This is a genomic window from Cupriavidus sp. 05L310, assembly GCF_056398185.1.
This window is the reverse complement of record NZ_JBFTOX010000011.1, coordinates 55,354-111,197: the sequence shown is the minus strand read 5'-3', so window position 1 is coordinate 111,197 and position 55,844 is coordinate 55,354. Positions and strand designations below refer to the sequence as shown.

At 64.7% G+C, this 55,844-nt stretch carries 57 protein-coding genes and 1 tRNA gene (2 of these 58 only partly in view); 44 read left to right on the top strand and 14 right to left on the bottom strand.

The window, feature by feature from the left end; translation table 11 throughout:
• Both AC1DS6_RS10480 and AC1DS6_RS10475 read left to right on the top strand, forming a co-directional pair.
• Positions 1-2,471, top strand: the 3' portion of a protein-coding gene (locus tag AC1DS6_RS10480; RefSeq protein WP_441628855.1) for a glutamate synthase-related protein. Its footprint begins 2,302 nt before the window's first position; only the last 2,471 of its 4,773 coding nucleotides appear in the window; its start codon lies beyond the left edge, outside the window; it ends in the stop codon at positions 2,469-2,471.
• Between the two features lie 130 nt (positions 2,472-2,601).
• Positions 2,602-4,065, top strand: coding sequence for a glutamate synthase subunit beta (locus tag AC1DS6_RS10475; protein ID WP_276286475.1), 1,464 nt, complete (start codon positions 2,602-2,604; stop codon positions 4,063-4,065).
• Between the two features lie 65 nt (positions 4,066-4,130).
• Here AC1DS6_RS10475 and AC1DS6_RS10470 read toward each other — a convergent pair whose 3' ends face one another.
• Positions 4,131-4,694 carry a GNAT family N-acetyltransferase gene (locus AC1DS6_RS10470; RefSeq protein ID WP_441628857.1) on the bottom strand — a complete coding sequence of 188 codons (564 nt, stop codon included), beginning with the start codon at positions 4,692-4,694 and terminating at the stop codon, positions 4,131-4,133.
• A gap of 316 nt (positions 4,695-5,010) precedes the next feature.
• Here AC1DS6_RS10470 and AC1DS6_RS10465 point away from each other — a divergent pair, with 316 nt between their 5' ends.
• The 27 genes from AC1DS6_RS10465 (at position 5,011) to AC1DS6_RS10335 (ending at position 26,383) form a co-directional block, all read left to right on the top strand.
• Positions 5,011-6,198, top strand: coding sequence for a Bug family tripartite tricarboxylate transporter substrate binding protein (locus AC1DS6_RS10465; RefSeq protein ID WP_441628859.1), 1,188 nt, complete (start codon positions 5,011-5,013; stop codon positions 6,196-6,198).
• Between the two features lie 142 nt (positions 6,199-6,340).
• Entirely contained in the window at positions 6,341-7,162 is an 822-nt protein-coding gene (locus tag AC1DS6_RS10460; RefSeq protein ID WP_441628861.1) for an ABC transporter ATP-binding protein, read from the top strand.
• Entirely contained in the window at positions 7,159-7,935 is a 777-nt protein-coding gene (gene mlaE, locus AC1DS6_RS10455) for a lipid asymmetry maintenance ABC transporter permease subunit MlaE (protein ID WP_045238796.1), read from the top strand. The genes AC1DS6_RS10460 and mlaE overlap by 4 nt, the downstream gene beginning before the upstream one ends.
• A 48-nt stretch (positions 7,936-7,983) precedes the next feature.
• Positions 7,984-8,511, top strand: coding sequence for an outer membrane lipid asymmetry maintenance protein MlaD (gene mlaD / locus AC1DS6_RS10450; RefSeq protein WP_045238797.1), 528 nt, complete (start codon positions 7,984-7,986; stop codon positions 8,509-8,511).
• Positions 8,508-9,332 (top strand): MlaA family lipoprotein, encoded by an 825-nt coding sequence (locus AC1DS6_RS10445; protein WP_441628864.1) that lies wholly within the window; start codon positions 8,508-8,510, stop codon positions 9,330-9,332. Before mlaD ends, AC1DS6_RS10445 begins: the two co-directional genes overlap by 4 nt.
• A 201-nt stretch (positions 9,333-9,533) precedes the next feature.
• Entirely contained in the window at positions 9,534-10,157 is a 624-nt protein-coding gene (locus AC1DS6_RS10440) for an MlaC/ttg2D family ABC transporter substrate-binding protein (protein ID WP_035870800.1), read from the top strand.
• 123 nt (positions 10,158-10,280) lie between these two features.
• Complete coding sequence (locus tag AC1DS6_RS10435) at positions 10,281-10,589, top strand: STAS domain-containing protein (protein WP_441628866.1); 309 nt, start codon at positions 10,281-10,283, stop codon at positions 10,587-10,589.
• 245 nt (positions 10,590-10,834) lie between these two features.
• Positions 10,835-11,785, top strand: coding sequence for an ABC transporter ATP-binding protein (locus tag AC1DS6_RS10430; RefSeq protein WP_441628868.1), 951 nt, complete (start codon positions 10,835-10,837; stop codon positions 11,783-11,785).
• A gap of 56 nt (positions 11,786-11,841) precedes the next feature.
• Entirely contained in the window at positions 11,842-12,612 is a 771-nt protein-coding gene (locus AC1DS6_RS10425) for an ABC transporter permease (RefSeq protein ID WP_152561906.1), read from the top strand.
• Positions 12,613-12,684: 72 nt separating this feature from the next.
• Positions 12,685-12,939: a BolA family protein gene (locus AC1DS6_RS10420; protein ID WP_045238801.1), complete on the top strand. Its 255-nt coding sequence runs from the start codon at positions 12,685-12,687 to the stop codon at positions 12,937-12,939.
• Between the two features lie 169 nt (positions 12,940-13,108).
• Entirely contained in the window at positions 13,109-14,359 is a 1,251-nt protein-coding gene (gene murA, locus AC1DS6_RS10415; RefSeq protein ID WP_045238877.1) for a UDP-N-acetylglucosamine 1-carboxyvinyltransferase, read from the top strand.
• Between the two features lie 28 nt (positions 14,360-14,387).
• A complete protein-coding gene (hisG, locus tag AC1DS6_RS10410; protein WP_035870681.1) occupies positions 14,388-15,050 on the top strand; it encodes an ATP phosphoribosyltransferase in 663 nt (220 codons plus the stop codon).
• Positions 15,051-15,082: 32 nt separating this feature from the next.
• The gene (gene hisD / locus AC1DS6_RS10405; protein WP_441628871.1) at positions 15,083-16,420 is read left to right on the top strand and encodes a histidinol dehydrogenase; all 1,338 of its coding nucleotides are present in this window, start codon (positions 15,083-15,085) and stop codon (positions 16,418-16,420) included.
• Positions 16,421-16,500: 80 nt separating this feature from the next.
• Positions 16,501-17,601 carry a histidinol-phosphate transaminase gene (hisC, locus tag AC1DS6_RS10400; protein WP_441628873.1) on the top strand — a complete coding sequence of 367 codons (1,101 nt, stop codon included), beginning with the start codon at positions 16,501-16,503 and terminating at the stop codon, positions 17,599-17,601.
• A 4-nt stretch (positions 17,602-17,605) separates the two neighbouring features.
• Positions 17,606-18,199, top strand: a complete 594-nt coding sequence (gene hisB / locus AC1DS6_RS10395; RefSeq protein WP_006159655.1) for an imidazoleglycerol-phosphate dehydratase HisB — start codon at positions 17,606-17,608, stop codon at positions 18,197-18,199.
• Positions 18,200-18,322: 123 nt separating this feature from the next.
• Complete coding sequence (locus AC1DS6_RS10390) at positions 18,323-18,946, top strand: YchE family NAAT transporter (protein WP_035870676.1); 624 nt, start codon at positions 18,323-18,325, stop codon at positions 18,944-18,946.
• Positions 18,943-19,596, top strand: a complete 654-nt coding sequence (gene hisH / locus AC1DS6_RS10385) for an imidazole glycerol phosphate synthase subunit HisH (RefSeq protein WP_441628875.1) — start codon at positions 18,943-18,945, stop codon at positions 19,594-19,596. Before AC1DS6_RS10390 ends, hisH begins: the two co-directional genes overlap by 4 nt.
• Positions 19,597-19,685: 89 nt before the next feature.
• Positions 19,686-20,432, top strand: coding sequence for a 1-(5-phosphoribosyl)-5-[(5-phosphoribosylamino)methylideneamino]imidazole-4-carboxamide isomerase (hisA, locus tag AC1DS6_RS10380; protein WP_035870672.1), 747 nt, complete (start codon positions 19,686-19,688; stop codon positions 20,430-20,432).
• Between the two features lie 78 nt (positions 20,433-20,510).
• Positions 20,511-21,281 (top strand): imidazole glycerol phosphate synthase subunit HisF, encoded by a 771-nt coding sequence (gene hisF, locus AC1DS6_RS10375; RefSeq protein WP_441628878.1) that lies wholly within the window; start codon positions 20,511-20,513, stop codon positions 21,279-21,281.
• A 15-nt stretch (positions 21,282-21,296) separates the two neighbouring features.
• A complete protein-coding gene (gene hisI / locus AC1DS6_RS10370; RefSeq protein WP_035870669.1) occupies positions 21,297-21,704 on the top strand; it encodes a phosphoribosyl-AMP cyclohydrolase in 408 nt (135 codons plus the stop codon).
• A complete protein-coding gene (locus tag AC1DS6_RS10365; protein ID WP_441628880.1) occupies positions 21,701-22,081 on the top strand; it encodes a phosphoribosyl-ATP diphosphatase in 381 nt (126 codons plus the stop codon). The genes hisI and AC1DS6_RS10365 overlap by 4 nt, the downstream gene beginning before the upstream one ends.
• A 94-nt stretch (positions 22,082-22,175) precedes the next feature.
• Positions 22,176-22,550, top strand: a complete 375-nt coding sequence (locus AC1DS6_RS10360) for a DUF4870 family protein (RefSeq protein ID WP_035870665.1) — start codon at positions 22,176-22,178, stop codon at positions 22,548-22,550.
• 138 nt (positions 22,551-22,688) lie between these two features.
• Positions 22,689-23,045, top strand: a complete 357-nt coding sequence (locus AC1DS6_RS10355) for a histidine triad nucleotide-binding protein (RefSeq protein WP_441628882.1) — start codon at positions 22,689-22,691, stop codon at positions 23,043-23,045.
• A 149-nt stretch (positions 23,046-23,194) separates the two neighbouring features.
• On the top strand, positions 23,195-23,431 hold the full coding sequence (gene tatA, locus AC1DS6_RS10350; RefSeq protein ID WP_035870661.1) for a Sec-independent protein translocase subunit TatA: 237 nt from the start codon (positions 23,195-23,197) through the stop codon (positions 23,429-23,431).
• Between the two features lie 175 nt (positions 23,432-23,606).
• Entirely contained in the window at positions 23,607-24,116 is a 510-nt protein-coding gene (gene tatB / locus AC1DS6_RS10345) for a Sec-independent protein translocase protein TatB (protein WP_035870659.1), read from the top strand.
• Positions 24,117-24,246: 130 nt separating this feature from the next.
• The gene (gene tatC / locus AC1DS6_RS10340) at positions 24,247-25,044 is read left to right on the top strand and encodes a twin-arginine translocase subunit TatC (RefSeq protein ID WP_441628885.1); all 798 of its coding nucleotides are present in this window, start codon (positions 24,247-24,249) and stop codon (positions 25,042-25,044) included.
• 247 nt (positions 25,045-25,291) lie between these two features.
• Positions 25,292-26,383: a porin gene (locus tag AC1DS6_RS10335; RefSeq protein ID WP_441628887.1), complete on the top strand. Its 1,092-nt coding sequence runs from the start codon at positions 25,292-25,294 to the stop codon at positions 26,381-26,383.
• 526 nt (positions 26,384-26,909) lie between these two features.
• Here AC1DS6_RS10335 and AC1DS6_RS10330 read toward each other — a convergent pair.
• On the bottom strand, positions 26,910-28,103 hold the full coding sequence (locus AC1DS6_RS10330) for a Do family serine endopeptidase (protein WP_441628889.1): 1,194 nt from the start codon (positions 28,101-28,103) through the stop codon (positions 26,910-26,912).
• A 19-nt stretch (positions 28,104-28,122) separates the two neighbouring features.
• On the opposite strand from AC1DS6_RS10330, the gene AC1DS6_RS10325 reads away from it, so the two are divergent.
• Positions 28,123-28,869, top strand: coding sequence for a Nif3-like dinuclear metal center hexameric protein (locus tag AC1DS6_RS10325; RefSeq protein ID WP_441628891.1), 747 nt, complete (start codon positions 28,123-28,125; stop codon positions 28,867-28,869).
• A 44-nt stretch (positions 28,870-28,913) separates the two neighbouring features.
• Here AC1DS6_RS10325 and mscL read toward each other — a convergent pair whose 3' ends face one another.
• On the bottom strand, positions 28,914-29,348 hold the full coding sequence (mscL, locus tag AC1DS6_RS10320; RefSeq protein ID WP_441628893.1) for a large conductance mechanosensitive channel protein MscL: 435 nt from the start codon (positions 29,346-29,348) through the stop codon (positions 28,914-28,916).
• 211 nt (positions 29,349-29,559) lie between these two features.
• On the opposite strand from mscL, the gene petA reads away from it, so the two are divergent.
• From petA to AC1DS6_RS10280, 8 genes are all read left to right on the top strand, one after another.
• Entirely contained in the window at positions 29,560-30,177 is a 618-nt protein-coding gene (gene petA / locus AC1DS6_RS10315) for a ubiquinol-cytochrome c reductase iron-sulfur subunit (RefSeq protein WP_441628895.1), read from the top strand.
• A 2-nt stretch (positions 30,178-30,179) separates the two neighbouring features.
• Positions 30,180-31,583, top strand: coding sequence for a cytochrome b (locus AC1DS6_RS10310; RefSeq protein WP_276286466.1), 1,404 nt, complete (start codon positions 30,180-30,182; stop codon positions 31,581-31,583).
• Positions 31,584-31,620: 37 nt separating this feature from the next.
• A complete protein-coding gene (locus AC1DS6_RS10305) occupies positions 31,621-32,364 on the top strand; it encodes a cytochrome c1 (RefSeq protein ID WP_035870644.1) in 744 nt (247 codons plus the stop codon).
• 260 nt (positions 32,365-32,624) lie between these two features.
• Positions 32,625-33,236 carry a glutathione S-transferase N-terminal domain-containing protein gene (locus AC1DS6_RS10300; RefSeq protein WP_035870642.1) on the top strand — a complete coding sequence of 204 codons (612 nt, stop codon included), beginning with the start codon at positions 32,625-32,627 and terminating at the stop codon, positions 33,234-33,236.
• A 58-nt stretch (positions 33,237-33,294) separates the two neighbouring features.
• Positions 33,295-33,792, top strand: coding sequence for a ClpXP protease specificity-enhancing factor (locus tag AC1DS6_RS10295; RefSeq protein WP_035870639.1), 498 nt, complete (start codon positions 33,295-33,297; stop codon positions 33,790-33,792).
• A gap of 61 nt (positions 33,793-33,853) precedes the next feature.
• A tRNA-Thr gene (locus AC1DS6_RS10290) sits at positions 33,854-33,929 on the top strand.
• Positions 33,930-34,457: 528 nt separating this feature from the next.
• Positions 34,458-35,354: an endo alpha-1,4 polygalactosaminidase gene (locus AC1DS6_RS10285; protein WP_477102480.1), complete on the top strand. Its 897-nt coding sequence runs from the start codon at positions 34,458-34,460 to the stop codon at positions 35,352-35,354.
• A gap of 283 nt (positions 35,355-35,637) precedes the next feature.
• On the top strand, positions 35,638-36,960 hold the full coding sequence (locus AC1DS6_RS10280; protein WP_441628899.1) for a PQQ-dependent sugar dehydrogenase: 1,323 nt from the start codon (positions 35,638-35,640) through the stop codon (positions 36,958-36,960).
• Positions 36,961-36,995: 35 nt separating this feature from the next.
• Here AC1DS6_RS10280 and AC1DS6_RS10275 read toward each other — a convergent pair whose 3' ends face one another.
• From AC1DS6_RS10275 to AC1DS6_RS10265, 3 genes are all read right to left on the bottom strand, one after another.
• Positions 36,996-37,544 (bottom strand): ester cyclase, encoded by a 549-nt coding sequence (locus AC1DS6_RS10275; RefSeq protein WP_441628901.1) that lies wholly within the window; start codon positions 37,542-37,544, stop codon positions 36,996-36,998.
• A 42-nt stretch (positions 37,545-37,586) separates the two neighbouring features.
• Entirely contained in the window at positions 37,587-38,591 is a 1,005-nt protein-coding gene (locus tag AC1DS6_RS10270) for a polysaccharide deacetylase family protein (protein ID WP_441628903.1), read from the bottom strand.
• Positions 38,592-38,746: 155 nt separating this feature from the next.
• The gene (locus tag AC1DS6_RS10265) at positions 38,747-39,706 is read right to left on the bottom strand and encodes a LysR substrate-binding domain-containing protein (protein ID WP_441628905.1); all 960 of its coding nucleotides are present in this window, start codon (positions 39,704-39,706) and stop codon (positions 38,747-38,749) included.
• Between the two features lie 98 nt (positions 39,707-39,804).
• Between AC1DS6_RS10265 and AC1DS6_RS10260 the strand changes: the two genes are divergently transcribed.
• Positions 39,805-40,818: a Bug family tripartite tricarboxylate transporter substrate binding protein gene (locus tag AC1DS6_RS10260; RefSeq protein ID WP_441628907.1), complete on the top strand. Its 1,014-nt coding sequence runs from the start codon at positions 39,805-39,807 to the stop codon at positions 40,816-40,818.
• 2 nt (positions 40,819-40,820) lie between these two features.
• Positions 40,821-41,198, top strand: coding sequence for a hypothetical protein (locus AC1DS6_RS10255; RefSeq protein WP_441628909.1), 378 nt, complete (start codon positions 40,821-40,823; stop codon positions 41,196-41,198).
• Between the two features lie 26 nt (positions 41,199-41,224).
• Here AC1DS6_RS10255 and AC1DS6_RS10250 read toward each other — a convergent pair whose 3' ends face one another.
• The 7 genes from AC1DS6_RS10250 to AC1DS6_RS10220 all read right to left on the bottom strand — a co-directional run bounded on the left by AC1DS6_RS10250 (position 41,225) and on the right by AC1DS6_RS10220 (position 48,344).
• Positions 41,225-41,719 (bottom strand): M48 metallopeptidase family protein, encoded by a 495-nt coding sequence (locus AC1DS6_RS10250; protein WP_441628969.1) that lies wholly within the window; start codon positions 41,717-41,719, stop codon positions 41,225-41,227.
• A 59-nt stretch (positions 41,720-41,778) separates the two neighbouring features.
• Positions 41,779-42,003, bottom strand: a complete 225-nt coding sequence (locus tag AC1DS6_RS10245) for a hypothetical protein (protein WP_441628911.1) — start codon at positions 42,001-42,003, stop codon at positions 41,779-41,781.
• A 127-nt stretch (positions 42,004-42,130) separates the two neighbouring features.
• Positions 42,131-43,012 (bottom strand): carbohydrate ABC transporter permease, encoded by an 882-nt coding sequence (locus AC1DS6_RS10240; RefSeq protein ID WP_441628913.1) that lies wholly within the window; start codon positions 43,010-43,012, stop codon positions 42,131-42,133.
• The gene (locus tag AC1DS6_RS10235; RefSeq protein WP_441628915.1) at positions 43,009-43,908 is read right to left on the bottom strand and encodes a carbohydrate ABC transporter permease; all 900 of its coding nucleotides are present in this window, start codon (positions 43,906-43,908) and stop codon (positions 43,009-43,011) included. Before AC1DS6_RS10235 ends, AC1DS6_RS10240 begins: the two co-directional genes overlap by 4 nt.
• Positions 43,909-44,018: 110 nt before the next feature.
• Positions 44,019-45,341, bottom strand: coding sequence for an ABC transporter substrate-binding protein (locus AC1DS6_RS10230; RefSeq protein ID WP_441628917.1), 1,323 nt, complete (start codon positions 45,339-45,341; stop codon positions 44,019-44,021).
• Positions 45,338-46,510: an ABC transporter ATP-binding protein gene (locus AC1DS6_RS10225; protein WP_441628919.1), complete on the bottom strand. Its 1,173-nt coding sequence runs from the start codon at positions 46,508-46,510 to the stop codon at positions 45,338-45,340. Before AC1DS6_RS10225 ends, AC1DS6_RS10230 begins: the two co-directional genes overlap by 4 nt.
• Positions 46,511-46,598: 88 nt before the next feature.
• Entirely contained in the window at positions 46,599-48,344 is a 1,746-nt protein-coding gene (locus AC1DS6_RS10220; protein ID WP_441628922.1) for an IlvD/Edd family dehydratase, read from the bottom strand.
• Between the two features lie 421 nt (positions 48,345-48,765).
• Here AC1DS6_RS10220 and AC1DS6_RS10215 point away from each other — a divergent pair, with 421 nt between their 5' ends.
• Together AC1DS6_RS10215 and ettA are read left to right on the top strand one after the other, a co-directional pair.
• Positions 48,766-49,509 (top strand): FadR/GntR family transcriptional regulator, encoded by a 744-nt coding sequence (locus AC1DS6_RS10215; RefSeq protein WP_441628925.1) that lies wholly within the window; start codon positions 48,766-48,768, stop codon positions 49,507-49,509.
• 76 nt (positions 49,510-49,585) lie between these two features.
• Positions 49,586-51,253, top strand: coding sequence for an energy-dependent translational throttle protein EttA (ettA, locus tag AC1DS6_RS10210; RefSeq protein ID WP_441628927.1), 1,668 nt, complete (start codon positions 49,586-49,588; stop codon positions 51,251-51,253).
• Between the two features lie 91 nt (positions 51,254-51,344).
• Here ettA and AC1DS6_RS10205 read toward each other — a convergent pair whose 3' ends face one another.
• Entirely contained in the window at positions 51,345-52,508 is a 1,164-nt protein-coding gene (locus AC1DS6_RS10205) for a metallophosphoesterase (RefSeq protein WP_441628929.1), read from the bottom strand.
• 446 nt (positions 52,509-52,954) lie between these two features.
• Between AC1DS6_RS10205 and AC1DS6_RS10200 the strand changes: the two genes are divergently transcribed.
• Positions 52,955-54,184, top strand: a complete 1,230-nt coding sequence (locus AC1DS6_RS10200) for an efflux RND transporter periplasmic adaptor subunit (protein WP_441628931.1) — start codon at positions 52,955-52,957, stop codon at positions 54,182-54,184.
• A gap of 13 nt (positions 54,185-54,197) precedes the next feature.
• Positions 54,198-55,844, top strand: the 5' portion of a protein-coding gene (locus AC1DS6_RS10195) for an efflux RND transporter permease subunit (protein ID WP_441628933.1). It continues 1,518 nt past the right edge of the window; 1,647 of the gene's 3,165 nt are visible here — the first part of the coding sequence; its start codon is at positions 54,198-54,200; the stop codon falls past the right edge of the window.

Sequence of the window (55,844 nt, the reverse complement as noted above, 5' to 3'; positions counted from 1 at the left end):
TCGAAGCCATCGGCCTGTCGCGCGAACTGGTGCAGAAGTATTTCCACGGTACCGCATCGAATGTCGAAGGCATCGGCATCTTCGAGGTGGCCGAGGAAGCGCTGCGCCTGCACCAGGACGCCTTTGGCGACAACCCGGTGCTGGACACCATGCTCGACACCGGCGGCGAGTATGCCTACCGTGTGCGTGGCGAAGAGCACATGTGGACCCCGGATTCGGTGGCCAAGCTGCAGCACGCCGTGCGTGCCGACGACGGCAAGGGCGCGTACCAGACGTACAAGGAATACGCCAACATCATCAACGACCAGAGCCGCCGTCACATGACGCTGCGCGGCCTGTTCGAGTTCAAGGTTGATCCGGCGCGCGCCATTCCGCTGGAAGAAGTGGAATCGGCCAAGGACATCGTCAAGCGCTTCGCGACCGGCGCCATGTCGCTGGGCTCGATCTCCACCGAGGCGCACACCACGCTGGCCGTGGCGATGAACCGCATCGGCGGCAAGTCCAACACCGGCGAAGGTGGCGAGGACGAGAAGCGCTACCGCAACGAACTGCGCGGCATCCCCATCAAGAAGGGCGACACCCTGCAGGGCCTGCTGGGCTCCGAAGCCGTGGTGCGCGACCTGGAACTGGAGGCCGGCGACTCGCTGCGCTCGAAGATCAAGCAGGTGGCCTCCGGCCGTTTCGGCGTGACCGCCGAGTACCTGGCTTCGGCAGACCAGATCCAGATCAAGATGGCGCAGGGCGCCAAGCCCGGCGAAGGAGGCCAGCTGCCCGGCCACAAGGTCTCGGACTACATCGGCAAGCTGCGTTACTCGGTGCCGGGCGTTGGCCTGATCTCGCCGCCGCCGCACCATGACATCTACTCGATCGAGGATCTGGCACAGCTGATCCACGACCTGAAGAACGTCAACCCGGCATCCGATATCTCCGTCAAGCTGGTGTCGGAAGTGGGCGTGGGCACCGTGGCCGCGGGCGTGGCCAAGGCCAAGGCGGATCACGTCGTGATCGCCGGCCATGATGGCGGCACCGGCGCTTCGCCGTGGTCGTCGATCAAGCACGCCGGCACGCCTTGGGAGCTCGGCTTGTCCGAGACGCAGCAGACGCTGATGCTCAACGGTCTGCGCAACCGCATCCGCGTGCAGGCCGACGGCCAGATGAAGACTGGCCGCGACGTCGTCATCGGCGCGCTGCTGGGCGCTGACGAGTTCGGCTTCGCCACCGCGCCGCTGGTGGCCGAAGGCTGCATCATGATGCGCAAGTGCCACCTGAACACCTGCCCGGTGGGCGTGGCCACGCAGGATCCGGTGCTGCGCAAGAAATTCCAGGGCAAGCCCGAGCATGTGGTGAACTTCTTCTTCTTCGTTGCCGAGGAAGCCCGCGAGATCATGGCGCAACTGGGTATCCGCACCTTCGACGAACTGATCGGCCGTGCCGACCTGCTCGACACCAAGCCGGCCATCGAGCACTGGAAGGCGCGCGGCCTCGATTTTTCGCGCATCTTCTACCAGGTGCCGTTCCCGGCCGAGCTGCCGCGTTTCCACACCGATGGGCAGGACCACGGCCTGTCGGTCGAAGCCGGCAAGGCGCTCGACCATGTGCTGATCGCCAAGGCCCGCCTGGCCATCGACAAGGGTGAGCGCGTGTCGTTCATCCAGCCGGTGAAGAATGTCAACCGCACCGTCGGCGCGATGCTCTCGGGCGTGGTGGCCAAGCAGTACGGCCACGAAGGCCTGCCTGACGACACCATCCACATCCAGTTGCAAGGCACCGCCGGCCAGTCCTTCGGCGCCTTCCTGGCGCATGGCATCACGCTGGACCTGGTGGGCGACGGCAACGACTACGTGGGCAAGGGCCTGTCGGGCGGCCGCGTGATCGTGCGCGCTCCGCACGAGTTTCGTGGCGATCCGACCCGCAACATCATCGTGGGCAACACCGTGCTTTACGGCGCGATTGCCGGCGAAGCCTTCTTCAACGGCGTGGCAGGCGAACGCTTCGCGGTGCGCAACTCGGGCGCGTCCGCAGTGGTGGAAGGCACCGGCGACCATGGCTGCGAGTACATGACCGGCGGTACCGTGGTGGTGCTGGGCGGCACCGGACGCAACTTCGCGGCCGGCATGTCGGGCGGCATGGCCTACGTCTATGACGAGGACGGCCTGTTCGACAAGCGCTGCAACACCTCGATGGTGGCACTGGAAACGGTGCTCGCCGCGGCGGACCAGGAGAAGGGCCAGTCCCCGGCCTCCTGGCACAAGGTGGACGGCCAGCGCCAGCTCGACGAAGTCATCCTCAAGGGCCTGATCGAGCAGCACTTCCGCTTCACGGGTTCCGAGCGCGCCAAGGCGTTGCTGGCCGACTGGGCTACCTCGCGCCGCAAGTTCGTCAAGGTCTTCCCGACCGAGTACAAGCGCGCGCTGGGCGAAATGTACGCCAAGGAGCAGGAAGCGAAGGATAGCGACCGTATCGCAGCCTAAGCCGGCCCGGGCGGCGAGCCCGACCAAGCATGAGCGGCGGCGCATCGGCGCCGCCGGCCTCACAAGATACTGACCTCACAGCGGGACCGGCGCGAGCGCCGGTCCCGCCCAGCAAGACCAAGGACGCAACATGGGTAAGGCGACTGGCTTTCTCGAATTTCCGCGCCAGAATGAAGGTTACGAGCCCGTAGCCAAGCGCGTGAAGCACTACAAGGAATTCGTTTTCGCGCTGTCCGACAGCGAAGCGAAGATCCAGGGCGCGCGCTGCATGGACTGCGGCATTCCGTTCTGCAACAACGGCTGCCCGGTCAATAACATCATTCCCGACTTCAACGACCTGGTGTATCGCCAGGACTGGAAGTCGGCCATCGAGGTGCTGCACCAGACCAACAACTTCCCCGAGTTCACGGGCCGCATCTGCCCGGCACCGTGCGAGGCCGCCTGCACGCTGGGCATCAATGAAGCACCGGTCGGCATCAAGTCGATCGAGCACGCCATCATCGACAAGGCCTGGGAAGAAGGCTGGGTTGCCCCGCAGCCGCCCAAGCACAAGACCGGCAAAACCGTTGCGGTGGTCGGTTCCGGCCCCGCCGGCATGGCCGTTGCCCAACAGCTGGCGCGCGCCGGCCACGACGTGACGGTGTTCGAGAAGAACGATCGCATCGGTGGCCTGCTGCGCTACGGCATCCCCGACTTCAAGCTGGAAAAGTGGCTGATCGACCGCCGCATGGAGCAGATGCAGGCCGAAGGCGTGACCTTCCGCGCCGGCGTGATGGTGACCGACGGCGAATTGCCGGCCGGCATCAAGAACTATGCGCGTGAGACCATTTCGGCACAGGCGCTGCAAGACCAGTTCGACGCCGTCGTGCTGGCGGGCGGCTCCGAAGTGCCGCGCGATCTGCCGGTTCCCGGCCGCGACCTGTCCGGTATTCACTACGCGCTGGAATTCCTGATCCCGCAGAACAAGGAAGTGGCTGGCGACGCGCCCAACGAGATCCGTGCCGAAGGCAAGCACGTCATCGTGATCGGCGGCGGCGATACCGGCTCCGACTGCGTGGGCACCTCGAACCGCCACGGCGCCGAATCGGTCGTCCAGTTCGAACTGCTGCCGCAGCCGCCGGAAGAGGAAAACAAGCCGCTGGTGTGGCCGTACTGGCCGATCAAGCTGCGCACCTCGTCGTCGCACGATGAAGGCTGCGATCGCGACTGGTCGGTTGCTACCAAGGAATTCATCGGCGAGAACGGCAAGATCACCGCGCTCAAGGCCTGCCGCGTCGAGTGGAAGGACGGCAAGATGCAGGAAGTGCCGGACAGCGAGTTCATCCTCAAGGCTGACCTCGTACTGCTGGCGATGGGCTTCACCAACCCGGTGGGCTCGCTGCTGAGCGCCTTCGGGGTGGACACCGACGCTCGCAAGAACGCCCGTGCCGCCACGGAAGGCGAGCGCGCGTACCACACCAACGTGCCCAAGGTGTTCGCCGCTGGCGACGTGCGCCGCGGCCAGTCGCTGGTGGTGTGGGCGATCCGCGAAGGCCGCCAGGCCGCGCGTTCGGTCGATGCCTTCCTGATGGGACACTCCGAGCTGCCGCGCTAAGGCGCTGCTCTCGTTGCAAAACCCGCCCCGCGCAAGCCGGGCGGGTTTTTTTTATTGGCGTCCGGTCAGGCCGGCTGCAGGGCGCGGCCCATCAGCACGGCGTCGGCGCCATAGGCCGACAGCTTGGCGTCGAATGCGTCGTCAGCCGAGGCAATTTTTTCGTACCCGAGTCTGCGCCACCACGGTGCTGCCGATTGCACGGCGACCAGCCGCGACGAGCGCAGCCCGGCGTCCAGCGCCGCCGCGCGGGCGGCTACGTAAAGTCCCTGAGCCAGACCCTTGCCCTGGCCGGCAGGCGCCACCGCCATATCGTGCACAAACCAGGTGAGTGCCGCAGCCGGCTCGGCTGGAGCCCGCCCGGACTCATCACTCCACGCCCAGTGAGGTTCCAGGACGCCGTCGAGCGGTGGCAGGCTGTCCTGCGGCCACATATGGGTAAACAGATAAGCTGCCAGCGTCTCGTTCCGTCCGGCGCGCGCCGCCACCCAGCAGGTGGCCGGCGACAGCGTCAGCCGGCTGGCCAGGGCGGCGCCGGATTCGAGCAGCATGCCGCGATAGCACTGGGCCTGGATTTCCAGCACGGCGGGCAGGTCGGTGGGCCGCATGGGCCGGAGAATGCATTCGCTCATGGCCGGCGATTATAGGGGGCGTTGCGTGCCGAAGGCACGGCGATGCCGCACTCGACACGCCGCAAACCGCCGGAGCAGGGTGCTGCCGGACGGCCCGGCCACTCTCGAGGCTGGCCATGCGTCAGTGTGCCGGAGCCGGCCGGGAAGCTGCGGCATGCCCTCCCCACAGGGTTGTCCCGGCTATGGTTAACGTGGTCTGTGCGGCTCTAGGCAATCTTCGTAGAATGACCTGACAATTAAATCAAAGACTGCCTCGCTAACCCCCTTTTCAGCCGATAGAGATGTCACCGGCAATGCCTGTGGCCCGGAGGAATTGATGTCCGAAGTGCGCATTTTTTCGCGGCTTTGGCGAGGTAAGGCGATGTTGCTTCACCCCGCTGCAAAGCCGGCTGGTCAGCAGCCCCACTTGCGTGCCAGGCATCCGCTGTTTGTTTCGCCTGTTTTTTGCTTCCCTTGGCAGGGGATGGCATCGCGCGTCGCGTCCCGGATCCGGGTCTTCGCGCTGCTTTGCCTCGCCGGCCTGGTGGCCGGCACCGGCGGCCCCGTCCAGGCGCGGCCGGCAACCCCACAGGCAACCCCGACTCAAACCGCATTCACCCGCCCCATATCGTTTCCTGTCCGGCCGATCCGCCTGATCGTGCCCTTTCCCGCCGGCGGCGTGCCGGACGCCGTGGCGCGCTTGCTGGCCGAGCGGCTGGCGGTACGCCTCGGCGTGCCGGTCGATGTCGATAACCGGCCCGGCGCGGGCGGCACCACAGCGGGCGACGTGGTGGCCAAGGCGAGTTCCGACGGGCATACCTTGCTGTTCCACCAGGCCACCATGCTGATCCAGCCCGGCCTGGAGCCCGTGCCCTACGACGTGGTGCGCGACTTCACGCCGGTGGCGCGCGTGGCCACCATGCCGCTGTTCCTCGTGATCGATGCGCGTCTGCCGATGCGCACGCCGCAGCAATGGCTGACGGCGGTCAATGCCAACCCCGCCTCCTACAGTTATGGCTCCGGCCAGGCCGGTAGCCCTTCGCACCTCTATGCCCAATACGCCGTGCACGGCGTCCCCAACGGGGTGCCGCTGGTTATAGCCAAGGGCGAGGGAGCCGTGGTGCAAGAGATGCTTGCCGGACGCATCAGCGCCTGTTTTTGCTCGTTTGCATCGGTACAGGCACACGTCAAGAATGGCAACCTGCGCCTGCTTGGCGTGACTGGTGTGGTGCGTTCACAAGTTGCGCCCGCGGTGCCCACCCTGCAGGAATCCGGGCTGGACGGCTACGGGGCGGGAGCCTGGTATGGCGTCATTGCCCCGGCCAAGACGCCGCATGCCATCGTGGCGCGGATCGCCAGCGAACTGGACGCGGTGATGGGCGAACGCGAAGTCCGGGATCGCTTGCTGGCGGCCGGCCTGACGCCGTTGCGGGACTCGCCCGAAGCGTTCGCCACAGCGATTCGCTCGGAGTCGATCCAGTGGCAGGTGATTCTTCGGCAGGCGGGCGGGCCAACCGAACCCTAGGTGGCGCCTGGTCTGGCGCCGGCACACGTCAAATGTGATGAAACAATTATTTGCGATCCATCGATGTGGATTGCGGCACACTGGCGCGGGCGCCGCTAGGTAGTAGCCCTTATAATGGCGGACCGCCTAACACGGTGCCAACGTGACCGATTCCGCCTCAAACCTCGTCGAGCTCCAGTCTGTCGATTTTGCCTACACGGCGAATGGCAAGCCTATCCTGTCGGGCCTTAGCATGCGCTTCCCGCGCGGCAAGGTGGTGGCCGTCATGGGCGGCTCGGGCTGCGGCAAAACCACCGTGATGCGCCTGATCGGCGGTCAGGTCCGCCCGCAGAAGGGACAAGTGCTCTTCAACGGCGCCAATATTCCCGCCCTGGACCGCCATGACCTCTATGCCGTGCGGCGCCAGATGGGCATGCTGTTCCAGTTTGGCGCCTTGTTCACCGATCTCTCCGTGTTCGACAACGTTGCCTTCCCGTTGCGCGAACATACGGACTTGCCGGAGTCGATGATCCGCGACCTGGTGCTGATGAAGCTCAACGCCGTCGGCCTGCGCGGCGCGCGCGAACTGATGCCCTCGGAGATCTCCGGCGGCATGGCGCGCCGGGTTGCACTGGCGCGCGCGATCGCGCTCGATCCCGCCCTGTTGATGTATGACGAGCCCTTCGCGGGACTCGACCCGATCTCGCTGGGCCTGACCGCGCGCCTGATCCGCAGCCTGAATGACGCGCTTGGCGCCACCACCATCATCGTGTCGCACGACGTCAACGAGACCTTCCTGATCGCCGACTACGTCTATTTCATCGCCAACGGCCGCATTGCCGCCGAAGGCGAGCCCGAGGCCCTGCGCGCTTCGTCGGATCCCTTCGTGCACCAGTTCGTCCACGCCGAGCCCGACGGGCCAGTGCCCTTCCACTATCCGGGCCCGTCGCTGGCCGAGGACTTCGCGAGCGGGGCGGGGCGATGATAGGGTTCTTCACAAGCATCGGCTCTGCCGTGCGGCAGTCGGTCATCGGCCTCGGTCATGCCACCCGCATGTTCTTCACAGTGCTGGCGATGTCGCCGGCGCTGCTGCGACGCTTCCGGCTGGTAAGCGACCAGATTTTCTTCGTCGGCAACCTGTCGCTGGTGATCATCGCGGTATCGGGGTTATTTGTCGGCTTCGTGCTGGGATTGCAGGGTTATTACACATTAAATCGCTATGGTTCCGAGCAGGCACTCGGCCTGCTCGTGGCCCTGTCGCTGGTGCGCGAACTGGGTCCGGTGGTGACGGCGCTGTTGTTCGCCGGCCGCGCCGGTACCTCGCTCACGGCCGAAATCGGCCTGATGAAGGCCGGCGAACAGCTCACGGCCATGGAAATGATGGCGGTCAATCCGCTGCAGCGCGTGATCGCGCCGCGCTTCTGGGCTGGCGTGGTGGCGATGCCGGTCCTGGCGGCGATTTTCAGTGCCGTCGGTATCCTCGGCGGCTATGTGGTCGGCGTGCAGATGATCGGCGTGGATGCGGGCGCGTTCTGGTCGCAGATGCAGAACGGGGTTGACGTTCGGAATGACGTGCTGAACGGCGTCATAAAGAGCTTCATTTTTGGCGTCGCGGTGACGTTTATAGCGCTGTACCAGGGCTATCAGGCCAAGCCCACGCCGGAAGGTGTGTCGCGCGCCACCACGCGTACCGTCGTGATTGCCTCGCTGGCCGTGCTGGCGCTGGATTTCCTGCTGACTGCGCTGATGTTCAGCTGACCTGCCGGTGCGGTCGTCGGAGCCGGAGTACTTGAAGAAGAGACGCAGATGAAAAGAAATACACTCGATTTCTGGGTTGGGCTGTTTGTTGTGGCGGGTTTCGTGGCACTGCTGTTCCTGGCGCTGAAGGCCGGCAACATGAGCTCGCTGTCGTTCCAGGAGACCTACTCGGTGCAGGCGCGCTTCGACAATATTGGCGGCCTGAAGCCGCGCGCCCCGGTGAAGAGCGCCGGCGTGGTGGTGGGGCGGGTGGCCGACATCCGCTTCGACGACAAGACCTACCAGGCGACCGTGACGGTCAACCTGGAAAAGCGCTACCAGTTCCCCAAGGACACTTCGGCCAAAATCCTGACCTCCGGCTTGCTGGGCGAGCAATACCTGGGTCTTGAGGCGGGTGGCGATTCCGCCATGCTGGCCGAGGGTTCGCGCATCACAATGACGCAATCGGCCGTGGTGCTGGAAAACCTGATCGGGCAGTTCTTGTATAACAAGGCCGCCGACGCCGGTGCCGGCGGCAACAACGCTGGCGGGGGTGCCGCGGGCGCCGCCAGCGGTGCGGCAGGGGGGCTGAAATGAATGGCAACCGAGCCGCCGCGCGCTGGTGCGCGGGGCGAAATTGGTTGCTGGCAGTGTTGGCAGCGGGTTTGATGGCAGGTTGCGCGAGCGGCCCGACCGCCAACCCGAAAGATCCCCTCGAACCCTTCAACCGGGAAGTCTTCAAGATCAACGACGACTTCGACAAGGGCGTGTTGCGCCCGGTCGCCGAGTTGTACACTGACTTCATTCCGTCGCCGATCCGTACCGGGATAGACAACGCTTTCTCCAACGTCAGCGACGTCTACTCGGCTGTCAACAACCTGCTGCAGGGCAAGCCCGCCCGCGCCGTGGAAGACACCATGCGCGTGGCCATGAACAGTGTGCTGGGTATCGGCGGCCTGATTGACATCGCTACCCCTGCCGGGCTGCCCAAATACAAGGAAGACTTCGGGCAGACGCTGGGCGTATGGGGCGTGCCGGCCGGACCTTACCTGGTGCTGCCGCTTTTCGGGCCGAGTTCGGTGCGCGATACCGCAGGCATGCTGGTGGACCGCCAGATCGATCCGTCGGCGTACCTCGATCCCGTCTGGCTTCGCAACTCGCTGTTCGGGGTGCGTGTCGTCAACACCCGGGCCTCGCTGCTCGGCGCCTCCGGCCTGATCGAGATGGCGGCGCTCGACAAATATGCGTTCCTGCGCGACGCCTACCTGCAGCGCCGCGAGTACCAGATCTATGATGGCAACCCGCCGGAGAGCGACGACACCGCGCCGGCAAGCGAGCCGTCCGACACCAGGCAGGAAAACCAGACGCTGCCCACGCCACCGGTGCAGATGCCGGGCGGCATTCGCTTTGGCCGTTGAGTATGTCTGGCCGCGCGCGTGTCATGGCTGTGAGCGGTGCAACAAATTATGTAAATGTGGCGTCGGAGTTCCTGGCGCTGCGAACTCCCCCGGCTCGCCCGAACTCCAACTCGGCGCGTGACCATTACCGGCCTTGATGCCGGGACACGCAAGGTTGCCGTAGCCCGGTGACCGGTGCGTTCGATTGATAAGGACAAAATGATGCTGAAGCGACTCTTGCTGCCTTTTCTTACCGTGGTTGCCTTTGCCGGTGCCGCCCATGCCCAAACGCAGGATGCCAGCACGCCCGATGGCCTGGTCAAGGCCGTGGTCGGCGACGTGATGGCCTCCGTCAAGGCGGACAAGGACATGCAGGCCGGGAATATCACCAAGATCTCCGCGCTGGTGGAGCAGAAGATCCTCCCCAACGCGAACTTCCAGAAGACCACGCAGATCGCCATGGGCCGTAACTGGTCCAAGGCTACGCCGGAGCAGCAAAAGCAGATTGCCGACGAGTTCAAGACGCTGCTGATCCGTACCTACTCCGGCGCCATCGCGCAGATTCGCGACCAGACCGTGCAGTTCCGCCCGTACCGCGGCAGCCCGGAGGATACCGACGCCACCATCCGCACCCAGGTCATCAACAAGGGGGAGCCGATCCAGCTGGACTACCGCCTGGAAAAGACACCGCAAGGCTGGAAGGTCTATGACATCAATGTGCTGGGTGCCTGGCTGACCGAGGCCTACAAGGGCAGCTTCAACACGATCGTGGGCCAGCAGGGCGTGGACGGCGTGATCAAGACACTGCAAGACCGCAACCGCCAGCTCGCCAACGCCAAGAACTGACCGGCAGGCCCGCGCGTCGCGCCGCCTCCGGCGCAGCGTGACTGGCCGAACTGATCTACAATGAGCGCTCCCGCACCCGCGGGAGTGCTTTTTTCCAGACCCGCATCCCCGGACCGCTGCCAGATGCTCTCGCTCGACACCTCGCTGACCAACCGCAACGCCGCCGCCGTGCTGCGTGACGGCCTGGCACGCCTGGCCCAGGGTGAAGCCCGGGTTGACTGCAGCGGCCTGGTCCAGGTCGATTCGGCAGCTGTCGCCGTGCTGCTGGCCTGGCAGCGTGACGCCGCCAGCCGCGGCAAGTCGCTCGAAATTATTGGCGTACCGGCACAAGTCATCGAGCTGGCCGCCCTGTATGGCGTCGAATCCCTGCTGCAACTGGTACCCCAGGCGGGTGCCCAGGGCAAGCAAGGCACCCTTTCCCACCGACATTGAACCGGCATCCGTGGCAAGCTGCTGACCTGCGCTTGCTACAGCGATGCCCGGGCGATGGCTCGCGCCACGCCTCGCGCTCAAAGCGGGACTACTCCCGTATCCCCTATAATTCCGGGTTGTTCGACCGTTCCGGCATATAAGGCACGGACAAGACACGGTCGAAGCACCCAGGCGGTCCCCGCCATTTCAAGGAGGCCGGCGTGCGAGGCTGAAAAGCCGACGCGCCTGCCAAACAGTATCCGGCCATGAAAGCCATCGAACTCAAAGACGTTCGCAAGCGCTACCGCAACCTGCAAGCGCTGAAGGGTGTCAGCTTCACCGTCGAGCGCGGCGAATTCTTCGGCCTGCTCGGCCCCAACGGTGCAGGCAAGACCACGCTGATCTCCATCCTGGCGGGCCTGAACCGTGCCGATTCCGGCAGCGTCAGCGTGCTCGGCCACGACGTGGTGTCCGATTACCGCCTGGCGCGGCGCATGCTGGGCGTGGTCCCGCAGGAGCTGGTCTTCGATCCCTTCTTCACCGTGCGCGAGACGCTGCGCCTGCAGTCCGGCTATTTCGGATTGACCCGCAACGACGACTGGATCGACGAGATCATGGCCAACCTGGATCTCACCAACAAGGCCGACGCCAATATGCGCCAGCTTTCCGGCGGCATGAAGCGGCGCGTGCTGGTGGCCCAGGCCCTGGTGCACCGGCCGCCGGTCATCGTGCTCGACGAGCCGACCGCCGGGGTCGACGTGGAACTGCGCCAGACCCTGTGGAAGTTCATCTCGCGGCTGAATCGCGAGGGCCATACCATCATTCTCACCACGCACTACCTGGAAGAAGCCGAGGCGTTGTGCGATCGCATCGCCATGCTCAAGTTCGGCGAGGTGGTGGCGCTGGACCGCACCAGCAACCTGCTGAGCCAATTCGCAGGGCTGCAGCTGGCGCTGACGTTCTCCAGGGGCGCGCTGCCCGCCGCGCTTGAACCGCTGCGCATGCCCGCCAACCCCGGCGAGCGCGCGGTTCGGCTGCGGCTGTCGGGTTATCCGGCGGTGGAGCCGATCCTGGCCGCCTGCCGCGAGGCCGGTTGCGAGATCGAAGACATGGAAATCAACAAGGCCGACCTGGAGGACGTGTTCGTGCAGATCATGCGGCGCGAAGGCCACATGCCGGGCGCGCTGCCGGATACGGCGGTGGAGGCCGCAGCATGAAGATGCCAACCGAATTCGACGGCACCCAAGACGCCATCAACACGCACCTCGCACCGATGGCGGTGGGTGGCCTGGTGGGCTTCCGCACCCTTCTTTACAAGGAAGTGCTGCGCTTCTGGAAGGTCAGCTTCCAGACCGTGGCGGCGCCGGTGCTGACCGCGATCCTGTATCTGCTGATTTTCGGCCACGTGCTGGAAAACCGCGTGAAGGTGTACGACCAGATCAGCTATACCGCCTTCCTGGTGCCGGGGCTGGTGATGATGAGCGTGCTGCAGAATGCCTTCGCCAATAGCTCGTCGTCGCTGATCCAGTCCAAGATCACCGGCAACCTGGTGTTCATCATGCTGCCGCCGCTGTCGCACTGGGAAATGTTTGGTGCCTACGTGGTGGCTTCCATCGTGCGCGGCCTGGCCGTGGGCCTGGGCGTGCTGCTGGTGACGGCCTGGTTCGCCAACCTGCATTTCGCCAATATCGGCTGGATCCTGCTGTTTGCCTTGCTGGGCGCGGCGATTCTTGGCACGCTGGGGCTGATCGCGGGAATCTGGGCCGAGAAGTTCGACCAGCTCGCGGCCTTCCAGAACTTCCTGATCATGCCGGCGACCTTCCTCTCCGGCGTGTTTTATTCGATCCACTCGTTGCCTCCCTTCTGGCAGGCGGTGTCGCACGCGAACCCGTTCTTCTACATGATCGACGGCTTCCGCTACGGCTTTTTCGGTGTCTCCGACGTGGCGCCGGCCTTCAGTCTCGCGGTAGTAGGTACAGCGTTCGTGGTGCTTGCGGCGATAGCGCTGCAGCTGCTCAAGAGCGGCTACAAGCTGCGCCACTGAGGGGGCGTCTGCCCCGCCGAACCCACAAGCGAACCGACGCGACACACAGAGAAACAAAGCGAAAAGACAATCATGCTGCCTACACCCCAACAAGTCAGGGACTACATCGCCCAAGGCCTCTCCTGCGAACACCTGGAAGTGGAAGGCGACGGCCAGCACTTCTTTGCCACCATCGTCAGCGCCGAATTCGACGGCAAGCGCCTGATCCAGCGGCACCAGCAGGTCTATGCCGCGCTGGGCGACCGCATGCGCGCCGAGATCCACGCGCTGTCGATGAAGACGCTGACGCCGGCCGAGTGGCAGGCGCAGGCGGGCCAGGCCAAGTAAGACGGACCAACAAGCTGGCCGCCCGACAGGCCGGACGTGACAAGCAGGTCGTCCCGCAACGCGGCGGCCTCGGGTACCAGATGCCGCGGTTGTGCGCTTTGAGGCACAGGCGGGGAGCGAAATGAATGACGCCGGACGCCTTTGGGCAGCCGGCCTGAAACGACTGAACATGGACAAACTCGAGATCCAGGGCAATGGCCCGCTGCGAGGCGAGATCCGCGTCTCCGGCGCCAAGAACGCTGCGCTGCCGATCCTGTGCGCAGGGCTGCTTACGGCCGATACCGTTACGCTGGACAATGTGCCCAACCTGCAGGACGTGCGCACCACGCTCAAGCTGCTGCGCCAGATGGGCGTGAAGGCGGAGCAGGACGGCGCGCGCGTCACGCTGAATGGCGCCGACGTGAATTCGCCCGAGGCCCCCTACGAGCTGGTCAAGACCATGCGCGCCTCGATCCTGGTGCTGGGTCCGCTGGTGGCGCGCTTCGGCGAGGCGCGCGTATCGCTGCCCGGCGGCTGCGCCATTGGCGCGCGCCCGGTCGACCAGCACATCAAGGGCTTGCAGGCCATGGGCGCCGAGATCAGCATCGAACACGGCTTTATCCATGCCCGCGCCAGCCGCCTGAAGGGTGCGCGCGTGGTCACCGACATGATCACCGTGACCGGCACCGAGAACCTGCTGATGGCCGCTACCCTGGCCGACGGCGAAACCGTGCTGGAAAACGCCGCGCGCGAGCCGGAAGTGACCGATCTTGCCAACCTGCTGGTCAAGATGGGCGCTCGCATCGAAGGCATCGGCACCGACCGCCTTGTAGTGCAGGGCGTGGAGCGCCTGCACGGCGCGAGCCACGCCGTGATCGCCGACCGCATCGAGGCCGGCACCTTCCTGTGCGCGGCCGCCGCCACGCTTGGCGATGTGGTGCTGCGCGGCGTGCAGCCGGGCATCCTGGACACCGTGCTCGACAAGCTGCGCGAAGCCGGCGCCACCATCGAAACCGGTGACGACTGGATCCGCCTGCAGATGGCCCGGCGCCCGCAGGCGGTGAGCTTCCGCACTTCCGAGTACCCGGCCTTCCCGACCGACATGCAGGCGCAGTTCATGGCGCTGAACAGTGTCGCCAACGGCGTGGCCCGCATTACCGAAACGATTTTCGAAAACCGCTTCATGCACGTGCAGGAGCTCAACCGGCTGGGCGCCGATATCGCGGTCGAAGGCAATACCGCGGTTGTCACCGGCGTGCCCCGGCTGTCCGGCGCCAAGGTGATGGCGACCGATCTGCGCGCCTCCGCCAGCCTGGTGATCGCCGGGCTGGTCGCCGAGGGCGAAACCGTGATCGATCGCATCTATCACCTGGACCGCGGCTACGACCGCATGGAAGACAAGCTGTCGGCCGTGGGCGCCAAGATCCGCCGTATCGCCTGAGCTCGCAAGAAAAGACACAAGGACGCAGATGAGCCCCTCCCCGACCCAGTTGACGCTGGCCCTCTCCAAGGGCCGGATCTTCACCGAAACCATGCCGCTGCTGGAAGCGGCCGGCATCCACGTCACCGAGGATCCGGAAACCTCGCGCAAGCTGATCCTGCCCACCTCCGATCCGGATGTGCGCGTCATCATCGTGCGCGCCTCGGATGTGCCGACCTACGTGCAATATGGCGCGGCCGATTTCGGCGTGGCCGGCAAGGACGTGCTGATGGAGCACGGCATGGCGGGGCTGTATGCGCCGATCGACCTGAATATCGCCAAGTGCCGCATGTCGGTGGCGACCTCGGCCGGTTTCGACTACGCCAGCGCCGTGCGCCAGGGCGCGCGGCTGGCCGTGGCCACCAAATATGTGCAGACCGCGCGCGAGCACTTCGCCAAGAAGGGCGTGCACGTGGACCTGATCAAGCTGTATGGCTCGATGGAACTCGGGCCCCTGGTGGGACTGGCCGACGCCATCGTCGATCTGGTCAGCACCGGCGGGACCTTGCGCGCCAACAACCTGGTCGAAGTGGAAGAGATCGTGCAGATATCGTCGCGCCTGGTAGTCAACCAGGCTGCCCTCAAACTCAAGCGTGAGCGGCTAGCCCCGATTCTCGACGCGTTTGAACGGGCCTCCGCCGCGCTGGTCTGATGCCGCGCGAGCAGGGCCTGGGGAATGGAGTCATGAACGAAAATTCTATGGAAAACCTGGAAATCCGCCGGCTGGATTCGACCGAGCCGCGCTTTGCGGCCGAGCTGCGCGAGGTGCTGGCCTTCGAAGCCGGTGAAGACGAAGCGATCGATCGCGCCGTCGCGCAGATCCTCGCCGATGTAAAGACCCGCGGCGATGCCGCGGTGCTGGAGTACACGCAGCGTTTCGACCGCGTCGATGCCGGCGCCATGAGCGCGCTGGAAGTGTCGCCGGCCAAGCTCGAGGCCGCGCTCGACGAACTCGAGCCCAAACGCCGCGCTGCGCTGGAAACCGCGGCGGCGCGCGTGCGCGCTTACCACGAGAAGCAGAAGATCGAGTGCGGCAGCCATAGCTGGGAGTACACCGAGTCCGACGGCACCGTGCTGGGGCAAAAGGTGACCCCGCTGGACCGCGTGGGCATCTACGTGCCGGGCGGCAAGGCGGCGTATCCGTCGTCCGTGCTGATGAACGCGATTCCCGCGCGCGTGGCAGGCGTCAAGGAAGTCATCATGGTCGTGCCCACGCCGGGCGGCGTGCGTAACGAACTGGTGCTGGCCGCGGCGCAGATCGCCGGCGTGGACCGCGTGTTCACCATCGGTGGCGCGCAGGCGATCGGGGCGCTGGCCTACGGCACCGCCACGCTGCCTCAGGTCGACAAGATCGTCGGCCCGGGCAACGCCTATGTGGCGGCGGCCAAGCGTCGCGTGTTCGGCACCGTCGGCATCGACATGATCGCCGGCCCGTCCGAGATCCTGGTGATCTGCGACGGCACCACCGACCCCGACTGGGTGGCGATGGACCTGTTCTCGCAAGCCGAGCACGACGAACTCGCGCAATCCATCCTGCTGTGCCCGGACTCCAACTACCTGGCCCAGGTGGAGGAAAGCATCCACCGGCAGATCGAGTCCATGCCGCGCCGCGACGTGATCCGTGCCTCGCTGTCCGGGCGCGGGGCGCTGATCCGGGTACGCGATATGGACGAGGCCTGCGAGATCGCCAACGCGATCGCGCCGGAGCACCTGGAGATTTCCGCCGAGAACCCGCGCCACTGGGCCGAGAAGATCCGCCACGCCGGCGCCATCTTCCTGGGCCGCTATACGAGCGAGTCGCTGGGTGACTACTGCGCCGGGCCGAATCACGTGCTGCCCACCTCGCGCACCGCGCGGTTCTCGTCGCCGCTGGGCGTGTACGACTTCCAGAAGCGCTCGAGCCTGATCGAGGTGAGCGAGCAGGGTGCGCAGATGCTTGGCCAGATCGCCGCCGAGCTGGCCTATGGCGAAGGCTTGCAAGCACACGCCCGCAGCGCCGAATACCGCCTCAGGCGCAACTGAGGCAAAAGCGGCCGGCGCCCGGGTTTGTCCGGGCGCCGGCCAGAAACCACCGACCCAAGTCGACCCAAGAGGTAAATCCCATGTCCGTAGTGCAGCCTTCCCTGATCGACCGCATCATCCGTGACGACGTACGCGCCATGGGCGCCTACCATGTGCCGGATTCGCACGGTCTGGTAAAGCTGGACGCGATGGAGAACCCCTACCGCCTGCCCGACGCACTGCGCGACAAGCTGGCCGCGCGGCTGGCCGAGGTAGCGCTCAACCGCTATCCGGTGCCCAGCAGCGAAGCGCTGCGCGCGCGCCTGAAGACGGTGATGGACGTGCCGGCGGGCATGGATGTGCTGCTGGGCAACGGCTCGGACGAGATCATCAGCATGCTGGCGCTGGCGGTGGCCAAGCCGGGCGCCAAGGTGCTGGCACCGGTGCCAGGCTTTGTCATGTACGCCATGTCGGCCCAGTTCGCCGGGCTCGAATTCGTCGGCGTGCCGCTCAACGCGGACTTCACGCTGGACCGCGCCGCCATGCTGGCGGCAATGGCCGAGCACCAGCCCGCCATCGTCTACCTGGCCTACCCGAACAATCCCACCGGCAACCTGTTCGACGCGGCCGATATGGAAGCCATCGTGCGCGCCGCCCAGGGCGAGGTCTGCCAGAGCCTGGTGGTGGTTGACGAAGCCTACCAGCCGTTCGCCCAGGACACCTGGATGCCGCGCCTGGCCGAGTTCGGCAACCTGTTGGTGATGCGCACCGTTTCCAAGCTGGGCCTGGCCGGCATCCGGCTGGGCTACCTGGCCGGCGCGCCGGAGTGGCTGTCGCAGATCGACAAGGTGCGCCCGCCGTACAACGTCAATGTGCTGACCGAGGCCACGGCGCTGTTCGTGCTCGAGCATGTCGATGTGCTCGACCAGCAGGCCGCGCAACTGCGTGCCGAGCGCGCCACCGTGGCCGATGCCCTGGCAGGCTTGCCGGGCGTGACGGTGTACCCAAGCGCAGCCAATTTCCTGCTGGTGCGCGTGGCGGATTCCGCTCGTGTGTTCGAAGGCGTGCTTGCGCGCAAGGTATTGATCAAGAACGTGGGTAAAATGCACCCATTGCTGGCCAACTGTCTGCGCGTCACGGTCAGCACTCCCGAAGAGAACGCGCAATTTCTCGCCGCCTTCCAGGCGGCGTCGCAGGATTAACACCATGCGTGTTGCAGAGGTCACCCGCAATACATCGGAAACGCAGATCCGCGTTTCGTTGAATCTCGATGGCACCGGCCGCCAGAAACTGGCGTCCGGCGTGCCGTTCCTCGACCACATGCTGGATCAGATTGCCCGCCATGGCATGTTCGACCTCGAAGTCGAAGCCAGCGGCGATACCCATATCGATGACCACCACACGGTGGAAGACGTCGGCATCGCGCTCGGCCAGGCGGTCGCCAAGGCCATCGGCGACAAGAAAGGCATCACCCGCTACGGCCATAGCTATGTGCCGCTGGACGAATGCCTGTCGCGCGTGGTGATCGACTTCTCCGGCCGTCCCGGCCTGGAATTCCACGTACCGTTCACCCGCGCTCGGGTGGGCAGCTTCGACGTCGACCTCACCATCGAGTTCTTCCGCGGCTTCGTCAATCATGCCGCGGTGACGCTGCATATCGACAACCTGCGCGGCATCAATGCCCACCACCAGTGCGAAACCGTGTTCAAGGCCTTCGGGCGGGCGTTGCGCATGGCGGTGGAAATGGATCCCCGTGCGGGCAACACGATTCCGTCGACCAAGGGCACCCTCGTCGGCTGAACCTCGCCGACGCGCTACCTCTCACGTGCCGGTGCGTACGTTCTGCTGCGCCGGCGAGAACATCAGATCAACGCGGTACAACGCGGTACTTACGCGACATTAGCGCGACATTCGCCCAACCCGATGGATACGCTTAAGTCGTTCATTTCGCTGCTGGCGCTGATCAACCCGATCGGGGCGATTCCGTTCTTCATCAGCCTGACCACCCAGCAGACTGAAGAAGAAAAGCGGCATACCATCAAGATCGCGTCGATCTCGGTGGCGACGGTGGTAGGCATCTCCGCCTTGCTGGGCCAGCAGATCATCGAGTTCTTCAATATCTCGGTGGCCTCGCTGCAGGTGGGCGGGGGCCTCATCATGATCATGATGGCCATGAACATGCTGAACGCGCAGACTGGCCGCACCAAGGCGACGCCCGAGGAAGAGGACGAGGCGGAAGCCAAGGCCAGTATCGCGGTAGTGCCGCTGGCGCTGCCCTTGCTGACCGGACCTGGTTCGATCAGCACGGTGATCGTCTATGCCGGCAAGACCCAGCACTGGTACCAGTTGCTGATTCTGGTCGGGATCGGGATCGCGCTTGGCGCAGTGGTATATATAGTGTTCCGCGCCGCGGACCCGATCGCGCGCGTGATCGGGCGCACCGGCATCAATATCGGCACGCGCCTGATGGGGCTGATCCTGTCGGCGCTGGCCGTAGAATTCATTGTGGACGGGCTGAAGACATTGTTGCCTGTTTTGAAATCATGACTACCATAGCAATTGTGGATTACGGCATGGGCAACCTGCGCTCGGTAGCGCAGGCCTTGCGTGCCGCGGCGCCGGAAGCGGACGTGCAGGTGGTGGACCAGCCGGAGGCGATCCGCGCGGCGGACCGCGTGGTGCTGCCAGGCCAGGGTGCGATGCCCGACTGCATGAGCGCACTGGGCGCCTCGGGCCTGCAACAGGCCGTGATCGAGGCCGCCGCTAGCAAGCCGATGCTGGGAGTGTGCGTTGGCGAACAGATGCTGTTCGACTTCAGCAAGGAAAGTAGAACGGACGGTGGCCGTACGCCCTGCCTGGGCCTCTTGCCCGGCGAGGTGATCCGCTTCGAACTGGAAGGCATGACCCAGCCGGACGGTTCGCGCTACAAGGTGCCGCAGATGGGCTGGAACCGCGTGAAGCAAACGCGCCCCCATCCGCTGTGGGCTGGCATCCCCGATGAAAGCTGGTTCTATTTCGTGCACAGCTACTACGTGCATGCGGAGGATCCGGCGCATATTGCCGGCGAAACGGAATATGGCGCCTTATTTACGAGCGCGGTGGCGCGCGATAATATTTTTGCCACGCAGTTCCACCCGGAAAAGAGCGCCGCCATGGGCTTGCAGCTGTACCGGAACTTCGTGCACTGGAATCCCTGAACGTCGATAGTGGCTTTTTTGGGACAGGGCTGACCGGCTACGCTGGCTAGTTCAACTTTCTCTTTCACTCAAACACGCTCGTCACACTTATGTTGCTCATTCCGGCCATCGACCTGAAGGACGGTCAATGTGTACGCCTTAAACAAGGCGACATGGACCAGGCCACCGTCTTTTCCGAAGATCCCGCCGCCATGGCACGTCACTGGGTGGAGCAGGGCGCACGGCGCCTGCACCTGGTCGACCTCAATGGTGCGTTCGTGGGCAAGCCCCGCAATGAAGCTGCCATCAAGGCCATCATCGCCGAGGTGGGCGATGAGATCCCGATCCAGCTCGGCGGCGGCATCCGCGACCTGAACACCATCGAGCGCTGGCTCGACGGCGGCCTGTCGTACGTCATCATCGGCACAGCGGCGGTCAAGAACCCCGGGTTCCTCAAGGACGCCTGCACGGCGTTCGGCGGCCACATCATCGTCGGCCTGGATGCCCGTGAAGGCAAGGTCGCCACGGATGGCTGGAGCAAGCTGACCGGCCACGAGGTTGCCGACCTCGCGCGCAAGTACGAGGACTACGGCGTGGAAGCCATCATCTACACCGACATCGGCCGCGACGGCATGCTGCAGGGCATCAACATCGATGCCACCGTCAAACTGGCGCAGTCGGCAACGATCCCGGTGATCGCCAGCGGCGGGCTGCACAACCTCACCGATATCGAACGCCTGTGCAGCGTGCAAAAGGACGGCGTCGAGGGCGTCATCTGCGGCCGCGCAATCTATTCGGGCGATCTCAATTTCGCCGAAGCCCAGGCGCTTGCCGACAAGCTCGGCGCCGAGCAGTAAGACAACGCGCCTTGCGCGCGACAATTGCAGCCACCGGCGCCCCCGCAAGGGCAGGCGCCGTGGCGGGCAAGGAATCTCATGCTAGCCAAACGTATCATCCCCTGCCTCGACGTGACCAACGGGCGGGTGGTCAAGGGTGTCAACTTCGTCGAATTGCGTGACGCTGGCGATCCGGTCGAGATCGCCCGCCGCTATGACGAGCAGGGCGCCGATGAAATCACTTTTCTCGACATCACCGCGACCAGCGACGGGCGCGACCTGATCCTGCACATCATCGAGGCGGTCGCCTCCCAGGTCTTTATCCCGCTGACGGTGGGCGGCGGCGTGCGCGCCGTGGAAGACGTGCGGCGCCTGCTCAATGCCGGCGCGGACAAGATCAGCGTCAATTCCGCGGCCATCGCCAACCCGCAACTGGTGTCGGACGCCACGGCGCGCTACGGCTCGCAGTGCATTGTCGTCGCGATCGACGCCAAACGCAGTTCCGCGCCAGGCGAGCCGGCACGCTGGGAGGTCTTCACCCATGGCGGGCGCAAGGCCACCGGGCTGGACGCCGTGGCATGGGCGCGCGAGATGGCCGCCCGCGGCGCGGGCGAACTGCTGCTCACCAGCATGGACCGCGACGGCACCAAGAGCGGCTTCGATCTCGAACTCACCCGTGCCGTCAGCGATGCGGTATCCATCCCGGTGATCGCCTCGGGCGGCGTGGGCGGACTGCAGGACCTGGCCGACGGCATCAAGCTGGGCCACGCCGATGCGGTGCTGGCCGCCAGCATCTTCCACTACGGCCAGCACACCGTTGGCGAAGCAAAAGCATTCATGGCCCGCGAGGGCATTCCGGTGCGGATCTGAACACGGCAAACCGACATGGCAAAGAAGTGGCTCAACAAGGTTAAGTGGGACGACAACGGCCTGGTGCCGGTGATTGTCCAGGAAGTCGGCTCGAACGACGTGCTGATGTTCGCGTTCATGAACCGCGAGGCGCTGCAGCGCACCGTGGAGATCGGCGAGGCCGTGTTCTGGTCGCGCTCGCGCAAGCGCTTGTGGCACAAGGGCGAGGAATCCGGCCACGTGCAAAAGGTGCATGAAATCCGCCTCGACTGCGACGAAGACGTGGTCTTGCTCAAGGTCACGCAGAACGACGGCATCGCCTGCCATACCGGGCGCCACTCCTGCTTCTTCCAGAAGTTTGATGGCGACGCCGACAACGGTGACTGGCAGACCGTGGAGCCCGTGCTCAAGGATCCGTCCACCATTTACGCAGCCAAGCCATGAGCGACGAACAGTTGAGCAGCGCCGATATGCTTGCCCGCCTGGCCAGCGTGCTGGAATCGCGCAAGCCCGAGAACGGCGGCGATCCGGATAAGTCCTATGTGGCGCGCCTGTTTCACAAGGGCGACGACGCGATCCTGAAGAAGATCGGCGAGGAAGCCACCGAAACCGTGATGGCCGCCAAGGATGCCCGCGCGGCGGGGCTGAGCCAGGAGTCGGTCTCCAAGGTGGTGTACGAGGTGGCCGATCTCTGGTTCCATAGCATGGTGCTTCTGTCCCGCTTCGGCATGCAGCCGGCCGACGTGGTCAACGAACTGGCCCGCCGCGAAGGTCTGTCCGGCCTGGAAGAAAAAGCCCGGCGCAAGGCCGACGGCAGCTGAATCCCGCACTAGCCGGCCTGGCCGGCGAGGCGCATCTGGACAGGACGGGCAGGGTATGGGACAGCCACCAGCAGCCACCAGGAGCAAGCACGAGATGGGAGAGGTGATCACCACGGACCACGACCGGCTTGCCAGCCTGCGCAAGCTGACGCACATTCTTTATGCGTTGTACGCCATTTTCTGGCTGACCGGCGGCATTACCGCGCTGATTGCCATCGTGATTGGCTACGTCAAGCGCGACGACACCCAGGGCACGCTCTACGCCTCGCACTTTGCCTGGCAGATACGGTCCTTCTGGTGGTCGGTGGCGTGGGCGATCCTCGGCGGCATGCTGTTTGTCACAGTGTTCCTGATACCCCTGGCTTTTGCCGTGTGGGGCGTATTGTCCTTATGGATGTTGTATCGTATCGTCAAGGGCTGGCTCTACCTGAACGACAGTAAGCCGATGTACCCGGATCAGCGTTTTTGATAGCCAGCGGACCGGTGGCGGTCCGGCCAAGGCGGTCCGGACATGCCTGAAAGGCAGGCGGATGGCCGGCAAGGCTGCCCGCCTGCACTGACATCGCGGCAAAAGTGCACCTGATTTGCTGCGCGCAATGAAATTTTCATGAATCCACAGCAAAATTGCCTCTTCTGCCGGATCGTGGCCGGTCAGCTTCCGTCGCGCAAAGTTTACGAAGATGACGAAATGCTGGCTTTCCACGATATCCACCCGAAAGCCCCGGTACACTTCCTGCTCATTCCCAAGTTGCATGTCGATTCGCTGGCCGATTGCGGACCCGGTGAAAGCGCGGTGCTTGCTAAAATGATGTTGAAGGTGCCGGAGTTGGCGCGCGCGGCAGGCTGTGGCAACGGTTTCCGGACGGTTATCAATACCGGTCCGGATGGCGGGCAGGAGGTGTATCACCTCCATCTGCACGTGCTTGGCGGTCCGCGTGACCAGTGGAAGGTGCAGCTGCCGTAAAGACCTGGCAGCCAACCCATGCAGGACCGAAGGCCGCGCGGCCTCCGGTCAGATGCCGTGCCGGCAACCGTCGCCCGGCACGGCCTTCAGTGACGGAACAACGAGCCGGGGTGGCATGGCGCCGCCCCCGGCTTCATCAGGAGCAGAAAATGGGTTCGTTTAGCATTTGGCACTGGCTCATCGTGCTGGTGATCGTCATGCTGGTCTTTGGCACCAAGAAGCTGCGCAACATCGGCCAGGATCTGGGCGGTGCCGTGAAAGGCTTCAAGGATGGCATGAAGGACGCCAACGGAAATCCGGTTGACGCACCGGCCGCGCCCTCCAAGGAACTGCGCGACGCCACCACCATCGACGTCGAAGCCAAGGAAAAGTCGCGCCAGCAGTGAGCGCGCGTCAACTCTTGTCAGCACGCCTGATGCCTTTCTTCCTGGCAGCAATGCCAAGCCGGCCATGCCCGCCGCGCCGCGCCCGTCCGCGTGACGGCTTGTGCGCGAGCCCGGGCGGCCGTTGCGGCGGCCCGGCCGTTCGCCGTGGCCGCAGCTTATTCCTTCCGAACCTCGCATGATCGATCTTGGCATTTCAAAGCTTGCACTGATCGGCGCGGTGGCGCTGGTGGTGATCGGTCCCGAGCGGCTGCCGAAGGTGGCGCGCACGGTCGGCGCACTGGTCGGCCGCGCGCAGCGCTATATCAATGATGTGAAGGCGGAAGTCAGCCGCGAGGTCGAACTCGACGAATTGCGCAAGATGCGCACGGAATTCGAGGACGCCGCGCGCGATGTCGAGCGCACCATCCACAAGGAAGTGCACGAGCACACCCAGTCCCTGAACGATGCGCTGACCGGTACGGATTCCAGCGTGCACGACGGGGCCAGCCAGGGCAGCGGCTACGTGCCATCCTGGGACACGGCGCACAAGGTCCATAACGGCCGCAAGAGCTGGCGCGTCAAGCAAGGTGCGCGGCCCGTGTGGTACAAGCGCCAGCACAATGTACGCGTGTGGGCGCAATCCGGCGCCGCGCGTGTCAAGCGCCACCGTCCCGCCACAGGCCCCGCCCGCTCATTCTTCGAGTGAGCATGATGGAGCCTGTCCACACGCCGCTACCCGGCCGGCCGTCGCTGTCGTGCGTTCCGACTTGCGCGCCGTGCCGTTGTATCGCCAATGATTTCTCGATGCCAGCCAGCCCGGCTGAGCGGTCCACGCCATGAGCGACTCCCGTTCCCAAGATCCCCAAGACCCGCAAGACGAAGCGCAGCAGGAAACCTTCATCTCTCACCTGGTGGAGCTGCGCTCGCGTATCGTCAAGGCGGCGTCAGGCGTGATCCTGGTGTTCCTCGGCCTGATCTACTGGGCGCCGAACATCTTCAACCTGTTCGCCCGGCCTTTGATGGAATCGCTGCCCAAGGGCGGCAAGATGATCGTCACCGATGTCACCGGCTCGTTCTTCGTGCCCATGAAGGTCACGCTGCTGGTGGCTTTCCTGATTGCGCTGCCCTGGGTGCTCTACCAGGTCTGGCAGTTCGTTGCGCCCGGCTTGTACCAGCATGAGAAGCGATTGATCGTCCCGCTGGTGAGCAGTAGCTACATTCTGTTTATCTGCGGCGTGGCGTTTGCCTATTTCCTGGTGTTCCCCACGGTGTTCCATTTCATGGCGCACTACAACGCGCCGCTGGGGGCGGAGATGTCGACCGACATCGATAAATACCTCAGCTTCGCCATGACCATGTTCCTGGCCTTCGGCATCACCTTCGAGGTGCCGGTGGTGGTGATCGTGCTGGTGCGCTTTGGTGTGGTCGAACTGGAAAAGCTCAAGCAGATCCGCCCCTACGTGATCGTGGGCGCTTTCGTGATTGCCGCCGTGGTGACGCCGCCGGATGTGTTGTCCCAACTGTTGCTGGCGGTACCCCTGGTCGCGCTATATGAACTAGGGCTGATCATGGCCCGATTCACCGCGCGGCCGGTTGCGGCGGACGCTCCGGCCAGCGAAGCGCAGCCGGACTAACTGTAGCGACCGCTAGCTTAAGGGAAAGCTCGGAGACGCGACTTTTGCACCAAAATGGGGAAAGTCGCCCCTCGTGCTGTTGCGACATCACAACAAAATCCGTCCGTATCCATGGTTTACGACGAAAAAGCCTTCTGGCGGCCGGGGGGGCTGACCCATAATACGCAACAGACGTGAAGGTAAATGCGTCGCCCAAGCACTTGGGCAAGCCAAGATTTCCCAATCAGTTGACAAGGAAAGTGTCGATATGAAGATGAAACTGTTTGCAGCCGCTGTAGCTGCCCTGGCCGCTGGTGGTGCGTATGCCCAATCGAGCGTGACCCTGTACGGCGTGGTTGACGCTGGTATTGAATACAACAACAAGTCGTCGACGAACGCACTCGGCACCAACGGTAACAACCTGTGGGCCATGCAGTCGGGTAACCAATCCGGTTCGCGTTGGGGCCTGCGTGGCGTCGAAGATCTGGGCGGCGGTCTGAAGGGTATCTTCGTCCTGGAAAGCGGCTTCAACGTTGACACCGGTACTTCGGCTCAAGGTGGCCGTCTGTTCGGTCGTAACGCCTATGTTGGTCTGCAAAGCCAGTACGGCGCGCTGACCCTGGGCCGTCAACAGACCACCCTGTATGATTTCGCGCTGGTCTATGACCCGATGGCGATCTCGACCCGTTACTCGAGCACTTCGCAAGAATCCGCATTCGCCAGCCGTGCTGACAACGCTGCGAAGTACACCGGCACGTTCGGTGGCCTGACCGTTAGCGCCCTGTACAGCTTCACCAACAGCGGCAACGAAACCGCTGGTAACTTCACCAACGGCCGCGAATACGGTTTCCTGGCAAGCTACGCTGCTGGCCCGTTCGCAATTGGTGCTGCTTATGACCAAACGAACGGCACTGGCGCAGCAAGCGCTCAGCTGACCCGCCGCGCTACCGTTGCTGGTACCTACGCTTTCGGCCCGGCCAAGCTGTACGCTGGCTACCGTTATGCCAAGGCTTACAACGGCGCCAACCTGGTTGGTTCGCCGACCGTGGCTAACACCGCATCGAACCTGGGCTGGTTTGGCGTGGGCTATCAGCTGACGCCGGCTCTGTCGCTGTCGGGCGCTGCTTACTACCAGAACCTGCGTGAGTCGTCGGCTAACCCGTGGCAATTCGTCACGACGGCTGACTACGCACTGTCGAAGCGCACCGACGTGTACGCAACGGCTTCGTATGTCCTGAACAACGGCAGCAAGTCGCGTCTGGGCGTGAATGGCTTCAACGACCTGTCGGGCCAGACCCAGTTCGTCCAAGCTGGTGCGAACCAGTTCGGCGCTGTGGTTGGTGTTCGTCACAAGTTCTAATTTAGTGCGGGCGTAAGCTCGCTCTAGATTGGCTTGAACGCTAAACGCCGGCATCCGCAAGGATGCCGGCGTTTTGTTTTTGGCGGCTGGCACTCGGCGATAGTGCGCAATGGCAATGGGGTGCTCGCCACATGGTGCTTCCGCGTAGTGGCGCGGCATCGTTTAACCGTGTCCCGCGGCGGCGCAATCAGTCTCGCTCGTTGATCTCCAGCTCGCGGAGCGCCGGCTGGCGATGGGTAGTCAGGTCCTTGCGCTGCCAATGCATGCGCCGCCACCGCTAGTCCCGTCCCAATCCCTCAATCACGGCAACTCCGATCGCACGATTGCGGGCAGATGTCTCCGCTATGGCCCGGGTATGCTGATCGTCAGACAAGCTTCCTGGTCCGGCAGGCCATCAATCCGGTCGCCTGGCGCAGCGCCGGGTACGCTCGCGCCAAGCCGACCCGTACTTCCCCGACAACAAAAACCCCGCCACAAAGGGCGGGGTCTGGAGAAGCAGCGTGCTGTCCGGGGATTCCGTGCTGACTTACTCTTCCTCGTCCAGCGGCAGCGCGCGGCGCGGCGGTGGCGGCCGCTTGCCGATCATCACCGTCAGTTCGGTCGGCTTGCCACGACGCACCACCCTCATCTTCACCTCCGCGCCAGGTTTGAGTTGGGCGATGGCGTTGAGCAGGGCGGTGGTGTCGCTAATGCCTTGCCCATCCACCGAGACCAGCACATCGCCCGGCTTCACGCCCGCCTTGTCGGCCGGGCCGCCCTGGACCACGGCTGCGATCAGCGCGCCTTCCTTGGCGTCGAGGCCGAACGACTCGGCGATCTCGGGTGTCATGTCCTGCGGCTCTACGCCAATCCAGCCGCGCGTCACCGAACCGGTCGAGATGATCGATTCCATCACCTGCTTGGCGGTGGAAACGGGAATGGCGAAGCCAATGCCCAGCGAGCCGCCCGAGCGGGAATAGATGGCCGTGTTGACACCCAGCAGGTTGCCCTGGGCATCGACCAGTGCGCCGCCCGAATTGCCAGGGTTGATCGCCGCGTCGGTCTGGATGAAGTTCTCGAAGGTGTTGATGCCCAGGTGGCTGCGGCCCAGCGCCGACACGATGCCCATGGTGACGGTCTGGCCGACGCCAAAGGGATTGCCGATGGCCAGCACCACATCGCCTACCTTGACGTTTTCAATGCGCCCCAGCGTGATCGCCGGCAGGTCCTTGAGCGTGATCTTCAGCACGGCCAGGTCGGTTTCCGGGTCCGAGCCGACCACCTTGGCGTTGGCCTTGCGGCCGTCGGTCAGCGCCACCTCGATCTCATCGGCGCCGTCCACCACGTGGTGGTTGGTTAGAATATAACCTTCCGCGCTGACGATGACGCCCGAGCCCAGGCTGGACACCGGCTCCTGGCGTTCCGGCAGGCGGTCGCCAAAAAAGAAACGGAACCAGGGGTCTTCTGCCTGCGGATTAGGCGTGTGCTTGCTGCCGTTCTTGCTGGTAAAGATATTCACCACTGCCGGCATCGCCTGCTGGGCCGCCTCGCTGTACGAGCCCGGCGCCGAAGAGCCGGCCACGCTGGGGACGACCTCCTTCAGCGCGACAATGGGCGAACCGGATTGCACTGCGACCCGGCCGCGCTGCAGCCATTCGGGTTTGAGTGTGGCCACGACGAACCACACTGCCAGCACGACGGTGACAGCCTGGGCAAAGAACAGCCAAAAGCGGCGCAACATATTGGAGTTTGGGCAGAAAATGAAAATAAAAGATCTTGAATTGTACTTGAACGACCTGCTTCAAGTCCCCCGATACAAGGACTATTGCCCGAACGGATGGCAAGTGCAAGGCCGGGCGGAAATCGAGCATATCGTGACAGGCGTGACCGCAAGCCTGGCCCTGGTCGAAGCCGCCATCGAGGCTGGCGCCGATGCCATCCTGGTCCACCACGGTTATTTCTGGAAAAACGAAGACGCCCGTGTCATCGGACAAAAACACGCACGCCTGAAACGCCTGCTGGGCGCCGATGTGAACCTGCTCGCCTATCACCTGCCGCTGGATAACCACCCCGAATTCGGCAATAACGCCCAGCTCGGCCTGCAACTCGGGTTTACGCCCACCGGCCGCTTCGGCGACGACCAGCTCGGGTGGACCGGGACCTTGCCACAACCCATGCCGCTCGCCGCGCTGGCCGCGCACGTAGGCGGCGTGCTCGCGCGCGAGCCGCTGGCCATTGGCGATCCCGAGCAACTGATTCGCACGGTGGGATGGTGCACGGGCGGTGCGCAGGGCTATTTCGACGCGGCCGTGGCGGCGGGCGTGGACGCTTACCTGAGCGGCGAGATTTCGGAGCAGACCACGCACCTCGCACGCGAGAGCGGGGTTGCCTATCTGGCGGCCGGGCACCACGCTACGGAGCGTTATGGTATCCAGTCCCTGGGCGAGCACCTGGTGCAGCAATTCGGGCTGCGCCACACCTTCATCGATATTCCCAACCCGGTCTGAAACGCGGCCCCGGCCATGGGCCGGGCGGGCCGCGGCGCGTTGGCTTAAGTCTGGCGCGCCTTCAGGCTGTCGCGGATCTCGCGCAGCAGCACCACGTCTTCCGGCGTGGCGGCGGGCGCTTCGGGCTTGGGCTCTTCAGCACGCACCTTATTGATCGCCCGCACCATCATGAAGATGATAAAGGCCAGAATCACGAAATTGACCAGGATGGTCAGGAAGTTGCCATAGGCAAAAACCGGCACGCCCGCTTTTTTCAGCGCGTCGAGCGTATGCGGGATGCCCGCTGGCGGCTCGGATAGCGCTACGAAAAGATTGGAGAAATCCAGTTTTCCGATAATCCGGCCAACGACCGGCATGATCAGGTCATTCACAACCGACTCGACAATTTTGCCGAAAGACGCGCCGATAATCACACCGACGGCCAGGTCGATCACGTTGCCACGCATTGCGAAGGTCTTGAATTCCGACATCATCCCCATGCTTTTCTCCCAGTGTTGCTTTCGTTGAACGGTCGTCAGGATAAAAGCCTGCCGTATCACCGCCCGTAACGCAAGCGTACAAGCCACATCGCCGATGTTTGGCCGATTATCGTACGCGGGTGAGCCACTGTCCGCCTTTCAATGCCACATGTGCCTAAGGTACAATTTACGGTTGACACAAAATCTAATTTGACATCCCCTGGGGTTTGGAATGAGTGACCAGCAAAACGTGAAGAACGTGGATAAGGGTCGCCGCAATTGGTTGATTGCGACGTCTGTCGCTGGCGGCATCGGAGGCGTGGCGGTAGCTGTTCCGTTCGTCAGTACGTTTGCGCCGTCAGAGAAGGCAAAGGCCGCCGGAGCACCGGTAGAAGCCGACATCAGCGCGCTCAAGCCGGGCGAGATGATGACCGTTGAATGGCGCGGCAAACCGGTCTGGATCCTGAAGCGCACCGAGGAAATGCTCTCGTCGCTGAAGAAGACAGATTCCGAGGTGGCCGACCCCAACTCGGATGTCCCCTTCACCATGCCGACGCCGGAATACTGCAAGAACGAAACCCGTTCGCGCGCAGACCACAAGGACCTGCTGGTCGTGGTAGGCATCTGCTCCCACCTTGGTTGCTCCCCCTCAGGTCCCTTCGGCGCCGGTTCCAACCCGCAACTCGGCTCCGACCCCGGATTCCTCTGCCCCTGCCACGGTTCGACCTTCGACCTGGCTGGCCGCGTGTTCAAGAACAAGCCGGCCCCGCAAAACCTCGACGTACCCCCATACCAGTTCCTGTCCGACACCAAGATCGTGATCGGCAAGGATGAAAAAGGAGACGCTTGACCATGGCGGCCGAAAAACAAGTAAAGACGACCGGCTTGCTTGGCTGGATCGACGCGCGCTTCCCCGCAACCCAACTCTGGGAAGATCACCTTTCCAAGTACTACGCACCGAAGAACTTCAACTTCTGGTACTTCTTCGGCTCGCTGGCCCTGCTGGTGCTGGTGATCCAGATCGTGACCGGCATCTTCCTGGTGATGAACTACAAGCCGGACGGCACGCTCAACGCCGCCGGCATTCCCGTGGCTTACGCCAGCGTGGAATACATCATGCGCGAAGTGCCCTGGGGCTGGCTGGTGCGCTACATGCACTCCACCGGCGCCTCGGCCTTCTTCGTGGTGGTGTACCTGCATATGTTCCGTGGCCTGCTGTACGGTTCCTACCGCAAGCCGCGTGAGCTGGTCTGGGTCTTCGGCTGCCTGATCTTCCTGTGCCTGATGGCAGAGGCCTTCATGGGCTACCTGCTGCCCTGGGGCCAGATGTCGTACTGGGGCGCCCAGGTGATCGTGAACCTGTTCTCCGCCATCCCCGTGATCGGCCAGGACCTGTCCCTGTTCATCCGCGGCGACTACGTCGTGAGCGACGCCACGCTGAACCGCTTCTTCTCCTTCCACGTCATCGCCGTGCCGCTGGTGCTGCTGGGCCTGGTGGTCGCGCACATCATCGCGCTGCACGAAGTGGGCTCGAACAACCCGGACGGCGTCGAGATCAAGGCCAAGAAGGACGAGAACGGAATCCCGCTGGACGGCATCCCCTTCCACCCGTACTACTCGGTGCATGACCTGATGGGTGTGGGCGGCTTCCTGATGATCTTCTCCGCGGTGATCTTCTTCTTCCCGGAGGTGGGCGGCTACTTCCTGGAGTCGAACAACTTCTTCCCGGCCGATCCGCTCAAGACCCCGCCGCACATCGCGCCGGTCTGGTACTTCACGCCGTTCTACTCGATGCTGCGTGCCACCACCTCGAACTTCCTGCCCATCCTGTGGGTGTTCTTCGCGGTGCTGCTCGGCATGGTGTTCCTGCGCAGCAAGGATGCCCGCATCAAGGTTGGCGCGCTCGCCATCGCCGTGATCCTGGCTGTGGGCTTCTACTTCATCGACGCCAAGTTCTGGGGCGTGCTGGTGATGGGCGGCTCGGTGGTGATCCTGTTCTTCCTGCCGTGGCTCGACCACTCGCCGGTGAAGTCGATCCGCTATCGCCCGTCCTTCCACAAGAGCATCCTCGTCGTTTTCGTGGTGGTGTTCATCGTGCTCGGCTACCTGGGCGTACAGCCCCCGTCGCCGGTGGGTGAAAAGGTGTCGCAGCTGGGTACCCTGCTGTACTTCGCCTTCTTCCTGACCATGCCGCTGTGGAGCCGTGTCGGCCAGTTCAAGCAAGTGCCGGAACGCGTGACGTTCCACCCGCACTGAGCCCGGACGAAACCCGACAAGAGCACAAGGACACAAGATGAAAAAGCTGCTTTCGATTCTCGCGCTGGCCGGCGCCTGCTTTGCCGCCGCGCCCGCCATGGCCAGCGAAGGGGGCTACCCCCTCGAGCCGGCGCCCGTGCAGACCAGCGATCTCTCCTCGCTGCAGCGCGGCGCCAAGCTGTTCGTCAACTACTGCCTGAACTGTCATGGCGCGTCGATGATGCGGTACAACCGCCTCAAGGACATCGGCCTGACCGACGACCAGATTCGCCAGAACCTGCTGTTCTCTGGCGACAAGGTCGGCGACATGATGACCATCGCCATGCAGCCGAAGGAAGCCAAGGCCTTCTTCGGCGCCCAGCCGCCGGACCTGTCGGTGATCGCCCGCGCCCGCGGCGACGACTGGCTGTACACCTACCTGCGTACCTTCTACCGTGACGACAACCGCGCCACGGGCTGGAACAACCTGGTGTTCCCGAGCGTCGGCATGCCGCACGTGCTGTGGGAACTGCAAGGCCAGCGCACCGCCAAGTTCGTCGAAGCCGAAGAGCATGGCGAGAAGGTCCACAAATTCGCCGGTTTCGAGCAGGTCACGCCGGGCAAGATGAGCACGCTCGAGTACGACCAGGCCGTGACCGACCTGGTCGGGTTCCTGGACTGGATGGCCGAGCCGGCCCAGAACCAGCGCAAGCGCCTGGGCGTCTGGGTGCTGATGTTCCTGGGTGTGTTCACCGTCTTCGCCTGGCGCCTGAACGCCTCGTACTGGAAGGACATCAAGTAATTCGCGGTAAAGCCCGGAAAGCCTGACGGTTCGATGGGAATGGGGCTGGAGCGGACGTTGCGCCAAGAGCAACACCGCCCCGGCCCTTTTTGCTTTGGATGCCGAGACGGGGTTGATGGGCGCAATGTGCCTCAAAGTGCGCTTAAACCTGTCGGGCTCATGTTTATATGTGCCCCATGCATCTCTAATTTGCTTTCTACATATCGGTTCTGCCAGAATACCGATCCAGTCAATCGACCCCGCATCAAAGGAATCCAACCATGATGGTGTTGTATTCGGGCACCACCTGCCCGTTCTCCCAGCGTTGCCGCCTCGTCCTGTTCGAAAAGGGCATGGATTTCGAGATCCGTGACGTCGACCTGTTCAACAAGCCGGAAGACATTTCGGTGATGAACCCCTACGGCCAGGTGCCCATCCTGGTCGAGCGCGACCTGATTCTGTACGAATCGAACATCATCAACGAGTACATCGACGAGCGTTTCCCGCACCCGCAGCTGATGCCGGCTGATCCGGTGCAGCGTGCCCGTGCGCGCCTGTTCCTGTTCAACTTCGAAAAGGAACTGTTCACGCACGTCTACGCGCTCGAAAACGAAAAGGGCAAGGCCGCCGAGAAGAACCACGAGCGCGCCCGGGCCGCCATCCGCGACCGCCTGACCCAGCTCGCGCCGATCTTCGTCAAGAACAAGTACATGCTCGGCGAAGAGTTCTCGATGCTCGACGTCGCCATCGCTCCGCTGCTGTGGCGCCTGGACCATTACGGCATCGAACTGTCGAAGAACGCCGCACCGCTGCTCAAGTACGCCGAGCGCATTTTCAGCCGCCCGGCCTACATCGAAGCGCTCACCCCGTCCGAAAAGGTGATGCGCCGCTAAACCGGCCCGGCCCGAAGCCAACCGCTTCGGGCCACCGGACTGCGCCACTGGAAGCACAATGCCTGAAACCTCCACCAAGCCCTACCTGATCCGTGCCATTTACGAGTGGTGCACGGACAACGGCTTCACGCCGTATATCGCCGTCTTCGTCGACGCCAACACCAGCGTGCCGCGCGAGTTCGTCAAGAACAACGAAATCGTGCTCAACGTCAGCTTCGACGCCACCAGCGGCCTGGACATGGGCAACGAGTGGATCGGCTTCAGCGCCCGCTTTGGCGGCATCTCGCGCAAGATCGACGTGCCCGTCGAAAACGTCCTCGCCATCTACGCCCGCGAGAACGGGCAGGGCATGGCCTTCCCCGTGGAACGTAGCGTCCCCGAAACCCAGGCCGGCACGGAACGCGAGAACAACCCGCCGCCCAAGCTGTCGTCGGTCGAAAGCGAGGCTCCGGTCACAGTAGACGCCGGCGACGACCACGATGGTGACGACGAACCCACGCCGCCGCCCGTATCCCGCATCGGTGCCAAGAAGCCCTCGTTGAAGGTGGTGAAGTAAGCGCAGGAACCCATCGTCAATTTGCGCCGCATGCAGTAGAATCGCGGTCTGCACCAAACATGCCGGCTTAGCTCATCAGGTAGAGCAGTTGATTTGTAATCATCAGGTGGCGGGTTCGAGTCCTGCAGCCGGCACCAGAATTCCAAAACGGGCTACGCGATTTGCGTAGCCCGTTTTGTTTTTGAGCGGGTTGAAGATTCGGTTCTCCCGTACGGCGGGCGCAGTCGTCACGCCTGGCACCGCTAACAACTGCGCGACTTGCCGCGAACGCTTCTATCCGAGACCACAGATATAGTCATCGACCGTCTGGATCGAGGAAAGATCAACGGCCAGCCTGCCCTGGCTGATCATGCCCGGCGAATCTTCGATCGATTCAGCCCTCCGCATGTCGAGATATGCCGTTGCCGGATCCAGCGGGGATCGTAGTCGAGCAGCGAATGTGTGATGAATCGGACCGATTCGAAAGCAACCTGCCCTGAGCTCCGGGCGCCGGATCGCGATACAACGATTGCATATCCCCGTCTTGCGCCCGTCATTCAACCCGCCTACCGTAGCGTTCGGGAAACCATTCAAGATCCCCCCCTGCCAGACAACCTGGCAGGGTGCCTCCGCACCTCCCCATTCCATCAGCCAACCAAAGCAACCCAAAAAGGAAAGCCTCCGTGATCCGGAAACTTGCACGTATGGCATGGCTGGTCTCGATTACCTGTCTGGCGGCTTGCGGAGGCGATGGCGCATCGGCGGAGCCGGACGCCTCCGCCATTTCCGTGTCAGCGGTGAACGCTCCTGCCTCTGCCTCCAACGCTACCCTGTCTCCCTCAGCGCAAACTCTGGCCCCTTCGCGCTGGATGCCGGCCGCCGCGGACACCTGGCAGTTGCAATTGACCAGCACGGTCAACACGAACTACCCCGCGCAGGTCTTCGATATCGATCTGGTGGATACGCCGCAAGCAACCATCAATGCGCTGAAGGCGCAGGGCAAGCGCGTAGTCTGCTATTTCTCCGCCGGCAGCTCAGAAAACTGGCGCCCGGATTTCAAGCAGTTTGCGGCGGCCGATATGGGCAAGGCCCTGTCGGGTTGGGCGGGAGAGCGCTGGCTGGATACGCGCTCGCCCAACGTCCGCAAGATCATGCAGGCGCGCATGGATCTGGCGAAGTCGAAGGGTTGCGATGGCGTGGACCCGGACAACGTCGACGGCTATGCCAACAAGCCGGGTCTCCCGCTGACAGCGGTCACGCAGCTGGACTACAACCGTTTTCTCGCAGCCGAGGCGCATGCGCGCGGGCTGGCCGTGGGCCTGAAGAACGACGTGGACCAGATCGCTCAACTGGCGGCGGATTTCGATTTCGCGGTGAACGAGCAGTGCTTCCAGTACAAGGAGTGCGCTACCTACACGCCGTTCACGGCCCAGGGCAAGGCAGTGTTCAACGTGGAGTACGCCTCGAAGTACAAGGATGCGGCGACGCGCGCAACGCTGTGTGCTTCGGCAAAGGCGGCGCATCTTCGCACGCTGGTGCTGCCGCTGAACCTGGATGACGCGTTCCGCTACGCTTGCGATTGAGCGAACCATAGCCGGCAACTGCAAGCTTCCAGCACCAGCTTTTCCGACGCGGCGTTCCCCGCGCCAGGTGCGGGACAGGCGATGGCATCGCACGCACCGTCTTTGTCTTACGCGCGGCTTCCGGCATGCCGACAGAAGTTGTGCCGCGTGCGTCCTATAGTGAAGGCGAGGGCGTCCTCCGGCTACCGGCGCCAGGCTGGGCCGGCCGCTTGCGTTCATCGCGCTTTCGCATTCCGGCGGCGCATCCGCCCGGGGCGAGGCGAGTCTTGCCGGAGAGCCGAACATGGTCGTGCCGCGTCTATCCCTCCTGTCGCTGAGCGTGCTGATGGTGGCCGGCCTGGCGGCGTGCGGCGAAACCGCAACCCTGCCAGTGTCAGCGGGCACCGGCTTCACGCCGCAGTTGCCGGCGCCGAACAAGACCATGCTGCCAACCGTGCACATCGCCCCTGCGAAGGGCTGGGCCGATGGCGCCAAGCCGGTGGCGGCGGACGGCCTGTCCGCCGTGGCGTTTGCCGACAAACTGGATCATCCCCGCTGGCTCTACGTGTTGCCCAATGGCGATGTGCTGGTTGCCGAGACCAACGCACCGCCAAAACCCGACGATGGTAAGGGCATCAGGGGCTGGGTAATGAAACAGGTGATGAAGCGCGCCGGCGCGGGGGTGCCGAGTGCCGATCGCATTACGCTGTTGCGCGACACCGATGGCGATGGCGTGGCCGATGCGCGCTCGGTTTTCCTCAAGGACCTGCATTCGCCTTTCGGCATGGTGCTGGTCGGCAATGATTTCTACGTGGCCGACACCGATGCCGTGCTGCGCTTCCCCTACCAACCCGGACAGACCCAGGTTACCGCACCCGGCGTGAAAGTGGTGGACCTGCCGGCTGGCCCGATCAACCATCACTGGACCAAGAACATCATCGCCAGCCAGGACGGCGGCAAGCTGTATGTCACCGTCGGCTCGAACAGCAACGTCGGCGAGAACGGCATCGACAAGGAGGAGGGCCGCGCGGCCATCTGGGAAGTCGATCCAAAGACCGGAGCGCATCGCATCTTCGCCAGCGGCTTGCGCAATCCCAACGGCATGGCGTGGGAGCCCGCCAGCGGAGCGCTGTGGACCTCGGTCAACGAGCGCGACGAAATCGGCAGCGATCTGGTGCCTGACTACATTACCTCGGTGAGCGACGGGGCCTTTTACGGCTGGCCCTTTAGCTACTACGGCCAGCATGTGGACGAACGCGTGAAGCCGCAGCGGCCCGAAATGGTGGCCAAGGCCATCCCGCCCGATTACGCGGTCGGCCCGCACACCGCCTCGCTTGGCCTCGCCTCGTCGCAAGGCAACTCGCTCACGGCTGCGTTCAAGGACGGTATGTTTGTCAGCCAGCATGGCTCGTGGAACCGCAAGCCGCACAGCGGCTACAAGGTGATCTTCGTGCCGTTTGCCAACGGCAGACCGGCAGGTCCGCCTGTGGATGTGCTGACGGGATTTCTTGACAAGGACGGCGACGCCCAAGGGCGGCCGGTAGGCGTGGCCATCGACAAGCGCGGGGCGCTGCTGGTTGCCGACGATGTCGGCAATGTGGTTTGGCGGGTGGCCGTGGCGAAGTAGTACCGCCACGCACCGCGCATGTTGTGGCCCAACGCCTACTTGCTCACCCCCATCTGCCTGAGCAGGCCCAGGTTGTCCTCCAGATGCCAGTTCTCCACGATCTTGCCGTTCGCCACGCGGTACAGGTCGAAGGCCTGGAAGTCGATCTGCTGGCCCTGGCCCTTGCTGTCGCCGAACGCCCCGGTAAAGTGGCCGCGAAAGCGCAGATGCACCGCGACCCGGTCGCCGGCGATGACCACGTCTTCCATTTCCGCGCTGAGATCCGGTACCGCGGCGCGGAATCCCCTGGAGGCCTGCAACGGGCCGCGCAGGCCTTGCTCGCGGCCGGGCGGCAGCGTGCGGTCGCTGAAGTCCGGGGCGAGTGCGAGCGTGGCGTAGCGTTCGTCGCCGGTGTGCCAGAAGGTGGCGTAGCGGCGGGCGGCGAGAAGCGCGGCTGCCGCGGACGGCTGGCCGGCGCCCTGGGCCAGGTGCTGCGGGTGGACCAGCTCGTCGCCGGCAGCGGCGGCGCTTTGCGATAGCGGTAACAGGGCGACGCCTAGGGCGGCTACGAATGCGCGTACTGGCGCGAGGTTTGTGGTTTTCATGTCGGCTTGTACTCGTCTGTATGTTCGTGGTTTTGCCCTGGCTTATGCCGCCGGCACGTCGCTCGCGCCGAGCGCGAAGCGGGCGATGTCGTCCTTGCGCATGAAGGTCACGCCGGCATGGCCCTGGGCGTAGCGGATAAACGCTTCGAGCGCCCGCACGCGTGCCGGGGAACCGGAGATGCGGTCGTGCGTGCTGATGGACATCATGCGGCGGCGGTGGGCGCCTTCGGCGTAGAGCACATCGAACTCCGCCTTCAGTTCGCCGAGCATGTCTTCGGCCGTGGTCGATGGCGAGTCGAAGCGCACGATGTCGTTGTTGCGCACGGTGTAGGGCACCACGGCGAACGGCTTGCCGCCTACCTGCAGCACGGATGGCTCGTCGCGGCTGAGGTCGTCGATGTGATAGAGGAAGCCGAGCGACTGCAGGATCGGCAGCGTATTGGGCGAGCCGCGCATCCAGAAGGCGTTGAAGCCGAGGGGCCGCGTGCCGGTGGCGCGCTGGATGGTGTCGATGCTCTGCACGTAGCTGGCGCGTTCCGCTTCGGCACTCATGCTGTATTGCGGCTCCCAGGTCTGGCCATGGCCCGAGGCTTCGTGCCCGCGCGCGACGATTTCGCGCGCCAGTTCGGGATGGCGCTCGACTGCCTGACCCACCATATGCGAGGTCACCTTGATACCGGCGCGGTCCCACAGGTCCAGCAGACGCGGGATGCCTTCGCGCACGCCGTAGGTGTACCAAGACTGCAGCGGGTAGTCCGGGTACTTGGGGTCGAGCGGAGGGAAGGGGCCGCTGGCGCCGCGCTCGGGCTGGGCGCCGGCCTCGAACTGCATTGAGATGGAGATGACGAGTTGCGCGCCATCCGGCCAGAATCGGGTGCGGCCGGCGCGAGCTTGCTGGCGCGCCTGGCCGGGGTGCGCGGTGGCGCCGCCGGCTGCAGCTGCGGCCAGCGGCAGCGCAGCGGTGAGTACGGCTGCGCTGCCCAGGAAGTGGCGGCGCGGAATCCGCGGCGCGCGCGTCGTCGGTCTGGTGGGCTGGTTCGTGCTCATGTTCGGTTTCCTTGCCTTGCGGCGGTTGCATGAGTACGGACTTTATGATTCAAGCTGAAATTGATAAATATCCATTTTTAACTATCAATTTCAAAAACAGTTTGTTAATTGGTGCGCCGCGCGAAACGATAAGAGTTGGCGGCGCCAGGCACGCGTCAGATGGGTATGAGATACCCGCTGCCGGCGGCGTCCCGGATCACCTTTCCGAGCGTTTCCATGAAAGCTGTGGCGGCGGGGCTATCCGGCCGGCCGCGGCGCCGGTGCAGTGCGGCCGTGCGGCTGAAGCCGGGATGCGCGACCGGCGCGTAGGCCAGCCCGGCGAAGCTGCCGCTGCGCTGCGTGCCGGCGATATGCAGCGCCAGCGGGCTGGCGATGGTGTACAGGCGGCCGCCGAGCACGGCGCGCAGCAAGGCTTCCACGCTGGGGCCTTCCAGCCGGGGCCGCAGCACGATGCCGGCGGCCTGCGCGGCCGCGTCGATCTGCCGGCGCATGGCGAAGCGCTCGGGCAGCAGCGCCAGGGGCAGCGTTCCCAGTTGCGCCAGGGTCACGGTTTCCTGTTCGCGTGGCAGCTTGTGTCCGGGTGCGATCAAGGCAAGCGTTTCCGAGAACAGCGGCACCTGTTCGATGCGTTTTGGCGCGTCCTTCGCAAACGCCAGGCCAAGATCGATCTGTCCGTCCAGCAGGGAACGGTCGACCTCGGCGGCGGCAAACTCGAACACCTGGATATCCAGCCCCGGATGCGCATCGACCAGCGCTTGCACGGCAGGCATCACCAGCGCGGAAAGATAGGTATGGGTGGCGCCGATGCGCAGCGTGCCCTCCACCGCGCCGCGCTGAGAGGCTGCGGATACGATGACCCGTTCGAGCTGATCGAGCACGGGTTCGAGCGCCAGAACCAGTTGCCTGCCCGCATCGGTCAGTTCCAGCTTGCGGCCCACGCGTCCGAACAGCGGCACCCCCAGGCTCTGCGCGAAGATGCGCAGGTGCTGTGACAAGGCCGGTTGCGTCAGGCCGAGCGAATCGGCCGCGGCGGTCACGCTGCCATGGCGGGCAACGGCCATGAAGCTGCGGACCAGGCGCAGGTCCATGGCTTCGGGCGTGGCCGTTGATCTCATAATCTGTCGTGATGAATTGAAAATCGATTCATCATTTTACAGAGCATGTCGTAACTGCTGGAATGCATGCACAACATGGAAAACACCAGGAGACCCCCATGTCATGCCATTCCAGCGCCGACCGGCGCAACCGCCGGCTGCTTGCCTTCTTGTCGCCCGCGCTCGCAGCCGCCGCGCTCTGCCTGACATTCGCGCCAGCGGCCAGCGCTGCCTATCCGGATCGCCCGATCCGCCTGGTGGTGCCGTATGCGCCCGGCGCCACCACCGACTCGCTCGCCCGCCTGATCGGGAAAGAACTGCAGGTCCGCCTGAAGCAACCGGTGGTGGTGGAGAACCGGCCCGGCGCGGGCGGCACCATCGGCAGCGACTATGTCAGCAAGGCGCCTGCCGATGGCTATACCTTGTTGCTGGGCGCGGTCGGGCCGGTCTCGGTCGGCAAGGCGTTGTATCCCGCGCTGCCCTACGATCCAGCGAAGGACCTGGCCGGCGTCGGCCTGATCGGCACGGTGCCGTTCATCCTGGTGGCGGGCACCCGCGGGCAGCGCTTCGATTCCGTGCCCGCGCTGGTGCGCGCGTCCGCCGCGGCGCCCGACACCATCGCCTACGGCTCGGCGGGCAACGGCACGCCGCAGCACATCATCGGGGCGATGTTCTCGCAGGCTACCGGCGCGCGCCTGCTGCATTCTCCCTACAAGGGGTCGGGCCCCGCCATCAACGATCTGCTGGGCGGGCAGATTGCGCTGATGTTCGACAGCCCCGTGCTGCTGCTGCCGCACATCAAAGCCGGCACGGTGGTGCCGCTGGCGCAGACCGGCGCACGACGCTCCGCCTTGCTGCCGGGGGTGCCCACCATGCGCGAGCAAGGCGTGCGCGATTTCGACGCGGCGCCGTGGTACGGAATCATGGCGCCGGGCAAGCTGCCGGGCGATATCCTCAACCGGCTCAACCACGAGCTGAATGCGGTGCTCGCCGACAAGCAGATGCAGGAACGCCTGCTGGCGCTTGGCGTGGAAGCCCGGCCGCTGGATCCTGCCGGCTTCCGCCAGTTCCTGTCGCAGGCGCAGGCGAGTTGGACCCGCGCCGTATCCTCCGCCTCGGTGAAACCGGACTGATCATGCCGCACCTGATTACCGAAACCACGCGGCAACTCGCGGACAGGATCGACTTCGCGCATGTGTTCGCCGGCGTGCACCGCGAACTCGCAGGGCATGGCTACGCGCAACTGGCGGATCTCAAGAGCCGCCTGCTGGTGGCGGAGGTTGCGCTGACCGGCGACGACCCCGAAGCCGGCTTCGTCGTGACGCATCTCGTGATGACCAATGCGCGGCCGGAGCCGGTGCAGGCCGCCATGGCCGCGGTCGTGCTGGCGCATATGGCGGCAGCCGTCAGGCAGGCCGCTTTCGCCGGCAACGTGCAGGTGTGCGTGCTGCATCGCCTGGCGGCACAGGGGACGTATCGGAAGACAGTGGTGGTGAGCCCGGGCGCGGTTTGAGGCTTGAGGCTTGAGAGGCGAGGGGGCTAGCGCTGTGCCTGCTCCAGTTCACGCCACGCCAGGAACAGGCGCGTGTCGAACTCGAGCTGGTGATACGCCGGCTCCATGTATTCGCACAGGCGGTAGAACGCCTTGTTGTGATCGCTTTCCTTCAGGTGCGCGAGTTCGTGCACCACGATCATGCGCAGGAATTCGGGCGGCGCTTCCTTGAACAGCGAGGCCACGCGGATTTCCTTCTTGGCCTTGAGCTTGCCACCCTGCACGCGCGAGATGGCGGTGTGCAGCCCGAGCGCGCGATGCACCACGTCGATCTTCGCGTCGAACGCGATCTTGTGGACCGGCGGCGCGGTGCGCAGGAATTCCTGCTTCAGTTCGGCGGTGTAGTCGTACAGCGCGCGGTCTGTCTGCACGGTGTGCCGGGCCGGGTATTTCTTCGCCAGGTGCTCGCCAAGGCGATTGGCGGCAACCAGCTGGCGCACCTGGTCGAGCACGGCATCGGGATACGCGCTCAGGAAGCGCAGCGGATCCTTGGCGCCGGGGCGCCAGGTTTCGCTGGCGGGAGCGGGATGGCTACGGTTGCTCAATGGTGGTGATGGTGGTGGTGTGCCCAGTTGCCGTCGACGGAGGAGACGAAGGACTCGACCGCATCCTTGTCGCCGGTGGCGTGACGAACCAGCTCACCGCATTTGCACCAGCCCTGGTATGGCGTGATGTGCGAACAGGCGGATACCTTCTGCAGAAACAGCGTGACGGGCTTGGTGCACTTCTTGCACTTGAAGGTGAGGGTGCGGGCGGGTTTGCTCATCGGATCGGGCTTGAATACGGGGTGGTTCGGCGGTGCCGGCGGTTGGCGGCGGGACAACGGGCATTTTAACCTGCCCTTGCCAGGCGTTCATGCCCGGTGCCGTTGCGCTTGTCCGGCCCTTTGCCGCCTATTCCTTCACCGCCCCCGTCATGCCCGACACGTAGTACTCGACAAAGAACGAGTACACCAGCGCTACCGGCAGCGAGCCCAGCAAGGCGCCTGCCATCAGCGCGCCCCAGTGGTAGACGTCGCCCTCGATCAGCTCGGTGACGATGCCCACCGGCACCGTTTTCACTTCCGACGAGGAAATAAAGGTCAGCGCGTAGATGAACTCGTTCCACGACAGCGTGAAGGCGAAGATGCCGGCCGAGATCAGTCCCGGCACGGCCAGCGGCAGGATGATCTTGACCAGGATCTCCCAGCGGGTGGCGCCGTCGATCAGCGCGCATTCTTCCAGTTCGTAAGGGATGGAGCGGAAGTAGCCCATCAGCAGCCAGGTGCAGAACGGGATCAGGAAGGTGGGATAGGTCAGGATCAGCGCCCAGCGCGTATCGAACAGGCCGAGCTGGAACACGATCGATGCCAGCGGGATAAACAGGATCGAGGGCGGGATCAGGTAGGCCAGGAAGATGGCCAGCCCGACCTGCTTCGCGCCCTGGAAGCGCAGCCGCTCGATCGCGTAGGCGGCCAGCACGCTGGCGGCCAGCGAGGCGAAGGTCGATACCGTCGAGACGATCACGGTATTGAGCAGCCAGGCCGGGTAGGGCGTGTTGAACAGCAGCTTCTTGAAATGCGCGAAGGTGGGCGCCATCACCAGGAACGGGTTGGCGCTGCGCATCAGCAGTTCGCCATCCGGCTTGAAGGCGGTGATCGCCATCCAGTAGAACGGAAACAGCAGCACGAAGACGAAGATGCCTAGTGGGATGTAGATGGTCACCCAGCGCCGCGGTATCGATTGCAGGTAGTCCATGCCCTGCTGCTCGGGCGCGCTCATCGCTTTCGCTTTCATTTGTCGCCTCCCTGTTGCCAGCCGCGCCGCTGCAGGCCGAAGTAAGAGAACAGGATGGCAGCCAGCAGGAAGGGCACCATCATGGTGGCGATCGCCGCGCCTTCGCCCAGTGAACCGCCGGGAATCGCGCGCTGGAAGGACAGGGTGGCCATCAGGTGAGTGGCGTTGAGCGGGCCGCCGCGCGTGAGCACGTAGATCAGCTGGAAATCGGTGAAGGTGAACAGCACGGAGAAGGTCATCACCACCGCGATGATCGGCGTCAGCAGCGGCAGCGTGACATAGCGGAACTGCTGCCACGGCGTGACGCCGTCGATCGATGCCGCTTCGTACAGCGTGGGCGAGATGGTCTGCAGCCCGGCCAGCAGGGAGATCGCGACAAAGGGAATGCCGCGCCAGACATTGGCGGCGATGGTGGAGAAGCGGGCCAGCCACGGGTCGCCGAGGAAATCGATATAGCGGTCGATCAGCCCGAGCTTGACCAGGCTCCAGCTGATGATGGAAAACTGCGCATCATAGATCCACCAGAAGGCCAGCGCCGACAGCGCCGTCGGCACAATCCACGGCAGCAGCACGATGGCGCGGAAGAACGATTTGAACGGCAGGTTCTTGTTGAGCAGCAGCGCCAGCCACAGCCCCAGCGCGAACTTCAGCACGCTGGCCACCAGCGTGTAGAACAGCGTGTTGAACAGCGCCAGTTGCGTCAGCGAGTCGCCGGCCAGGTAACTGTAGTTGGCCAGCCCGATCCATTCGCCGGTGCCGCCGATCTTGGTATTGGTGAAGCCGAGCCAGACGCCGAGGCCGAGCGGATATGTCAGGAAGACCAGCAGCAACAGCGCCGTGGGCAGCATGAACAGCAGCCCCAGCGTATGGCGGTTGTTCAACAGGCGGGATAGCATGGATCACCTCGGCGGCTGCCGGTCCGGCGCTGGAAACGCCGGACCGGATCTTCAGAACGGCGGCGCGGCGGTGTGCCGCCGCGCCTTCCCTGCTTCGGGCGTTGGCGACATCACGCCTTGTAGTAGCGCTCGGCACGCTGCGCCGCGCGCGCCGCCGCCTCCTTCGGCGTCTTGGAACCGCTGGCCGCCTCGGCCACCATGTCGAGCACGATGTAGTCAGCCATGGACGCGGCCGAAGCGGTGCCCAGCGGGCCGGCGTGGCCGTTGTCGAGCATCAGCGCGGCGGAGTCGCGATAGACGGTGTGCTTGGGATCGGCCGTCCAGATCGGGTTGGCCTCGTAGGCCTTGAGCGGCTGGCTGACGTAGCCGATGGCGGCTTCCATCCATGGGTTGTACTGCTCCGGTTCCATCATGAATTGCAGGTAGGCCTTGGCCGCGTTCGGGAACTTGGAATATCGGAACAGCATCATTTGCGTGATCTGCATCAGTTCGGTGGGTTTGCCGGACGTGCCGATCGGGAAGTGCGCGTGCTGGATGTCCCGCGCCATCTCCTGCAGCTTGGGCTCCTTCGAATTCTTGGCCGCGTAGTAGACCGAGATGCCGTTGGCGGTCAGGCTGACCTGGCCGTCCAGGAAGGCCTTGTTGTTCGACGGGTCCTGCCAGGACAGCGTGCCGGGCACGAAGGTGGCATAGAGTTGCTTGGCATACTCCAGCGCGGCCCAGGTCTCGGGCGAGTTGACCACGACCTTGCCCTTGGTATCGACCAGCATGCCGCCATGCGACCAAAGCAGCCAGTGCGCCCAGTTGTTGCCGTCGCCGACCGCCTTGCCCAGCGCGAAGCCGCAGGGCGTGTTCTTGGCCTTGAGCCCCTGGCACAGTTTGAGGAAGCCGGCGAGGTCCTTGGGGATGGTCTCAAAGCCCGCTGCCTTGACATGGCTCTCGCGATAGACCAGCGCGTTGCCCACCACGCCCAGCGGCAGGCCGATCCACTTGCCGTTGTGCGTGCCGTATTTGCGGCACACGTCGTACCAGCCGCCGTATTTGCCGCCGAGGTAGGTGGCCAGGTCCGACATGTCGACGAGCTTGTCGGGATACTGTTGCGGGTCGTCGAACCAGCCGACGATGATGTCCGGCCCGCTACCAACGCTGGCCGCCACGGCGGCCTTGGGGCGCACGTCTTCCCAGCCTTCGTTGTCGACCCGCACCTCGATCCCGGTGAGTTCGGAGAACTTCCTGGTGTTGGCGTTCCACAAGTCTTCGTCGCCCTGCACGAAGCGCTTCCAGCGCAGCACCCGCAGCTTGGCGCCCGCTTCCGGTTTGTACAGCAGCGGGGCGGGCGCGGCGAAGGCATGGCCGCCCAGCGCCGTGGTGGCGGCGACGGCAGCCGTGGATGCCAGGAAATCGCGTCTCGTGAAGTTGGTCGGTGCGCTCATCGTTTTGTCTCCTCCGTGGTCAGGGGTTCCGCCCCGTGCTGGTCATGCCTGTTTCCCGGATCACCCTGCGCATCCGGCGTGCCGTGCCGCAGCAGCGACTGGCCCGTGTCGGCATCGAACAGGTGGGTGTGCTGGTGGTCGGGCACGAGGTTCAGGATGTCGCCCGCGGCGAAGTCATGGCGCTCGCGGAATATCGAGATGAAGTCCGTTTCGCAGAAGCGCGAATAGATCTCGGTGTTGGCGCCGGTAGGCTCGACTACCGACACGCGGTTGCGCAGGCCTTGGCCGGTCGCGTCCAGGCTCAGGTGCTCGGGCCGCACGCCATAGATCACGCGCTGGCCGTCGGTCCCGGCGCCGGCGTCGAAGCGCGTGGGGGGCGGCAGGCGCGTGCCATCGGGAAACTCGACAACCGTATCGCCGCCCTGGCGGCGCAGCACGCCGGGCACGAAGTTCATCGCGGGCGAGCCGATGAAACCGGCCACGAAGAGATTGTCGGGATGGTCGTAGAGGTCCAGCGGCTTGCCGCGCTGCTCCACGCGGCCGTCGCGCATCACCACGATCTGGTCGCCCATGGTCATGGCTTCGATCTGGTCATGCGTGACGTAGACCGAGGTGGTGCGCAGGCGCTGGTGCAGCTCCTTGATCTCCGCGCGCATCTGCACGCGCAGCTTGGCGTCGAGGTTGGAGAGCGGCTCGTCGAAGAGGAACACTTGCGGATCGCGCACGATGGCGCGTCCCATCGCCACCCGCTGCCGCTGGCCGCCCGAAAGCTGGCGCGGGTAGCGATCCAGCAAACTGCCCAGGCCGAGAATGGCGGAAGCCTTGTCCACCTTCTGCCTGATCTCGTCCTTATCCCCCTTGGCGAGCTTGAGCGAGAAAGCCATGTTGTCGTAGACCGTCATATGCGGGTAGAGCGCATAGTTCTGGAACACCATGGCGATGTCGCGCTCCTTTGGCGGCAGGCGATTGACCACCCGGCCGCCGATGGCGATCTCGCCGGTGGTGATTTCCTCCAGCCCGGCAATCATGCGCAACAGCGTGGATTTGCCGCAGCCGGATGGTCCCACCAGCACGGTGAACTCGCCGTCGGCGATGTCGATGTCCACGCCGCGGATGACCTGCGTGCTGCCGAAGTACTTCTGGATGCCGCGAATCTGAACCGATGCCATGCGTGGTGTCTCCGTTGGCCGTTCATGCCGGGAGCGGCCGTTCGTCGCGAATGCAAAGCTGCGGAAAGCCGCGTTGCGACAACGCGTCTCAGTGGTTGTCCTTGGGTACGGCGGCGCCGCTCTTGCCCACCAGGAAATCCATGTCGGCGCCCAGGTTGGCTTGTTGCACGTGCTCGACATAGAGCCGGGTCCAGCCGCGTTCCATCGGCAGCGCAGGCGCTTGCCACGCTGCGCGGCGGCGCTGCAATTCCTCGTCGCCGACATGCAGGTGCAGCTTGCGCGCGGGTACATCCAGCTCCACCATGTCGCCGTCGCGCACCAGCGCGAGCGGGCCCCCGGCCGCGGCCTCGGGCGCCACGTGCAGCACCACTGTGCCGTAGGCAGTGCCGCTCATGCGCGCATCCGAGACGCGGACCATGTCCGTGATGCCCTTGCGCAGCACCTTGGGCGGCAGCGGCATGTTGCCGGCCTCGGCCATGCCGGGGTAGCCGCGCGGGCCGCAGTTCTTGAGCACCAGCACGCAGGTTTCGTCCACATCGAGCGATTCGTCGTCGAGGCGCTGGTGCATATGCTCGCTGTTCTCGAACACCACCGCGCGGCCCGTGTGCCTGAGCAGCGCCGGGGTGGCGGCGGAGGGCTTGATCACCGCGCCGTCGGGGCACAGGTTGCCGCGCAGCACGGCAATGCCCGCGTTCGCCTTGAAGGGCGCGTCGAAGGCGTGGATGACTTCGCGGTTCCAGTTGGGCGCGTCCTTGCAGTTGTCCCACAGCGTCTTGCCGTTGACGGTCAGCGCGTCGCGCGCCAGCACCGCGCCCAGTTCGCGGATTACCGCCGGCAGACCGCCGGCGTAATAGAAGTCTTCCATCAGGTGGCGCCCGGAGGGCTGCAGGTCGAGCAGGCAGGGCAGCTCGTGACCCAATGCGTCCCAGTCTTCCAGGCTCAGCTTGACGCCGATGCGGCCGGCGATGGCAAGCAGGTGGATCACCGCGTTGGTCGAGCCGCCGATCGCCGCGTTGACGCGGATGGCGTTCTCGAAGGCAGGCCGGGTGAGGATCCGCGACATCACCAGGTTGTCCTTGACCATCTCCACGATGCGGCGCCCCGAGGCGCGCGCCAGCACATTGCGGCGGCCGTCCACCGCCGGAATCGCGGCGTTGCCGGGCAGGCTCATGCCGAGTGCTTCCACCATGCTGGCCATGGTCGACGCGGTGCCCATGGTCATGCAGTGGCCATGCGAGCGGTGCATGCAGCTTTCGGCTTCGAAGAAATCCTCCTGCGACATCTGTCCGGCCCGCACCGCTTCCGACATCTTCCAGACATCGGTGCCGGAGCCCAGCTCGCCGCCGCGAAACTTGCCGCTCAGCATCGGGCCGCCGGAGACGCCGATGGTGGGCAGGTCGCAGGACGCCGCGCCCATCATCAGCGCCGGCGTGGTCTTGTCGCAGCCCATCAGCAGCACCACGCCATCGATCGGATTGCCGCGAATCGATTCCTCCACGTCCATGCTGGCCAGGTTGCGGAACAGCATCGCGGTCGGGCGCAGCATGGTCTCGCCCAGCGACATCACCGGGAATTCGAGCGGAAAGCCGCCCGCTTCCCATACGCCGATCTTGACCTGTTCGGCCAGCGTGCGGAAATGCGAGTTGCAGGGGGTGAGTTCGGAATACGTGTTGCAGATGCCGATGACCGGGCGGCCGTCGAACTGATCGTGGGGAATGCCGCGGTTTTTCAGCCACGAGCGGTAGATGAAGCCATCGCGGTCAAGCCGGCCGAACCAGGCCTGGCTGCGGCGCACGGGGTGCACCGGGGGCTTCGGCGGTTTTTCGTCGTTCACTCGGGTCTCCTGCGTTCTGCGGGGGCCGCGTAGCGACGTCCAGCGCTTTCGCGCCACGTGTGCTGATGCCCGCTTTCTTGTGCGATGCAGATCCGGATGCCTGCGACCGCCACTGCCTTGCCGCGCGCATGCCGAGTGAGCGGAGTCTAGTTCAGGACTATCGACAGGTAAACTGGTATTACCAATTAGGGGTCTCTACTGCCGTCTCTACCGCCGCGCGCGGTGCCGTTGCCGATGCTGCAGTGCATTCGCGTTGCGCCTGGACATTGAACAGCGCGCTGCCTAGACTTCAGCGGACTGGACAACTGGTCAAACCAATCTCGCGCCGCGAGCCGGCGGCGCGGGACTGCGAAACACCGCAACCGCCAGCGCACGATTCGCGCACTGGAGATCTGTGCTGGCCACTCGGGGCTGCTTGTCCATGCCTATCCAATCGATCGAGCCACAGCGCCTTTACCGCCAGATCAGCAACCAGTTGCGCGGGTTGATCCTGGCCGGCGAGTTTCCGGTGGGCTCGCGCCTGCCGGCGGAGCGGGATCTGTCGGTGCAGCTCGGCGTGAGCCGGCCGTCGCTGCGCGAGGCATTGATCGCGCTCGAGGTCGAGGGCTATATCGAAGTGCGGATGGGCTCGGGCATCTATGTGTGCGAACCACCTTCGCACGCCGATGCGGGCTTCGACCTGTCCGGCGAGGAGGGACCGCTCGAACTGATCCGCGCCCGCGCGCTGGTGGAAGGCGAGGTTGCCGCGCTGGCGGCAAGAAGCGGGCGCAAGGCCCAGTTCGACGCCATCGAGGAGGCGATCGCGCAGATGGCCGCCGATGCCGCCGCGGGCCTCACGCCGCTCGATGCCGACCGCCTGTTCCACGTGCGCGTGGCCGAGGCCACCGGCAACAGCGTGCTGGTGGGCGTGGTGCGGCGGCTCTTCGACCTGCGCCTGGGCCCGCTGTTCGATCAGTTGGACAGCCACTTCGAAACGCCCGAGGTATGGGCGCGGGCGATCACGGAGCACCGCGCCGTGCTGGCGGCGCTGCGCGGCAAGGATCCCGAGCTGGCGCGCGCGCTGATACAGCGGCACATGGATATCGCCTACCGCCGGCTGACGTCCAGCCTGACCCGCGCGCGCAGGCGCCCGGCCGGCAACTTGCGCGCCGGGAAAGCGTCCTGACGGGCCGCGGCCGGACCGGCTTTGCTACACTTGGCCGATTCCCCCATTTCACCTCCCCCAATTCACTCGGATTCGCATGGCACAGTACGTTTTCACCATGAACCGCGTGGGCAAGATCGTTCCGCCCAAGCGTCACATTCTCAAGGACATCTCGCTGTCCTTCTTCCCGGGCGCCAAGATCGGCGTGCTGGGCCTGAACGGCTCGGGCAAGTCGACCGTGCTGAAGATCATGGCGGGCATCGACAAGGAGATCGAGGGCGAGGCCACGCCCATGCCCAACCTGAACATCGGCTACCTGCCGCAGGAACCGCAGCTCGATCCCGAACAGACGGTGCGCGAATCGGTGGAAGCCGCGCTGGGCGGCGTGTTCGAGGCACGCCAGAAGCTCGATGAGATCTACGCGGCCTATGCGGAACCGGACGCCGACTTCGACGCGCTGGCGGCGGACCAGGCCAAGTACGAAGCGATCCTCGCGGCCAGCGACGGCAACAACGCCGAACTGCAGCTGGAAATCGCAGCCGACGCGCTGCGCCTGCCGCCCTGGGACGCCAAGGTGGGCAACCTGTCCGGCGGCGAGAAGCGCCGCGTGGCGCTGTGCCGCCTGCTGCTGTCGCGCCCCGACATGCTGCTGCTAGACGAACCCACCAACCACCTGGATGCGGAATCGGTGGAGTGGCTGGAGCAGTTCCTCACGCGCTTCCCCGGTACCGTGGTGGCTGTGACCCACGATCGCTACTTCCTGGACAACGCGGCCGAATGGATCCTGGAACTGGACCGCGGCCACGGCATCCCCTGGAAGGGCAATTACAGCTCCTGGCTGGACCAGAAGGAAACCCGCCTGAAACAGGAAGAGTCTAGCGAGTCGGCCCGCCAGAAGGCGCTGCACAAGGAACTGGAATGGGTGCGGCAGAACCCGAAGGGGCGCCAGGCCAAGTCCAAGGCGCGTCTGGCGCGCTTCGACGAACTGAACAGCCAGGAATACCAGAAGCGCAACGAAACCCAGGAAATCTTCATCCCCGCGGGTGAGCGCCTGGGCAACGAGGTGATCGAATTCAACGGTGTGAGCAAGGCCTATGGCGACCGCCTGCTGATCGATGACCTCAGCTTCAAGGTGCCGCCTGGCGCCATCGTCGGCATCATCGGCCCGAACGGCGCCGGCAAGTCGACCTTCTTCCGCATGCTCACCGGCAAGGAAACGCCGGACAGCGGCGAGATCAAGGTGGGCCCGACCGTGAAGATGGCCTACGTGGACCAGAGCCGCGATGCGCTCGACGGCAGCAAGACCGTGTTCGAGGAGATCTCAGGCGGCGCCGACGTGCTGACCGTGGGCCGCTACGAAACGCCGTCGCGTGCCTATATCGGCCGCTTCAACTTCAAGGGCTCGGACCAGCAGAAGCACGTGGGCACGCTCTCGGGCGGCGAGCGCGGGCGTCTGCACCTGGCCAAGACGCTGATCTCCGGCGGCAATGTGCTGCTGCTCGATGAACCGTCCAATGACCTGGACGTGGAAACGCTGCGCGCGCTGGAAGACGCGCTGCTGGAGTTTGCGGGCTGCGTGATGGTGATCTCGCACGATCGCTGGTTCCTGGACCGGATCGCCACCCACATCCTGGCATTCGAAGGCGAGTCGCACGTGGAGTTCTTCCCTGGCAACTACCAGGAATACGAGGCGGACAAGAAGCGCCGCCTGGGTGAAGAGGGCGCCAAGCCGAAGCGTATCCGCTACAAGCCTATCGCGCGATAAGCACGATCATCCTGGCGGCATCCGGTTACGGGCCGCCAACGGACAAGGGCCCCGCTCGCGCGGGGCCCTTTGCTTTTTGCGTGTCCGCGTATTACGCCACATCCGCATTGAGCGGCGGCGCTGGCTTGGGCACCAGCTTCAGCTTCGTAATCTCCGACGGCGCGCCAAAGCGCTTGGGTGGCCCCCAATAGCCGGTGCCCCTGCTCACATACACCCACATTGCCTCATGCCGGTTCAGCCCGGCGGTATAGGGCTGCTGCATCGGCACAAACAGGTTCCACGGCCAGAACTGGCCGCCATGCGTATGTCCGGAAAGCTGCAGGTCGAAGCCAGCGTTGGAAGCGGCGGGCGCGGTGCGCGGCTGGTGCGCCAGCAGGACACGCGCGGCGACGACAGATGGCGCGCCGTCCAGCGCGCGCGCCGGGTCGCTGCGATGGCTTTCGTCGAAGCGGTGGGCGGAATAATCGGTCACGCCGGCCAGCACCAGTGCGTCTTCATCCTGCCCGATCACCACGTGCTCGTTCATCAGCACCTGCAGGCCCAGCCTGCGCAGTTCGATGATCCACGGCTCGGCGCCGGCGTAGTACTCGTGGTTGCCGGTGACGAAGAACGTGCCGTGGCGCGCCTTCAGGTCGCCCAGCGGCGCCGTGTGCGGCGCCAGCTCGCGTACCGTGCCGTCGACCAGGTCGCCGGTGATGGCGATGGCGTCCGGCTGCAACTCGTTGACGCGCGCGACGATGCGTTCCAGATAGGCGCGCTTGATGGTGGGGCCAACATGGATATCGCTGATCTGCACGATGGTGAAATCGTGCAGCGAGTCGGGCAGGCCGGCGATCGGCACTTCCACCTCCACCACCTGCGCCAGCCGCCGCGCATTGAACAGCCCCAGCGCGGTAACCAGCAGCGCCAGCACCGGTACCGCGGCAGCGGTGCGCGACAGCAGCCAGGCCGGGTGCCAGCCAGTGACGGCGCCCGCCAGCAGCACAATGTCGCGCGCCAGCGTCAGCACCAGCAGAGAGGAAAAGAACCCCATCGCCAGCATGCCTACCCAGGTGAGCGCGTCGCACCATGGCTGGTCCAGGCGCCGCGCGAGCAGGCCGGCGGGGATCAGCGGCCAGGACAGCGCCAGCCACGCCACGGCAAGTGCCTTGACGGCGAACGCCACGGGCAGGTCGGGTAACAGGCGCAGGCCGATGTAGCCGTGCAACAGGCCGACCACGATGGCCGCGACGAAAACGGTGGTGCGAGGGGGCATGCCGCCTCCAGGAGAGCGGGCGCACGGAAATTTGTGGCGTCCTGTTTTGTTTTACATCATTCCGGCGCGATGGCGCAGGTGTAACCGCAGGCGAAGAGCCAGTGTTTCGCAGCCTGCGTGCTCGCAGCCGTACCCGCGTGTCTGGCCGGCGGCGCTTTTGCCGCGCGATGCATGACGTGGCTAGTTGAGGCTGCCGGCGGGCACATTCAAGAGGCCGGCACGGTTTTGGGCACAGCGCCTTCCGGCCAACGCAAGATGCGTACCCTGACAAGTATTGAAAGCCGCACCCCACGGGGGGCGGGCGGTTTCACGGTGCTCTCTAAAGTACTTAACACGCCGCAAAAAAGATTGAATTGTGCGCTTTTCGCTCCTGCGCTTAACTTGCCGGGCTAATTGCGTCCGTACGGCAGCCGCCGGCCGGCCAGGCGAATGCGGGAGGGTTGGAAATGAAGCGGACGGGTCGGCGGTGGACGGCATTGCTGCCGGTGGTGGCAGCGTGGGCGCTGGCCGCCTGCGGCAAGCAGGAAGCGCCGCCTGCGGCGCAGCAGGAGGTACCGGTGCAGGTCGTCAAGACCGTGGCGCAGGATCTGCCTGTCACCTTCGAGTTCGTGGGCCAGACCCAGAGCGACCAGGCGGTCGACATCCGCGGCCGGGTGTCCGGCTTCCTGGTGAAGCGGGCCTATGTGGAAGGTGCCATGGTCAAGGCCGGCCAGTTGTTGTTCGAAATCGACCACAAGCCCTTCCAGGCCCAGCTCGACGCAGCCAAGGCGCAACTGGCGCAAGAGCGCGCCCGGCTGGAGGTGGCGCGCGCCAACCTGGCACGGGTCAAGCCGCTGGCGGAGCGCAACGCGCTGTCGGCGAAAGACCTCGACGATGCCACCGGCAACTATCACGCCGCCGCGGCCGGGGTGGAACAGGCCCGCGCACAGGTCGAGGAGCAGCAGCTCAACCTGTCCTACACCTATGTGCGCTCGCCGGTGGATGGCGTGTCCAGTTCCGCCGTGCTGCCGGAGGGCGCCTACGTGAGCACGACCAACAGCCTGCTGACCACGGTGTCCACGCTGACGCCGATGCGCATCAATTTCAGTGTCTCCGAACCCCAGACTCTCGAATTCCGCGCCCAGCAGGCCAGCAAGCAGATGGTGCCGCCTCCCGACCAGCACTACGCGGTCACCGTGGTGCTTGCCGACGGCAGCGAGTTTCCCCGCAAGGGCCGCATTACCTTTGCCGATGCCACTTACAACCAGCAGACCGGTACGTACCTGGTACGCGCGGAGATGCCCAACCCCGAGGGCACACTGCGCCCCGGCCAGTTCGTGCGGGTGCTGGTGAGCGGTGCCACGCGACCCGGTGCCATCGTGGTGCCCCAGCGCGCCGTGGTCCACGGGCCCAAGGGCGACCTGGTCTTCGTGGTGGACAAGGACGGCAAGGCCGCTCCCCGGCCGGTGACCGTGGGTGACCTCTCCGGCTCGATGTGGCGCATCGCCCAGGGCCTGGGGCCCGGCGAGACGGTGGTGGTGGACGGCGCGAGCAAGCTTGCGCCGGGCGCGCCCGTCAAGATCACCGGCGAAGCGCCGCCGGCCGCCGTGGGGGTGGGCAGCGTGCCGGCTTCCGCCCCGTCGGCCCAGTCCGCGCCAGCCGGGGGTGAGGCCAGCCCCGTGGCCAAGTCCTCCTGATACGGAGACCGCCATGCTCTCCGCCTTCTGCGTCCAGCGGCCCATCTTTGCGGCGGTACTGTCGCTAATCATCGTGATCGGCGGCCTGGTCTCGATGTTCGCCCTGCCGATCGCCCAGTACCCCGACATCACCCCGCCGCAGGTCACGGTCAGCGCCACTTATGCCGGCGCGGATTCCGACACCGTGGCACAGACCGTCGCGGCGCCCATCGAGACCCAGGTCAACGGCGCCGACAACATGATCTACATGCAGTCGACGTCGTCACCCACCGGGTCGATGACGCTCAACGTGTATTTCGACATCGGCACCGATCCCGACACCGCGCAGGTGCAGGTGCAGAACCGCGTCAACCTGGCGCTGCCGCAGCTGCCCGACACCGTGCAGAAGACCGGCATCAATGTGCAGAAGCGCTCCTCCAGCTTCCTGCTGCTGATCGGCGTGTATTCGCCCGATGGCAGCTTCGACCAGCAGTACATCAACAACTACGCCAACCTCTATGTGCTCGACGCCATCAAGCGCGTCAACGGCGCCAACCAGGCGCAGATCATGGGTTCGGCCGACCTTGCCATGCGGATCTGGCTCAAGCCTGACCGCATGGCGGCGCTGGGCATCACCGCGCAGGACGTGCAACGCGCGGTGCAGAGCCAGAATGAACAGTTCGGCGCCGGCAGCGTGGGGCAGGCGCCCAACAGCAAGCCGGTGGAACTGACTTTCCCGCTGGTCACGCCGGGGCGCCTGACCACGCCGGAGCAGTTCGAGAACATCATCCTGCGCGCAGACAATACCGGCGCCGCGGTGGTGCGCCTGCGCGACGTGGGCCGCGCCGAGATCGGCCAGCAGCAGTACACGCTGCGCTCTGCGCTCAACGGCAAGCCGGCCACCATCATCGCCGTGTACCAGCAGCCCGGCTCCAACGCGCTGCAGGTGGCCAAGGACGTGCAGAAGGCGCTGGACGAGATGTCCAAGACGTTCCCGAAGGGTGTGAGCTACAAGGTGGCGCTCGACACCACCGAATTCGTGCGCGCATCCATCGACGAGGTGGTGCACACCCTGATCGAGGCGGTGATCCTGGTGGTGCTGGTGGTGTTTATCTTCCTGCAGAACGTGCGCGCCACCATCATCCCGGTGCTGGCCGTGTTCGTCTCGATCCTCGGCACCTTTGCCGGGCTGCTGGCGCTGGGTTTCTCGATCAACCTGCTGACCTTGTTCGCGCTGGTGCTGGCGATCGGCATCGTGGTCGACGACGCCATCGTGGTGGTGGAAAACGTCGAGCGCAATATGGCGGAGTTCCACCTGTCGCCAAAGGACGCCACGCTGCGCGCGATGAAGGAAGTGACCGGCCCGGTGATCGCCATCGTGCTGGTGCTCTCGGCCGTGTTTATCCCGGTGGCCTTCGTCTCGGGCACCACCGGGCAGTTGTACCGGCAGTTCGCGCTGACCATCGTGGTGTCGGTGGTGATCTCGGGCTTCGTCGCGCTGACCTTGTCGCCGGCGCTGGCCGCGCTGATCCTCAAGCCGGGCCATCACGAGCCGTGGCGCGGCTTTGTCTGGTTCAACAAGCGCTTCGACCGGCTGGTGCATCACTATGGCGGCTGGGTGCGCGTGTTCATGCGGCGCTCGGTCGTGGCGATGCTTTGCTTCGGCCTGATGCTGCTGGCG

Bases quoted from the DNA above. Each gene is read 5' to 3' on its own strand.
- AC1DS6_RS10475 (WP_276286475.1), top strand. From the start codon at position 2,602: ATGGGTAAGGCGACTGGCTTTCTCGAATTTCCGCGCCAGAATGAAGGT.
- AC1DS6_RS10470 (WP_441628857.1), bottom strand. From the start codon at position 4,694: ATGAGCGAATGCATTCTCCGGCCCATGCGGCCCACCGACCTGCCCGCC.
- AC1DS6_RS10465 (WP_441628859.1), top strand. From the start codon at position 5,011: ATGTCCGAAGTGCGCATTTTTTCGCGGCTTTGGCGAGGTAAGGCGATG.
- mlaE (WP_045238796.1), top strand. From the start codon at position 7,159: ATGATAGGGTTCTTCACAAGCATCGGCTCTGCCGTGCGGCAGTCGGTC.
- mlaD (WP_045238797.1), top strand. From the start codon at position 7,984: ATGAAAAGAAATACACTCGATTTCTGGGTTGGGCTGTTTGTTGTGGCG.
- AC1DS6_RS10445 (WP_441628864.1), top strand. From the start codon at position 8,508: ATGAATGGCAACCGAGCCGCCGCGCGCTGGTGCGCGGGGCGAAATTGG.
- AC1DS6_RS10440 (WP_035870800.1), top strand. From the start codon at position 9,534: ATGCTGAAGCGACTCTTGCTGCCTTTTCTTACCGTGGTTGCCTTTGCC.
- AC1DS6_RS10435 (WP_441628866.1), top strand. From the start codon at position 10,281: ATGCTCTCGCTCGACACCTCGCTGACCAACCGCAACGCCGCCGCCGTG.
- AC1DS6_RS10430 (WP_441628868.1), top strand. From the start codon at position 10,835: ATGAAAGCCATCGAACTCAAAGACGTTCGCAAGCGCTACCGCAACCTG.
- AC1DS6_RS10425 (WP_152561906.1), top strand. From the start codon at position 11,842: ATGGCGGTGGGTGGCCTGGTGGGCTTCCGCACCCTTCTTTACAAGGAA.
- AC1DS6_RS10420 (WP_045238801.1), top strand. From the start codon at position 12,685: ATGCTGCCTACACCCCAACAAGTCAGGGACTACATCGCCCAAGGCCTC.
- murA (WP_045238877.1), top strand. From the start codon at position 13,109: ATGGACAAACTCGAGATCCAGGGCAATGGCCCGCTGCGAGGCGAGATC.
- hisG (WP_035870681.1), top strand. From the start codon at position 14,388: ATGAGCCCCTCCCCGACCCAGTTGACGCTGGCCCTCTCCAAGGGCCGG.
- hisD (WP_441628871.1), top strand. From the start codon at position 15,083: ATGAACGAAAATTCTATGGAAAACCTGGAAATCCGCCGGCTGGATTCG.
- hisC (WP_441628873.1), top strand. From the start codon at position 16,501: ATGTCCGTAGTGCAGCCTTCCCTGATCGACCGCATCATCCGTGACGAC.
- hisB (WP_006159655.1), top strand. From the start codon at position 17,606: ATGCGTGTTGCAGAGGTCACCCGCAATACATCGGAAACGCAGATCCGC.
- AC1DS6_RS10390 (WP_035870676.1), top strand. From the start codon at position 18,323: ATGGATACGCTTAAGTCGTTCATTTCGCTGCTGGCGCTGATCAACCCG.
- hisH (WP_441628875.1), top strand. From the start codon at position 18,943: ATGACTACCATAGCAATTGTGGATTACGGCATGGGCAACCTGCGCTCG.
- hisA (WP_035870672.1), top strand. From the start codon at position 19,686: ATGTTGCTCATTCCGGCCATCGACCTGAAGGACGGTCAATGTGTACGC.
- hisF (WP_441628878.1), top strand. From the start codon at position 20,511: ATGCTAGCCAAACGTATCATCCCCTGCCTCGACGTGACCAACGGGCGG.
- hisI (WP_035870669.1), top strand. From the start codon at position 21,297: ATGGCAAAGAAGTGGCTCAACAAGGTTAAGTGGGACGACAACGGCCTG.
- AC1DS6_RS10365 (WP_441628880.1), top strand. From the start codon at position 21,701: ATGAGCGACGAACAGTTGAGCAGCGCCGATATGCTTGCCCGCCTGGCC.
- AC1DS6_RS10360 (WP_035870665.1), top strand. From the start codon at position 22,176: ATGGGAGAGGTGATCACCACGGACCACGACCGGCTTGCCAGCCTGCGC.
- AC1DS6_RS10355 (WP_441628882.1), top strand. From the start codon at position 22,689: ATGAATCCACAGCAAAATTGCCTCTTCTGCCGGATCGTGGCCGGTCAG.
- tatA (WP_035870661.1), top strand. From the start codon at position 23,195: ATGGGTTCGTTTAGCATTTGGCACTGGCTCATCGTGCTGGTGATCGTC.
- tatB (WP_035870659.1), top strand. From the start codon at position 23,607: ATGATCGATCTTGGCATTTCAAAGCTTGCACTGATCGGCGCGGTGGCG.
- tatC (WP_441628885.1), top strand. From the start codon at position 24,247: ATGAGCGACTCCCGTTCCCAAGATCCCCAAGACCCGCAAGACGAAGCG.
- AC1DS6_RS10335 (WP_441628887.1), top strand. From the start codon at position 25,292: ATGAAGATGAAACTGTTTGCAGCCGCTGTAGCTGCCCTGGCCGCTGGT.
- AC1DS6_RS10330 (WP_441628889.1), bottom strand. From the start codon at position 28,103: ATGTTGCGCCGCTTTTGGCTGTTCTTTGCCCAGGCTGTCACCGTCGTG.
- AC1DS6_RS10325 (WP_441628891.1), top strand. From the start codon at position 28,123: ATGAAAATAAAAGATCTTGAATTGTACTTGAACGACCTGCTTCAAGTC.
- mscL (WP_441628893.1), bottom strand. From the start codon at position 29,348: ATGGGGATGATGTCGGAATTCAAGACCTTCGCAATGCGTGGCAACGTG.
- petA (WP_441628895.1), top strand. From the start codon at position 29,560: ATGAGTGACCAGCAAAACGTGAAGAACGTGGATAAGGGTCGCCGCAAT.
- AC1DS6_RS10310 (WP_276286466.1), top strand. From the start codon at position 30,180: ATGGCGGCCGAAAAACAAGTAAAGACGACCGGCTTGCTTGGCTGGATC.
- AC1DS6_RS10305 (WP_035870644.1), top strand. From the start codon at position 31,621: ATGAAAAAGCTGCTTTCGATTCTCGCGCTGGCCGGCGCCTGCTTTGCC.
- AC1DS6_RS10300 (WP_035870642.1), top strand. From the start codon at position 32,625: ATGATGGTGTTGTATTCGGGCACCACCTGCCCGTTCTCCCAGCGTTGC.
- AC1DS6_RS10295 (WP_035870639.1), top strand. From the start codon at position 33,295: ATGCCTGAAACCTCCACCAAGCCCTACCTGATCCGTGCCATTTACGAG.
- AC1DS6_RS10280 (WP_441628899.1), top strand. From the start codon at position 35,638: ATGGTCGTGCCGCGTCTATCCCTCCTGTCGCTGAGCGTGCTGATGGTG.
- AC1DS6_RS10275 (WP_441628901.1), bottom strand. From the start codon at position 37,544: ATGAAAACCACAAACCTCGCGCCAGTACGCGCATTCGTAGCCGCCCTA.
- AC1DS6_RS10270 (WP_441628903.1), bottom strand. From the start codon at position 38,591: ATGAGCACGAACCAGCCCACCAGACCGACGACGCGCGCGCCGCGGATT.
- AC1DS6_RS10265 (WP_441628905.1), bottom strand. From the start codon at position 39,706: ATGAGATCAACGGCCACGCCCGAAGCCATGGACCTGCGCCTGGTCCGC.
- AC1DS6_RS10260 (WP_441628907.1), top strand. From the start codon at position 39,805: ATGTCATGCCATTCCAGCGCCGACCGGCGCAACCGCCGGCTGCTTGCC.
- AC1DS6_RS10255 (WP_441628909.1), top strand. From the start codon at position 40,821: ATGCCGCACCTGATTACCGAAACCACGCGGCAACTCGCGGACAGGATC.
- AC1DS6_RS10245 (WP_441628911.1), bottom strand. From the start codon at position 42,003: ATGAGCAAACCCGCCCGCACCCTCACCTTCAAGTGCAAGAAGTGCACC.
- AC1DS6_RS10240 (WP_441628913.1), bottom strand. From the start codon at position 43,012: ATGAAAGCGAAAGCGATGAGCGCGCCCGAGCAGCAGGGCATGGACTAC.
- AC1DS6_RS10235 (WP_441628915.1), bottom strand. From the start codon at position 43,908: ATGCTATCCCGCCTGTTGAACAACCGCCATACGCTGGGGCTGCTGTTC.
- AC1DS6_RS10230 (WP_441628917.1), bottom strand. From the start codon at position 45,341: ATGAGCGCACCGACCAACTTCACGAGACGCGATTTCCTGGCATCCACG.
- AC1DS6_RS10225 (WP_441628919.1), bottom strand. From the start codon at position 46,510: ATGGCATCGGTTCAGATTCGCGGCATCCAGAAGTACTTCGGCAGCACG.
- AC1DS6_RS10215 (WP_441628925.1), top strand. From the start codon at position 48,766: ATGCCTATCCAATCGATCGAGCCACAGCGCCTTTACCGCCAGATCAGC.
- ettA (WP_441628927.1), top strand. From the start codon at position 49,586: ATGGCACAGTACGTTTTCACCATGAACCGCGTGGGCAAGATCGTTCCG.
- AC1DS6_RS10205 (WP_441628929.1), bottom strand. From the start codon at position 52,508: ATGCCCCCTCGCACCACCGTTTTCGTCGCGGCCATCGTGGTCGGCCTG.
- AC1DS6_RS10200 (WP_441628931.1), top strand. From the start codon at position 52,955: ATGAAGCGGACGGGTCGGCGGTGGACGGCATTGCTGCCGGTGGTGGCA.